The sequence below is a fragment of the Gracilimonas sp. BCB1 genome (genome assembly GCF_040117685.2).
Taxonomy (GTDB): domain Bacteria; phylum Bacteroidota; class Rhodothermia; order Balneolales; family Balneolaceae; genus Gracilimonas.
Genome location: NZ_JBEDYP020000002.1, coordinates 230686 through 281819, shown reverse-complemented (window position 1 = coordinate 281819; position 51134 = coordinate 230686). Strand labels below are relative to the sequence as shown.

Sequence of the window (51134 nt, the reverse complement as noted above, 5' to 3'; positions counted from 1 at the left end):
CCTTGTACAGGATAACGTAAAGCGTATGCTTGCTTATTCGAGTGTGGCTCATGCTGGATACGCTTTAGTAGGTCTGGCCGCCGGTACTTTTGAAGGATACAGCGCTGTACTTTTCTACTTATTTGCTTATACCCTGATGAATGTAGGTGCATTTGGAGTGATTGCTTACTACGAACGCAACAAAGGCCTTGATTTTACACAGGTCCAAAATCTTGCCGGACTTGGATATAAGGAACCATTAATGGGAGTATCTTTATCCGTTTTTCTATTCTCTCTAGCGGGTATTCCGCCACTGGTGGGTTTCGTGGGTAAGTACTATGTATTTGCCGCAGCTATTAATGCCGAAATGGTTGGTTTGGCCATTATAGGGGTATTGGCTAGTGCTGCCAGTGTCTACTATTACCTTCGCGTAATGGTTTACCTGTACTTCCGTGAAGAACATCAGCCAGTTGAGCTATTTAAGCCAACGTTGCTCTATAAAGGAACCATCGCAATTCTTGCCATACTTACTCTGTATTATGGAGTGGAGCCGCTGCTGCCTACCGGTGGGTTAATGGATCTGCTGAATACCTTCGGCAGCTACTCAACACCTGCCATTTCAATAGCTCCCTGATAATCAGTTGCTTTTCATTTAATAGCTAACCGACTCAATAAGCTGGTATTCTGATAGCATCATGGCTATCGAGCCGTTTGGGTTAATAGTGCAGAGCTATATTAATAATGCTTATACAAGAGATTTGTCTATAATTTAAAATTGTAATACATTTTGTAAAACAATTAATAATGATGTCATGAGATCAGTTCGTTTACCGGAGGATTTAGAGAAAGAGCTGGAGATGTTAGCCGATCAAAAGAAAGTATCCCGCTCTAACATTATAAAAGAAGCCTTGGTGGAGTATATGGCAAAAGAGAAGAAATATAACAAACCCTACGAAGTGGGCGCTGCCTACTTTGGGAAGCATGGAAGCGCAGAATCAAACCGATCCGTCACCTATAAATCCCGAATAAAAGATAAGATTCGTGATAAGCACACTGATTGACGCAGGCCCCATTATAGCCCTGTTTGATAACAGCGATCAGCATTATGATCGAGTGCTCGATTTCATGAAAGGGTATAAAGGGAGGTTAATTTCCACCTGGCCTGTTTTGACTGAAGTGTCCTATATGCTCGATTTCAATAAAGAAACCCAGCTGGATTTTCTGAGTTGGGTTTCTGAAGGAGGGATCGAAGTGGTGAACTTAGAACAGTGGCAGATCATTAAAGTCAGGGAAGTGATTGATAGATATGCTGATTTACCGGCAGATTTTGCTGATGCATCACTGATTGTTACTGCTGAAGCACGTGATCTCGAATCAATAATTACGCTGGACAGTGATTTTGGAGTCTATAAGTTGAGTAACGGCAAACACCTTTCAAACCTGTTGGTCAAGTAAAATAAAACCTTTTTGAGAGGTTGGAATAGACATCAAAAAAAGCGTATCTTTACAGTCTTCTGTTGTTCGGCAAAGTGCCAGAGCGACTGCTTTCACCTTAGGAAGCAACCAAAGAAAAACATATCAAAATGAGCAAAAACTATTACGAGTTTACCTATATCATAAATCCTGTTCTCGAAGAGGATAAGTTCAAAGAAACCGTCGATAAAGTTACCAATCTGATCGAAAAGAACGGCGGAGAAATTGATGAAGTAGATGAGTGGGGCTTACGTCAGTTCGCATACAACATCGATAAAAAAGGCAGTGGTTATTATGTGAATATGTATTTCACAGCACCCGCTGAAGCTATTGCCAGCGTTGAACGTCAACTACGAATCGATGATGATATTCTTCGATACCTGACGCTGAAATATGACGCCAAAATGTTACGTCATCGTGAACTTCAAAAGAAAAATGAAGTACCTGATATCTTCGCGATTGAAGATGAAGACGAGTCGGAAGAAGACGACGATTAATTAAAGAGAACCCACACTTAAAGATTTTGAATTATGATTAAGAATCCATCACATCCAAAGAAAGGTCAACGTAAGGTAAAGCAGTGCAAATTCACCCGTGCCGGAGTTGAGTACATTGATTACAAAGACGTAGATACTCTTCAGCGTTTTACTAACGACCAGGGTAAAATTCTCCCGCGTCGTGTTACCGGTACCAGTGCAAAGCACCAGCGACAGTTAACAACGGCCGTGAAAAGAGCTCGATTTTTAGCTCTTATGCCATACGTAGCTGAAAACCTTAGATAAAATTTTAAGTTGACAGAATTATGAAAATCATACTTAGAGAAGACGTAGAAAAATTAGGACAGTCCGGCGAAGTTGTTGATGTAAAAGACGGCTACGGACGTAACTACCTGATTCCTCAGGGTAAAGCCGTTATGGCAACCAAAGGAGCTATTCAGGAACTTGAAAGACTGAAGAAAGAAGCCGCCCGTCAGGCTGAGTTTACCGTTAAGGAAGCTAAAGAACTGGCTAAACAGCTGGAAGTAACTTCACTGACTATCCCGGTAACAACCGGCGAAGAAGACAAAATTCACGGAACCGTAACCAACGCTGATATTGCAGCGGCTCTGGAAGAGCGTGAAATTCTTGTTGATAAGAAAGACATTTCTCTTGATCAGGACGTGAAAGCACTTGGCGAATACACAGCTACTGTAAACCTTGTTGGAGATCTGAATCCACAGGTTAAGTTCTGGGTTGTTAAAGACGAGTGATAACTTACTGACTCGATTTCGATACACTAATTTCGGATACATTGAGTTAGCATTCGTAAGATAAACGGTTGAGCAGTCATCCAAGAACAAACGCATTTATTACAAGGAAACGTAGTGATGCCGGAATTGATTGAACATACTGATTGCAAGTACTAACCGTGACGGCTAACTCAAAGAAATTAAGTTTAATGAAATCATCTCAAACACTATTAATGGGGATCATCATCATGATGTTATCCCCATTTTTTATTCACGCCCAAATCCCTGATCCTGTTAAATTCAGTGTTTCGGAAGCTCCTGAAGAAGTATTGGCCGGGGAAGTTTTTGAGATAAAAATTGATGCCTCTATCGAAGGTGACTGGCACCTTTATTCTATTCTTAATGACAAAGACGCCGGACCTTTTCCCACCGAGTTTTCAGCGAAGTCATCCAATTTTGTAATTACCGGTGATGTAGTAGAGTCAGAAGCCGATATTGAGTTCGACCCCAACTTTGAGGCTGAATTAGGCTGGCACAGCAGTTTCGCCAGCTTTACCGTTCCGGTTGCTATAAAAACCAACCAGACAGGATCACAGAACCTGGACATCGAAGTTTTTTACCAGGTATGTGACGACCGGGTCTGCCTTCCGCCCAAATCAAAATCGATTATTGCGGGAGTAACGGTAACCGGTATTTCTGAGAATCCGGTTGATCAAGCTGTTTATTCAGAAGATTCAGGTTCTGTTGGTGGTGATATCAAAGAGTCTTCGTTGGGCGGAGACGGGGTTTTTTCCTTTATTTGGGTGGCTATTCTGGCCGGGTTTGCAGCTTTGCTTACTCCTTGTGTTTTCCCCATGATTCCATTAACGGTTTCGTATTTTTCTAAACAGGAAGGTTCCGGGAAGGGAATTGGAGGTGCCGTTTTATTCGGGATTGCTATTGTCATCACTTTCACGATTCTTGGTGTATTGCTTGCAGCAATCTTCGGAGTATCCGGTGCCCAGAATTTTGCATCCAATCCCTGGGTGAATTTGTTTATCGCATTTGTATTGGTTGCTTTCGCCTTCAGTTTGTTGGGAATGTATGAACTCCGCTTACCACATCAGTTAACCAACTGGCTGAATCGCCAGAGTAATGAGAGCTCTGGCATAGCCGGTATATTATTCATGGCACTCACGATCAGCGCGGTTTCATTTTCTTGTACCGCACCCTTTGTGGGCGGAGTGTTTGCTGCCACCACCGGGGGTGAGTGGTTTTATCCTATCATTGGGATGATTGGGTTTTCAGCCGCCTTTGCCAGCCCTTTTGTGATCCTGGCTATTTTCCCCAAATGGATGGAATCGTTACCTAAAAGCGGCTCATGGATGAATATTGTAAAAGTACTGCTTGGATTTATAGAATTGGCTGCAGCTTTCAAATTCCTTTCCAATGTAGATTTGGTTTGGGAATGGGGAGTCGTTTCCCGCCCGTTGACCATCGCCGCGTGGATTGCCATTTTCTTACTCACCGGATTATACCTGTTGGGCACATATTCGTTAAAACATGAGCAGAAGCCCGAAAGTATATCTACGGGAAGAGTGCTGCTTTCGATTCCTTTTCTATTATTCAGTTTCTATTTAATTCCGGGCTTGCTCGGTTCTTCGCTGGGTATATGGGATGCCTTTCTTCCCCCAAAACAAGCAACCGATGTAAGTTTAGTGGCCTCGATCGGAACTACGCCCGGCTCGGGAGCCACTACCAGCGCCGATGAGGGATGGTCTAAAGATTATGAAGCTTCCCGTGAGGCTGCCAAAGAAGCAGGGATACCTGTTTTCATCGACTTCACGGGTTATACCTGCACCAATTGCCGGGCTATGGAATCAAACATCTTTCCACTGGATGAGGTTGTTCAGCGTTTCGAACAGATGGAGCTGGTCAAACTTTATACCGATGGCGGTCCGGACGGGCCGGAGAATCAGATGTTCCAGTTTGAGCTTACCGGAAATGTGGCCCTACCAACTTACGCCATTGTTGATCCGGAATCGGGGCGTGTAATTACCCAAAGTTTGGGCTACAGCAAAAAAGATGAGTTTGTAGCTTTTCTTGATCGCGGACTTCAGGCATTTAATAATCGCTGATTGTTGACCCTTTCCGCGGAAAGCTTTAGCCTTAATCACACCCAAATAAATGTAGATTCCTCTGGCTGCCCCTGCGACCCAAACATTCATACACTATCTGGCCTGCACACTGTTGTTGTGCTTCGCAAGTTTGGGTTCCGTGCAGGCACAAACCCCTGTCAATCAACAAAAATTACTACAACCCTTTGACCCGGACTCCTCATATTATTTAGGAGAATGGGTTATTCCATCAAGCATCAACGTTACTTCAGATGGAAAAGAGCTTACCACAGACAGGTGGTCTTTCGATGAACAATCGGGATTGCTTTCTTTCAGGGAGAATGAACTTTCCGGTTACCGTCAGGTAGTAGTCCACTATCAGGAAAACCCATTTACTATTTCCAGAACCTATCAACCCAGAAGGCCAATAGAACTGGATAGTAGGTTATTTACTGATCCGGATTCTCTGGACGAAGAAATTGCAAGCCGACAACAACCTGCATTAGCAGAATCAAACTTAAGACAATCAGGAAGTCTGAGCAGGGGAATTATTGTTGGATCCAATCAGGATTTTGCACTCGAGAGTGGATTGAATTTTGAACTCAGTGGAGCTTTGACTGAAACTATAAACATCAACGCCTCCTTAACCGATCAAAGCATTCCCATTCAGCCCGATGGTACCACACAAAACCTCCGGGAATTTGATAAGGTATTCATTCAGGTGGAAGCCCCGAACACAACAGTGGAAATGGGGGATGTGGATATCAGCCTGGAACAAAGCACGTTTGCCCGGCTCAACAGAAGGCTGCAAGGGGCAACAGGCTATGTGAATTCGGACTATGGCGATTATACCGGTGCGGCCTCGGTAGTGAGGGGGACTTATAAGTCTATGAGTTTTTCAGGACAAGATGGCGTTCAGGGTCCTTACCGGCTAACCGGCCGAAACGATCAGGAGTTTGTGATTATCCTTGCAGGCACCGAGCGGGTTTATGTGAATGGACAACAGGTACAGCGGGGAGCTGAGCATGACTATATTATTGATTATGGCTTAGGAGAAGTAACCTTCACTAACAACCTGCTTATTAAAGATGAAACCCGAATTGTGATTGAGTATGAATACGCAGATCAGGATTTCAATCGTACCATGGTGTCTGCGGAAGGCGGGGGAAACTTTCTGGATGGAAGGATGAACATCGGTGCCTCAGTCATTCGACAGGCAGACGGTGATGATCTCCTATCTCAGCAATCGCTCACTCAAAGTGATATTGAATTGCTTCAGAATGTTGGGGATGACCTCGATGACGCGGTAGTAAGCGGAGCCCGGATTGCTACTGAAGATGAAAGGGATCGGTTCGTATTGTATGCTGAAGTGGATACCGTTCTGGAAGGGCAAAGCTATACGATCTACCAGAATCAGCCCGGCTCTGAAGATGCCATTTACAGGGTACAATTTACTAAAGTAGGAGAAGCAGAGGGTAGCTACCGCCGGGTGAGCAGTCAGGTAAATGGCCTGTTATATGAATGGGTGGGTCCCGGGCTCGGTAGTTATGAACCGTTTCGTCAGCTTCCGGCTCCACAGAAACAACAAATGGCCGCTATTTACGGGAGTTTCAATATTAGCAAAGATGTTAAACTATTCGGGGAATGGGCCGTCAGTGATTTTGATGCCAACCGATTCTCATCGCTTGATGACGCAAATAATACAGATATGGCCTATGAATCCGGGTTGAGGGTTTCTGAAGCTACCTCAGCTATTGGCACAATTAGTGCCTCGTTGAGCCGAAGATATTCAGGCAGGAGATTTCAGTTTTTTGAGCGTACCCTAGATGTAGAATTTGACCGTAAGTGGAATATCACCCGTTCCGGAGAAAGTAAGGAAGTGATAAACCAAGCCAGCTTGAGCGTAAGTCCGACTGTGCACACAACAGTTGGAGCAGAATTAGGTGTAGTGGAAAGGGATCGTTTTTATGGGCTTCGGCAGGCTTCTTCTATCTCAAGTTCGGAAGAAGGAATATTGGATTTGAATTACAGTCAGGATTGGGTGCAAAGTGAAGATGAAGTCTTGAATCAGAACGGGAACTGGTTCAGACAGAATGGATCTGTCAGTAAAGGATTTGGTCTCGGTTCAACGCTCATTACTCCATATATATCCTTTGAACAAGAGAACAGGGAGCAACGTAACGCTCAAACAGATTCACTAACCCAGCTTTCCCAAAACTTCTATGATGTGGGACCGGGCTTACAAGTTGCATTTTCGGATCTGGAACTGGATGCATCTGTAGCCTACCGGGAAGAGGAGGGTGTTCTCGATAACCTTCTGCAAGATGAAGCCAAAGCTATTGAGCAGCGGTACCGTCTAAGCTATCGACCCGGCAGTAATTTTGGAACTACCAATGAAGTGCGCCTGAGAGATAAACAGTTCACCGAAGCTTTTGAAGCAACGGGAGGTAGAAATCGTCAGGGTTTACTTATTAAATCCGTAACCAATTATTCGACCAGGGATCAGTTTCTGGATGGGGAATTTTTCTACGAGGCCAACACCCAGCGCCGGGCTTTGTTGCAGGAAACCTATATTGAGGTAGGCCCTGAAATTGGTCAGTATGTATGGGATGACCTGAACGGAGACGGAACCCAGCAGGTGGATGAGTTTTTCCAGGAAGTGAGTCCTAATGAGGGAACGTTCATTCGCCAGTTTTTACCTTCCGATGATTTATTGCCGGTCATAGATCTTAATGTACGATTCTTGAATACCATCCAGCCGTTAACTTTTCTGGAGGATGAAAACTGGCTTCAGGCCATCAGTCTCCGATCAAGAATCGATATTACTGAAAACTCAACCACTCGTGATCTATCTGATATTTATTTGCTGAAGTTGAGCTCGTTCCGAAATGATTCCAACACCGTGCAGGGCAGGTTGCTTTGGGAAAAAGAATTAAATCTATTGAATGGGGTGAATCGAGCCGACTTGCGCCTTGGATATTCACAAAACCAGAGCCTGAATCAGAGAAGTACCGAATCGATTGAAAGCTACACTGACTTGAGGTACCTGAATTCAGCTTTTGATATCACAGACCGGGTTCGGGTTTCTATGGATGTTTTGGGAAGTACAAACCGAAGCGAGAGCAGCCGGCTCCAAAACAGAAATTATGATATCAGAACGCTTTCCTTTAAGCCGGGGGTAAACGGAACCATCAGTCGATCCTGGAATGCCGGGCTGGAGGTTTCTTATGCCCGGAAAGAAGACCGGTTTCCTGTCCAAAATGTAACGGCGGATTTGCTAAAGATTTCGACGACTCATCGAACTTTTTTGTGGAGAAAACTCCAGTCTAATCTCCGGCTTGAGGTACGAAACACCATAGTGAATGGGAGTTCATCATCCTACGGAAGTTATGAATTGACGGAGGGAACCGGGGAAGGAACCAATCTCATTTGGTCGCTCAATAGTTCGTATCGGGCAAGTAATTTAATTCGCATAAGTTTTAATTACGATGGAAGAACCGTCACAGACCGTGCTGCCATACATACTATAAAATTAGTTATGAGTGCAACTTTTTGATAAAAACCGTTAATAATCGGTAACTTATTGTAGTGAATTCGAAAGTGGGTAACATTACGTAAAAATGAGTTTTTAAGCCGGATGTTACTTTGACATTTAGTATAAAATGAACTATTCTTTCGCTTCATTATTCTTAGCCTTTAACAATTAAACTATTAGTGGAGTAGACATGATATCGTCGATTGCTCTTTTTCTCTTACAAGCCCCTGCTGACGAAGGGTTTTTTAATGTCGTAGTAGCAAAATTTAACGAAGGTAATGAAGGCGGATGGATGTGGCCGGTATTGGTTACATTGATTCTCGGCCTCGCCATATTTCTTGAGCGGATCATTACTCTCAACCTTGCTGACATCAACACACGTAAATTTATCGTTAACGTACAAGAAGCTCTTCAGGACGGTGGTATCGAAGCTGCTGAAGAACTTTGTGCACAAACCCGAGGTCCTGTAGCGTCAGTTTTTCAAGCTGGTTTAATGCGTTCTCACGAAGGTATTGAAGCTGCAGAAAAAGCAATTTCAGCTTATGGCTCTATTGAAATGAGTTTCCTCGAGCGCGGTCTTGTATGGTTGTCACTTTTCATTGCAATTGCTCCGCTATTCGGATTCCTTGGTACCGTAGTAGGTATGATCGAGGCTTTCGATGACATTGAAGCTGCAGCTGATATCTCCCCGAGTATTGTAGCGGGTGGTATTAAAACTGCACTTTTGACAACCGCCGGAGGTTTGATTGCGGGTATTATTCTCCAAATTGGATACAACTATTGCGTATCTAAAATTGACCGACTGATTGCAGAAATGGAAGAAAGTTCAATCACCCTGATTGACTCCATTATTATGCTGAATGAAGGAAAAGATTTAGTTCCTCCATCTGCCAGCGACACTGACGCATAATTAGAATCCAAACAATAAAAAGGATATAGATATGGTTGCAATTAGTGTCGGACTTGCTCTTGGGTTAATCGTTCTCGGTGTGGTCTCTATGGCCGGAGCCGGGGTTCGAAGCCTTGTAATGGGCAAGCAGGACTACAAAAAGATTGGAATGATGGCCATCCCATTTGTTGTCTTCGGAATTGCATACGCAATATCCGGCGAATTTTCTGATGCCGGAGTGATGACAGCAGCTCTAATGATGCTTGGTATGGTTGCAGCGATAGTCCTTACCGGACTTCGCGGAACATTTAAGTTTTAGTAGGAACGCAATATGCTACTTAAAAAAAGAAAAAGAGAAAGTGCGGAGATCAATGGATCTTCCATGGCGGATATCGCCTTTCTCTTGCTCATTTTCTTTCTGGTTACAACTACGATTAACGTAGATACCGGAATTGGATTGGTGCTTCCTCCTCCATTGGAAGAAGATGTAGATCCACCACCCATTAAGGAAAGAAACCTGATGAATATTCTTGTGAATCAGGAAGGACGAATCGTAATGGATGAAGAATTCTATCAACTTGGAGAAGTTAAGGCCCGGTTGATTGAGTTCATTAAGAATCCAACACAAGATCCGAATCTGGCAGAAACTCCCGATTTGGCGATTGTCTCTATCAGAACCCAACGCGAAACTCCTTACCGCATTTATGTTGATATGCTGGATGAGGTAATGGGCGCTTACAAGGATCTAAGAGACGAGGCTTCAAGAGCTAACTATGGCGTGCCTTATGGTGCACTCGAAGAAGACAGTCCTCAGCAAGAGCAAGTAAAGGATATGTATCCGAAGAAAATCTCAATAGCAGAACCTAACGAATAATCTATCATGGCTCATTTTAAAAAGAAGAATGCAGGCAGTAAGCAGGAAGTACCTACTTCCGCCATGCCGGATGTTGTATTCATGTTACTCTTCTTCTTTATGGTAACCACCGTATTGAGAGAAGTAACATTGAAGGTTCGTGTTAACCTCACCCAGGCCGAAAACATTGAAAAGATTGAGCAAAAGCGACTTCTTTCCTATGTATATATTGGACCGGAACGACTTCCGGGTAATAAATTGGGTGAAGATAAGGTTCAGATTGATGACGCTATCGTTGAAGATATAGGCGGAATCAGAACGCTGATGTATGACAAGCTTCGCGAACAGCCTAAGTTAATTGTTTCCCTGCGTGTGGATGAGAACTCCGAGTTCGGACTTCTTACCGACGTACAGGAAGAATTAAAACAGGCCAGCACGTTTCGTATAAACTACTCTACACGTCGCGAACCTTAATTTAATTTTTTAAAGATTAAGGCAGCTGTACCCAATGGTGCAGGTGCCTTTTTTTATTTTAACCCCCCTGATTATATGTCCGAAGAATTTCAAACGATACAAAGCATCGGAAGCAAAGGGCTTCTTGAAAAGATTTCAAACTATGATGCTTTCAAAAATGAAAAGGTAACGCAATCAATTGGAGATGATGCCGCCGTTATCAAAGAAGAAGAGGGAAATCTAACGCTCCTATCCAGTGATACCTATGTTGAGGGAGTAGACTTTGATCCTACCTACACACCGTTTAATCACCTTGGCTATAAGATACTCTCGGCAGGAGTCAGTGATATTTACGCGATGAACGGCAAACCAGAGGCCGTTCTCATAAATCTCGCTGTGCCAAACCGGATGTCGGTTCAAATGATAGAGGATTTATACCAGGGGATTTACGCAGCAGGGAAAGTTCATGAGGTAGAAGTAGTAGGTGGCGATATGAAAGCCAATCACGCCAACCTTGTGGTTTCCATAAGTGTGTATGGTAAAGTGGATGAAGAGCATATCACTTACCGTAAAGGCGCCAATGAAGGAGATGCTATCTGTATTACCGGAGATCTTGGTGGAGCCCTTGCCGGACTTAGGATTCTAATGCGTGAAAAGAAATTCTGGGAAGAACACGGAGATGAATCTGTTCAGCCGGAACTTGGTGATTACCAGTTTGTGGTTAAGAGGCAATTGGTTCCTGAAGCAAGAAAAGATCTTGTAGATACATTAAGAGAGCAAAATCTTGTTCCTACCTCAATGATCGACATTACAAAAGGATTGGTTAGTGAAGTCAACTCTATTTCTGAGGAATCAAATCTTGGAGCCTATATTTATCAAGCGGCATTACCTATAGCAATCGAAACCCGACAGGTAGCCGGCGAAATGCAGGAAGATGTAGATCGTTACGCTCTGTTTGGCGGAGAAGATCTTGAACTCATGTTTACTTTGTCTGAAGAGAAAGTAGAAGAGTTCGTGAATCATTTTAATGATTTTGTAGTAATAGGGCGCATGGTTTCCAAAGAAGAGGGCATGAAAATGCAGACTGCAGAAGGTGATGTAGTCTCGTTTGATGATTTGTCATAAGAAAGTTAGTGGCACGTTTTTTGCCAAGAGTACGTTCGATTCAATAAAGATAATTCGATCTCGTAAACTCATCTGAGTGTAAGGTTCGTTATATTATAGTCTAAGATAATTTTATAAGCTTGTTTTAATGGCGCAGAAAGACCAAAATCAAAAAAAATCAGTTAAGCCAGACGGCAAAAAAGGCGGTAACTCCCCTAAATTTCCTACTTGGAGTATATTTGTATTATTCTTTGTACTTCTACTTGCCCAAGTACTTTTCTTTTCTCCTGATACCGGGAACAGAATTAAGTACAGCAAGTTTCTTGAACATGTCGAGAATGGATATGTTAGTGAAATCACGATAACCAATGGGGTGGATGTTACCGGGGTCTATTCGGATAAAGCTATATCAGATGGAATTATAAATCGTCCGGCACAGGAAGACAGCAACAATCTCCCGTTTTCTACGGAAAGCGTTGAGGATTTCAAAAAGTTCAGGACCACAATGCTCCGGGGTGATGAAATTCGACCCGTGCTCGACGCCAATGCTGTCGAGTATGATGTGCGAATTGAAGAAGACTGGTTCAGCGGCATTTTTGTTTGGCTGATTCCGATTGCGTTGTTAATCGTAATCTGGATTTTCATTTTCAGGAAAATGAATCCCGGGCAACAAGTTCTCAACATTGGAAAGAACAAAGCATCACTCTACGATCAGCAAAAAGAAACCAAGGTAACCTTTGAAGATGTGGCCGGACTTCAGGAAGCGAAAGCTGAAGTTGAAGAGGTTGTGGAGTTCCTGAAAAACCCTCAGAAATTTACCAAGCTTGGTGGCGTGCTGCCTAAAGGTGTGTTGTTAGTGGGGCCTCCCGGAACCGGTAAAACATTACTTGCCAAGGCAACCGCAGGAGAGGCCAGCGTGCCATTCTTCAGCTTAAGTGGTTCTGATTTCGTAGAAATGTTTGTAGGAGTGGGTGCAGCACGGGTTCGCGACCTGTTCAAGCAAGCAAAGGAAAAAGCCCCATGTATTATATTTATTGATGAAATTGACTCCATTGGCCGTACCCGTGGACGTGGAATGGCAATGGGTTCCAATGATGAGCGGGAAAATACGTTGAATCAGCTGCTCAGCGAAATGGATGGATTCAACTCCGACAAGGGAGTGATCCTGATGGCAGCAACAAACCGCCCGGATATTCTTGACTCCGCCTTGTTACGCCCGGGTCGTTTTGATCGACAGATTATGATTGACAAGCCGGACTTAAACGGCCGTGTTGAAATCCTGAGGGTTCACACCAAAAAATTAAAACTTTCGGATAACATCGACTTGAGAGTATTGGCATCTCAGACCCCTGGTTTTGCCGGAGCCGATCTGGCAAATCTTTGTAACGAGGCTGCTTTATTGGCTGCCCGACGTGAGAAAAGCAGCATTGAGATGGAAGATTTCCAGGATTCTATCGAAAAAGTAATTGCCGGTCTGGAAAGGAAGAATAAGTTAATCAGTCCTGACGAGCGAAAAATTGTGGCATATCATGAAGCCGGTCATGCCATTGTAGGCTGGTTTCTGGAGCACACCGATCCCGTATTGAAGGTAAGTATTGTACCACGTGGCTTAGCTGCATTAGGGTATACCTTACAAACACCCCTTGAAGAACGCTTCCTGATGACAACCGAGGAGCTGAACGACAAAATTTGTGCGCTTCTTGGTGGACGAGTAGCTGAAGAGATTATCTTTGGGCGAATTTCTACCGGTGCACAAAACGATCTTGAGCGTATCACAACGATGGCGTTTGCTATGGTTGCCGAATACGGTATGAGTGATAAACTTGGATATATTTCTCTGAAAGACTCGCAAAACCCTGAAAACAGCTACGGATTCAATAAAAAATACTCCGAGCAAACCAGTGAGCAGATTGATAAAGAAGTCCGTAAGATTATAGACTTGAATCACGATCGTACTATTGATTTGCTAAAAAAGCATAAGGATGAACTTGAGAAATTAGCTGAAGCACTTCTTGAAAGAGAGGTTCTGGATCATCATGCACTTCGTGACTTATTAGGTGATCGCCCTCACGGAAAATATCCGGACGGTATTTTCGAACGCCCGTCTGATTCCAAGAAAAACGGAGTTCAGAAAGAGGACGAAGAAAAATCTGATGTGGCTGATGCTGAGATAGTTGAATCTGAGGAAACTCAAGAGGTAAATGAAGAGACAAAAAATGACACAGAAGATTCTTCAGACAAAAAAGAGAGTGAAGAGTCCAAGGCCTGAAAGGGTGGCTATTAACATTGAGATAATCTACAGGTAAACAAAGGATAACGCCTCCTTAACAGTAGCGCAAAGGCTGAGGTTTAGTTTTGCAGTGCATTATGAAAGCAAAACTAAAACATATCAGCACACGTGAAAACACACATACTATCAGCACTCGTTTGTTTTGCGCTTTCTATTTCATTTAACCTAAAAGCGCAAGATGTAGGTACCATCACTGGTACCGTAGTAGATGCCGAAAGCGGCGAAACTCTTATCGGAGTTAATGTAGTACTTCAGGGAACTACCATAGGTACTTCCACAAACCTTGATGGCCAATATACCATCAGGAATATTGAGCAGGGCAGTTATACCCTTGAAGTCAGTTATATTTCTTTTCAGAAACAAACCATCACCGGAGTAGAGGTAAATTCCGGCCAGGTAACTAAGCTGGATATTACCCTTCAGCCCGAAACCGAAATGCTCGATGACGTAATAATTACGGCCGAAGCTATTTTGGATAATGAAGCCGGGTTGCTCAGGCAGCGCCAAAAAGCCATTTCTTTCAGCGATGCTATTTCTGCTGAAAGTATCTCCAGCAGCGGTAGCGGAGATGCAGCCGGAGCCCTAAAGAAAGTTGTGGGGGCTTCTGTGGTGGACGGTAAATATGTATTTATCCGGGGATTGGGAGACCGATACACCAGTACCCACCTGAACGGATCAGAACTGCCTTCTGCAGATCCTAACAGGAAATCATTTCAGCTCGATATTTTCCCAAGCAATCTTTTGGAGAACATCGTAACCCTGAAAACATTTACTCCTGATAAGCCGGGTAATTTCAGTGGTGGGCTGGTAGATATTGCAACCAAGGATTTTCCGGAGCAGTTTTCATTCCAGGCTTCTGCTTCAACAGGCTTCAATACCAAATCTACATTCACAGATCTTGCTATAGGAGATGCAAGCAGTACTGATTATTTGGGTTTTGACGGAGGGAGAAGAGGAGTCCCTCAAGAGGTTCGCGACTTTATAAAAAGCGGACAGGAATTTCCAACCCTGCGTGATACACGCAACGATCCGGAAGCTGCGGAAACACTCGATCGTTTATCAAACGCTTTCAACAACGAGTTTCGCCCGCGTGAGCAGTATGGGGTGATGGACCAGAGTTATGGTATTTCCATCGGGAATCAGGTTCCCTTTTTAGGAAACGACCTTGGATATACGGCCAGCTTTTCATACAGCCAGAGTTATTCCGGCTATGATGACGGGGTTGTCTCCAGGTATGATCTGGTAGGTAATTTCGACGATTCCGAGCAGCTGTTTCGCCGGCTGGATGTAACTGACATCAAAGGCCAGCGCAATGTGGATTGGGGCGGAATGGCAACAGTATCGTATCGCCTGTCTGATGCACACAAAGTTTCAGCTCGTTTCCTGAGAACTCAAAGCGGTACCGGTGAAGGTCGCTATTTAGAAGGCTTTCAGTACGACATCCCCAATGCTCTTTTCCAAACCCGTGTGGTACAATATACGGAGCGAAGTCTTTCTTCCTTCCAGTTAAGCGGCAAAAGCTATTTCGAAAACTTCCTCAAGACTACGGTAGAGTGGAAAGCCGCAAGCGCAACCAATATTCAGGATGAACCTGATTTACGTTACTTCACCACGCAGGTGGATACATTCCCTTCAGGGGCCATTCTCCATTCAAGCCCAACCAATAACTTTCAGCGCCCGGGACGTTTTTACCGAAATCTGGAGGAGTCAAATCGTTCGGTAGGGGTGGATGTAACCATTCCTTTCAATTCCTTTAACGGGGTTGCAGGTAATGTTAAGTTTGGTGGTAATCTTGTTGATGTTGACCGTGATTTCAGAGAACAACGATTCGACTTCTATACCGATACACAGAACTTCACCCTCAATGATGTAGAAGGGAATGTAGATGCGTTCTTTGATTCACTGGGAATATTAGGGTATAGCAACAATGGCCGGCCGCAATTCGGAAACTATGTGCAGAATGCATCAACTCCCAGAAGTAATTATAACGCCACTCGTACCGTTTCTGCTGCTTACCTGATGACCGAATTGCCTGTTACCGATTGGTTTAGACTGATTGGTGGGGTAAGATTAGAACAAGCTGATGTAGAAGTGGTTAGCCAGGATACAGCGCTGGCAGTCGGTTCTATTTCTAATACGGATTATCTGCCATCCATCAATGGGATATTCAGCCTAACCGAGAATATGAATATCCGTGCAGCGTATACGAAAACGGTAGCAAGACCGACGTTTAGAGAGCTGGCTCCTTATATCACCTTCGACTTTGTAGGCGGGCTATTATTTCAGGGGAATGAGAACCTGAAACGCACATTGATTACCAACTATGATCTTCGCTGGGAATTATTCACTGGTCCGGGTGAGATCCTGGCTGTTAGCGGGTTCTATAAAGAACTGAAAAATCCTTTAGAGCGGGTAATCAGAACCGATATCGGGAATGACGCACTTTCCATTCAAAATGTAGAAGAAGGTCGTGTGTACGGTCTTGAACTGGAAGTTCGCAAGAATCTGGGCTTCCTTACAGAAAATCTGCGACACTTTTCATTAGCTACCAACTATACGCTGGTACGATCTTATGTTGATATTCCTGAATTAGAACTGCTTGTAATTCGAAATGCAAAACCTGATGCAGAAGACACCAGGGAACTGCAGGGCCAATCTCCTTTCCTCTTCAATTTTGATTTAGGGTACTCAAACCCTGACATCGAGTTCAACTCCTCGGTGAGTTACAACTACTTTGGAGACCGGTTGGGGATTATCTCTGAGGGTGCTACCCCGGATATCTATGAACGAGGGTATGGATCGCTCAACTTCACCGCTAATAAAACCATTGCTGATCATTTCGAGCTCAGTTTTAAGGTGAGCAATATTCTGGACCCGTATATCATTCAGTCACAATCCTTTAATGGTGACGAATATTTCTATCAGCGATATAAGCGTGGACGTACATTTTCTCTGGGCATTAAATACAAGATTTAAAGAGGCTTTAACTCAAATCCCAAATAACCAAAACGTACAAATGAAAAAAGTAACGCTACTTATTGCAGCACTGATACTTGTTCCCGCTTTTGCGATGGCGCAAACAACAGTGACTGTCAGTTCTAACATAACGGAAGACACCGAGTGGACTTCTGACAACGAATACCTGCTCGATGGTATGATCTTCGTAACCGATGGTGCGGATCTTTATATCGAAGCCGGAACTACAGTACGCGGAGCGGCAGGGCAAGACCTTGATGCTTCCGGGCTGGTAATTACCCGTGGATCCAGAATCTTCGCTGAAGGTACAGCTGATGCCCCGATTATCTTTACTGCTGAAGATGATGCGAACCTTACCAAAGATGATGTTGGTGAGTGGGGCGGAGTTGTAATCCTTGGTCGGGCTACTACAAATAACACAGTAGAAGCAACCATCGAGGGTGTAAACGAAATTTCATCCGACCCTGCTCTTGTTGGATATGGTGGAGATAACGACATGGATAACTCAGGTGTTCTTCGTTATGTATCGATCCGACACACAGGTATCAATATTGGCTCCAGCTCAGGTAATGAAATTCAGGGACTGACTTTAGGTGCAGTAGGTGCCGGTACTACCATCGAGTACGTTGAATCATTTGCTTCCGGCGATGATGGATACGAGTGGTTCGGAGGAACCGTAAATACCAAATATTTGGTATCTGCTTTTAATAATGATGATGCTTTTGACTGGGATCAGGGATTCCGTGGAAAAGGACAATTCTGGTTTGTGATTCAGGACAGCGACCAGGCCGGACGTTCTGCTGAAATGGACGGAGCCGGAGGAGATGAAACCGGAACTCCATTTGCTTATCCTGTAATTTCCAATGCTACTTACATTGGACCTGGTGTTTCTTCAACTCCATCCGGAGATCCGGGACAAATGCTTGAGTTCCGTGACAATACGGGTGCTTTTTATACGAACTCTGTATTCACAGACCACCCGGGTAATGCTCTTCGTGTAGAAGATGTGGATGGTGTTGATGAATTCGATTCAAGAGCTCGTCTTGAAGTAGATTCTTTGAACATCAACAATAGTGTGTTCTTCAGCTTTGGAACCGGAAGTACGTTGCATGCTATGGCTACCAATGATTATGAAGCCACTATGCTGAATGAAAACGGCAACAGCGTTACCGATCCACAATTAGGTGGAATTAGCCGAACCGATGATGCAGGTCTTGACCCTCGTCCGGGCAATTCTGATGTACTTTCCGGTGCTGAAATTCCTAACGACTCATTTTTCAGTAATGTAGCCTACAAAGGTGCATTTGGTGGTAACAACTGGTTAGCCGGATGGACTGCTTTAGACCAGTACGGATATCTTGCTACCGAAGGTACTGCCGGTATGGAAACTATTTCAGCCAATATCACTGAAGATACTTACTGGACAGCTGACAACGAATATCTTTTGGACGGTATGATTTTCGTAACCAATGGTGCGGATCTTTATATCGAAGCCGGAACCACTGTTCGTGGAGCAGCCGGTCAGGATCTTGACGCTTCCGGATTGGTGATCACCCGTGGATCCAAAATTTTTGCTGAAGGATCTCCAAGTAACCCAATTGTATTTACAGCTGAAGAGGATGCCAACCTAACCAAAGATGACGTTGGAGAGTGGGGCGGTGTGGTAATTCTTGGACGCGCTTCTACAAATAACACAGTAGAAGCAACCATTGAAGGTGTAAACGAGATAGAATCTGATCCTGCCCTGGTAGGATACGGTGGAACTGACGATATGGATAATTCCGGTGTGCTCCGTTATGTCTCTATTCGTCATACAGGAATCAACATTGGTTCCAGCTCAGGTAACGAAATCCAGGGACTAACATTAGGCGGTGTTGGTGCCGGAACTACCATCGAATATGTTGAGTCGTTTGCCTCAGGTGATGACGGATACGAGTGGTTCGGTGGAACTGTAAACACCCGATACCTTATTTCCGCTTTCAACAACGATGATGCTTTTGACTGGGATCAGGGCTTCCGTGGAAAAGGTCAGTTCTGGTTTGTGATTCAGGACAGCGACCAGGCCGGACGTTCTGCTGAAATGGACGGAGCCGGAGGAGATGAAACCGGAACTCCATTTGCTTATCCGGTAATTGCTAACGCCACTTATATTGGCCCTGGTACATCCTCAACACCATCCGGAGATCCGGGACAAATGCTTGAATTCCGTGATAACACCGGGGCACTATACGCCAACTCTGTATTTACCGACCACCCGGGCAATGCACTTCGAGTGGAAGATGTAGATGGCGTAAATGACTTCGATTCACGTGCCCGACTGGAAGCAGACTCACTGAATATCAACAATAGCTTCTTCTTTGATTTTGGTGCAGGAGCAACTATTGCTGACATTGCAACCAATGATTATGAAGCAACCATGCTGAATGAAAATGGAAACTCAGTGACCGACCCACAGCTGATTGGAATTAGTCGTACGACAGACGGAGGTTTAGATCCTCGTCCCGTTCCAACTAGCCCTGTTTACGGCACAGCCGGATCGATGGGAGATAGCTGGTTCTACAGCACTAATTATGTTGGTGCTTTTGATGGCACTAATTGGGCAGCAGGCTGGACAGCTCTGGATGCCTATGGTTTCCTGGGTGATGGAGTGGTAACCAATACGGAAGAACCTGTGGCAGAAGTGCCAAATGCGGTATCTCTGAACCAGAACTATCCAAACCCCTTCAACCCAACTACACAAATTAGCTTTACGCTGCCACAGGCGCAGCAGGTAACACTGAAGGTGTATGATATGCTGGGACGTGAAGTTGCTACTCTTGCAAACAGGGAAATGTTCTCTTCAGGTATGAATACCCTGAACTTTAACGCAAGCAACCTTTCAAGCGGACTGTATATCTACCGCTTAACCAGTGGAAATGTAGCTATTACACGTAAGATGACATTGATTAAGTAATCAATCTATTCCTACTCACATAAACGTCTCACATCACTGTGAGGTGTGCTGATCAGGGAGAGCTTCGGGGAACCGGGGCTCTCTTTTTTTACCTCAGATTATTGGATTTAAGGATTGCAGGAATTTCTTAACCTTTTGGTCATTCCTGCGGAGGAAGGAATCTGGTTCTCGAACATTTGCTTTGAAATGATATTTACGGATTCAACTTTGGTAACAAAGTTGTTGACTCTCAGAAGATATTCCCGTACCATTAATCGTATAATTACGATATACGATTATGGCACTTACAAAAGCACAATTATTCGACAGAAAACAGGTAAAAGCTGCTGAGTTTGCAAAGGCTCTGGCTCATCCTGCACGCATAGCTATTTTAGAGATACTGGCCAAGCGAAATACCTGTATATGCGGAGATATCACCGATGAACTGCCGCTGGCTCAATCTACCGTTTCCCAGCACCTGAAAGCATTGAAGTCTGCGGGAATTATAAAGGGAGAGATCGATGGTGTCAAAACCTGTTATTGCCTGGATGAAGATAATGTTGCTGAATTAAGAACCGTGATGGAATCATTATTAAAAGATTTGACGACCCAAAACCCCAATTGTTGTTAAATAAGGGTGAATGATTAACTAATTCATCATTTATAATCCCCAATTAAAAATTTCCCACTTATGAAAACACAATCAAAATCACCGGAAGAACTCAAGGAAGCCGTTCGAAAGAAGTACAGCCAAATCAGTGAGCAAGCGAAAGATTATAACGCTCGTTCCTGTTGCGGAGCGGGAGGAGAATCCACCGAAGTGTATAATATCATGACGGATGATTATAGCGAACTTGAGGGGTATAATGCCGATGCTGATTTAGGTTTGGGTTGCGGGCTGCCAACTCAATTTGCACAAATTAATAAAGGGGACTATGTAATTGACCTGGGTTCCGGAGCCGGAAATGATTGCTTTGTTGCCCGGCATGAGACGGGTGCAGAAGGGAAGGTGTTGGGAATTGACTTTGCGGAACCGATGATTGCTAAAGCCCGGAAAAATACAGACAAACTCGGGTTTAATAATGTGGAATTTCGATATGGGGATATTGAAGAACTGCCGGTTACTGATGATGTAGCTGATGTGGTGGTCAGCAACTGTGTGCTGAACCTTGTTCCCGATAAGGAGAAAGTATTTTCTGAAATTCACAGGGTGCTAAAACCGGGCGGACACTTCAGTATTTCTGATATAGTACTGGAAGGAGATCTTCCGGATGCTCTTCGGGAAGATGCAGAGATGTATGCTGGATGTGTAGCCGGAGCCATTCAAAAAGATACCTATCTGGGATTCATTAAAGAAGCCGGATTCGAAGACATCACCATCCAAAAAGAAAAGCCCATAGAGATTCCGGAGGATATTCTAAGTCAGTATTTAGCTGAGGATGAAATCGCCGAATTTAACTCGGGCGGAACCGGTATTTACAGTATCACTGTATTTGCCCGGAAAGCCGGTGAAGGTAAATCAGCGAAAAAGGAAACTGTGACGATGCTTGGAAATGCTAATGCCAATGCTTGCGAGCCCGGTTCGGGATGCTGCTAATTTGTTAACGGATGCATAGTAAACTGAAAGAATACATTCAAAAGCTGGAACCCGGTTTCGGCTCCATTCCTGACACAAGAAAGAAAACCCTGATGAAACTGTCTGCTTATATCAAAACAAAGACAGAGAATGACCAGGTTGCCAAACTGAACTTCATTTGTACGCATAACAGCAGGAGGAGTCATTTAGCTCAGATTTGGACAAGTGTGGCCGCTCACCATTTTGGTATTGAAAACATTGAAACGTATTCCGGCGGAACAGAAGCAACAGCATTCAATCCAAGAGCAGTTGCGGCTATCGAAAGAGCCGGGTTTAAAGTTGATAACCCCGGTGGGGATAATCCCGAATATCGGGTAACATTCGGTGAAGATGCAGAACCGCTGATCTGTTTTTCAAAGAAATTCGACGATGACGTCAACCCTGATACTTCTTTTGCGGCTGTAATGACCTGCTCCGATGCAGATGAAAATTGTCCGTTTGTACCCGGGACCGAGTTCAGGATTTCGGTTACCTATCGTGATCCAAAAGAATCAGATGGCACCCATAAAGAAAAAGAGATATATGATGAACGTTGTTTACAAATAGCTACAGAAATGTTTTATATGATAAGCGAGGTCTAAAAAATTTGTCCATATTAATCGCAAAAATACGATAAAATGAATACTTCAACTTTTATAACCACTTTGGTAAACAATACAGGAAAGGAACTTCAATTTTGTCTTCCGGATTCAATGGTGATTTCCGGGGATCTTCATATCACCGAAATTCAGCACCATTCGGTAGATTCAGTGGATTGTGGCGGAAACGAACACTCGTACAATGAAACGGTTCTTCAGCTTTGGGTGAATGAGCGATCGGAAAACTCGCCAGAATGGACAACCGACAAAGCACTGAAGATCATAGAGCTTGTAGGCGAAAAGCAAAAATACAACGATGATGCTGAATTGTTTATCGAGTTTGGTGATTCTGCTCACCCCACCATTCGATATTCTGTACAGGAGGTAAAGGAAGATCCGGAAACATTGATTATGGCATTGTCCGTAAAGCCAACCGTATGCAAACCAAGTTTGAACAGAGAAGTGAAAGCGGGGGCTTGTTGTTAAAATGTCAAATTCAGAAAAAAGAATGGATTTTTTTGAGCGATATCTGACGGCCTGGGTATTGTTGTGTATCGGAATAGGAATTGGGGTGGGTTACCTGGCCGGGGATTCCATCGAAGTTGTCAGCAGGTGGGAGATTTATAAAGTTAATATTCCTGTGGCTATTCTGATCTGGCTGATGATTTACCCCATGATGCTTCAGGTTAATTTTGCTTCGCTCAAAGAGATAGGAAAGTCACCAAAAGGTGTGGTGTGGACGGTTATCATCAACTGGGCCATAAAACCTTTTACCATGGCATTGTTTGCCTGGATATTTTTTGACCAGCTGTACTCCGCATGGCTGAGTCCCGACATGGCCGATCAATACATTGCCGGGGCTATCTTGTTGGGAGCCGCTCCCTGTACGGCTATGGTGTTTGTATGGTCTTATTTATCGGATGGTGACCCTAATTACACATTGGTACAGGTTTCGGTGAATGATTTACTGATCCTGGTGCTTTTTATTCCGATTGTAGGACTGTTGCTGGGTATCACAGACATCACCATCCCATGGAACACACTGGCGGCTTCCATTATCGTTTTTGTTGTTATTCCATTAGTAGCGGGCTACCTCACACACAAAGTGGTAATAGCTAAAAAAGGGAAGGAATGGTACACCGGCAGCTTTCTGCCAAAGTTCAAACCTGTTTCCATTTCCGCATTATTGATCACATTGATTCTGCTGTTTGCTTACCAGGGGGAACGCATTATTTCACAGCCCCTGGATATCATCTTCATTGCCATTCCTTTGATCATCCAGACATATTTTATTTTTGGAATCGCATGGTTTGGGGGAAAGTGGATTGGCTTACCGTACCAGGTATGCGCTCCGGGTTCCATGATTGGAGCCAGTAACTTTTTCGAGCTTGCGGTAGCTGTGGCTATAGCATTATTCGGGTTACAGTCGGGTGCTGCTTTAGTTACGGTGGTAGGTGTTTTGATTGAAGTACCGGTTATGCTTTCACTGGTAAGATTTGCTAATAGCAATCGGGCAAGCTATTGATACACGATACGAGGATAGTTTATCCGATTTTGCTAATTGTGGTGTTCGGGTTTTGAGCCATGATTTACAGGATTATTGGATTACCATGATTCGTACTCGCTCTGATGCTTTTCGTCGGAGCGGATGGGTCGTTAGAGAAAGCGGTTTACAAAAAATATTTCCACTTGCAGAACTGTTTCTAATTTTCAAACGTTAGCTAAGCAAATAACACGAATTTTAGGAACAGAACATTGACCTTTGTAACACGAAGAGCCCATTTTAATGCCGCACATCGACTTCATAACCCTAATAAGAGTGAGGAGTGGAATCGGGAAACATTTGGTAAGTGCAACCTCCCAAACTGGCATGGGCATAATTATATAATAGAGGTAATGGTTACCGGAGAACCGGATCCTGAGACAGGGTATGTAATTGACCTCAGCAAGCTAAAGTCCATCATCAAAGAAAAGATTTTAGACCCTTGTGATCACAAAAACCTAAATCTGGACGTAGATTTTTTGGAAGGAATCATTCCTTCCACGGAAAATTTGGTACGCGCTTTTTTTGAGCAACTTCGTCCTGATGTGGAAGCTGCCTGTTCCCAAAAAGGAAAGTTATATAAGGTTAAGCTGTTCGAAACCGAACGAAATATTGCCGAATATTGTCCCTACAGAGGACTATAACAGACTATTCATCATTAGCAGTTAGAAATATGATTAAGAATGAAGTACAACGATTTTATGACCCTACCTTTACGGTAACCGATGAGTACAAAGACTCATTACCGGATTTGCAAAACGGACCGGCTTCACTGATTGAAGGAGCAAATGTTCCCATTCAGCAAGTGGGGATTTCCAATTTTAAGCTTCCGCTGAAGTTCAGGAGAAGGGAAGGGGAACCGGTTACCCTTGAAGCTTCCGTAGATGGCTATGTAAGCTTGGAAATGGGTAAGAAAGGTATCAACATGAGTAGGATCATGCGCACCTTTTACAAGTTTCAGGATAAAGTTTTTCACCTCGACCGACTTGAAGAAATTCTTAAAGCATATAAGGATGATTTGGATAGTCAGGAATCATTTCTGAGAATCAGTTTTAACTACCCACTTCTGAAGGATAGTCTGCGTTCTGATTTGAAAGGCTATCAGTACTATAAAGTTTCTTTTGAGGGCAGGCTGGACAATTACAATCAGTTCCAAAAATATATGCACCTCGACTTTGAGTACAGCAGCGCATGCCCGTGTTCCTACGAACTGTCTGAACATGCCCGTGAAACCCGCGAAGTGGCTGCCATACCTCACAGTCAACGAAGCGTGGCCAGTGTTACCGTAGCGTTGAAGGATGAATTTTTTGTAGAAGATTTAGTGAACATCTGCCGTACGGCCCTGCAAACCGAAACTCAGGTTATGGTAAAGAGGGAAGACGAACAGGCCTTTGCTGAGCTGAATGGTGCCTTCCAGAAGTTTGTAGAAGATGCTGCCCGTTTGTTATATGATGAATTGGACAGCTACAACAGCATCCGTGACTTTGTAGTCCGTTGTGTACACATGGAAAGCTTGCACAGCCATGATGCAGTGAGCAGGATTTGTAAAGGACTCCCTAATGGTTTGAGATAGCCGGAGTTGTTTTGTTGACTAAACCCCGTTCTACCAGGAGCGGGGTTTTTTTATGTAAAATAGTAAGGTACACCGGGTACAGACCATCCAACCAAAGTATCAACGTTCATTAATCCAGAAATGATGCCGAATCCCGATTTCTCCGATCTGAAAGCTCTATATGTAAACTGCACACTCAAAAAATCACCCAGAGAAAGTCATACCCGAAATCTGATGGATGTATCAATGAACATCATGCAGAAGGAAGGAGTGGAAGCTGAATGTATCCGTCTGGTTGATCATGATGTGGCCTATGGTGTGTATCCGGATATGAAGGAGGAAGGAGTAGAAACCGATGAATGGCCCGAGATTTGGAAAAAGGTGGAAGCTGCAGATATCCTGATAATAGGCACACCGATTTGGTTAGGGGAAAAGTCATCTGTGGCAACCAAGTTAATAGAGCGGCTTTATGCAATGAGTGGTAAGCAGAATGATAAAGGGCAGTATCTTTTTTACGGTAAAACAGGTGGTTGTCTTGTAACAGGAAATGAAGATGGGATAAAGCATTGTGCAATGGGAATATTATACGCCCTTCAGCATATCGGATATAGCATTCCGCCTCAGGCAGATGCCGGCTGGATTGGGGAAGCAGGTCCCGGACCCAGTTTTGGGGATGAAAGCGAAGACGGCCTGGTCGGCTTCGATAATGAATTTACACAGAGAAATACCACTTTTATGACCTATAACCTGCTTCATTTGGCTCATATGCTTAAACAGCAGGGTGGCTATCCGGCCTATGGAAATTCCCGAAAGGATTGGGATGATGGCACACGTTGGGGTTTCGAGAATCCGGAATACCGATAGATTACCCGGCAAATATTGAGTTGTGAAATAAGACAGACATCCAGTAAATTGGTTTTGAATTTTCATAAGGCTGTGGCTTTTGGGCTATTAGTCTTTAAGATTTTACCGGATGTTTAATTGGTTCAAAAAGAAATCAGCTTCTTCTTTTACTAACGAAGAATGGGTAGAAGCCCTGTCACCGCCGCCGGAAGATGCTGCCATTTCCAAACTGAGGTCTTATCTGGTAAGGGGATTGAAGGCCTCTCTCTATAAATATGTAGATAAAAATCTGGGTGATTTCGTTGAAGACATTGCTCAGGATTCCATACTTAAAATTTTGGAAAAGCTGGATACCTTCAGGGGGGAGAGTAAATTCACCACCTGGGCTATGAAAATTTCGGTAAGAGAGGGTTATACCGAGCTTCGCCGAAAACGATATGATGACATTTCCCTGCACGATTACGTGAATCCAAAAGGGGAGAAAGAACATGCGGTGGAGATTGAAGAGAAAGAAGCCCTTCCCGATCAGATTACACATGAGTCGATGGCTGTTGAGAAGGTGATGAAAGTGATGAACGAGCAGCTCACCGAAAAGCAGAAAACGGTACTTCAGTATTTGATAATAGATCAGATTCCACTGACGGTTGTTGCAGATAAAATGGATACCAATCGGAATGCGATTTATAAACTGGTTCATGATGCCCGTTTAAAGCTGAAAACCAGTTTGGAGCTGGAAGGCATCGACCCGGAAAAACTTTTGGAGGAGATGTAAGATATGGAAGCGTCAACCCATCAGGATAAGGCAAGAGATACAGAATGATGAATTTGAATAAACAGATCATAAAAACATTAGTAGGCAGCGTGAAAGCCACCCACGAAGATGAATTGGGCTGTGGGGAGTGCTTTGATGAAATCCATGAATTTGCCGAGATGGAACTGCTCGGGAAATCACCTGAAATAGCCAAACCGCTGGTTAAAGAGCACCTTGAAAGGTGCGGAGAGTGCCGCGAGGAGTACAAGGCCTTATTGAAAGCCATAGAGAATCTGAAAGTCTATAGTTAAGACTTGAGGTTCACACCTTACTGAATATGCACTCGGGTTTGAAAAGTCCTATCTTTAAATAAACATTCATCAAATCACTTTATCCTAAATGAAGATAACCCGGAATTCATTATTTACCTTATTTGCTCTTCTGTTTTCAGTAAATGCTCTTTTTGCACAAGACCCAATACCTATTTCAGAAGCCCGCGAAAAGACCGAAGGAACGACGGTTACCGTAACGGGGCATGTAACCGTAACCGATGAATTTTCAGGCCCTGTCTATTTTCAGGATGAAACCGGAGCTATTGCCTGGTTCGATTATGGTAATATGAGAGAGGAATTTACGCTGGATGTTCAATGTGGCGATTCCATTGTAGTAACTGGTGAGATTGGCTTTTTTAATGATCTGCTTCAGGTTGTTGATGCTACTTCCTGGGAGTTTTTTCCGGATTCCACTCACAGAACTACTCCTGTGGAGATTACTGTTGAAGAAATGAACTCCGGTGATTTTGAAAGTCAGCTGGTTTCCATGAATGTGGATATTGATCACACAGGTTCTTTACAGGGTAACACGAATTACGACATTTCCGATAATACCGGGACCGGAGAACTGCGTATCGACCGGTTCACGAATCTGGTTGGAGCTGAAGCTCCTGAAGGTGTAACGACCATAGTCGGTATTGTTGGGAGATATCAGGACACATTTCAGCTGCTACCAAGAGATACCGAAGATTTGAACGCAGACCCCTTCGAATATCCGGGCGAAGAAATTTCCAAAGACCAGACTTTTGAAGTAGCCACCTGGAACATTGAGTGGTTCGGTTCTGCCAGTAACGGCCCTGATGATGAAGCCGAGCAAATGGCAAATGTAGGAACCGTGATAGCCGAGGTGGATGCAGATCTGTACGCCTTTCAGGAAATTTCCAATACGGCTGATTTTGCAGATTTAATTGCCGGTTTGGATGGGTATGGCGGATTTGTTGCTGACTTCTCCCAAACCCAGAAAACAGCCTTTGTCTTTAAAAGAGCAACCATCGACTCTCTCGATTCCGGGATGATTACCTCCGGAATGACCCAATCGAACTGGGCGAATGGCCGCTATCCGCTCTTCTTCAGGTTCAATGCCACTGTTGAAGGAGAAACCCGTGAGATTTACGCTTTTAATATCCATGCAAAAGCATTTGACGATTTCAATTCCTATGACCAGAGAGAGAATGCATCAGCTGAAATTAAGCAATACCTGGACAGTGAGAGGGCAGCAGACAATGTGATCTTTTTAGGGGACTATAATGATACCATTGAAGGATCTATTACCTCCGGTCAGGATTCTCCCTATGACAATTTTGATCAGGATGAAGAGTACACCATCATCACCAAAAGTCTGGAAGAGAGAGGATTTGCTTCCCAGGCATCCGGCTCATTCATCGATCATATAACGATTACCTCAGAGCTTGCGGATGAATATATAGTGGCTACTGAGCGGGTAGAGAATACGACTTATATTGGGAGTTACCTGAGTTCTACCTCCGATCATTACCCCATCTGGACTCGCTTCCAGTTTACTACGCTGGTAAGCAATGAAGATGAGCTGAGCGAACAGCCGGTAGGCTTCTCACTCGATCAGAATTATCCTAATCCTTTTAACCCAACTACTCAAATCTCTTATCGCTTATCCGAAAGCGGTTTTGTGCAGTTGGAAGTATTTGACGTGATGGGTAGAAAAGTAGCTACGCTGGTGAGTGAAAATCAGTCGGCCGGACAAAAAACAGCTACTTTTGATGCCTCCAACCTGTCAAGTGGGGTATATATTTACAGGTTGTCAACAGCCACCGGACAGCAACTCACCAAGAAAATGATGCTTATTAAATAGGCAGCTTAAACGGAAGTACTTTTTTCAAACGCCTTTGTCTTAATCAGATGGAGGCGTTTTCTTTTTTACCAATAAACAAGCGTCAGCAACCTGAAACGATGTACCATCAACAGCTGATTTCTGATAGTTGTTAATTCGTTGATCAGAAACAGTAAACCCATTGGATCTCATAAGTTCGATCAGTTCATCTGTTTCGTAAAGCAGGAAATTATGTTGGGTGAACTCCAGGTGTTCAATGGAGTGTCGGGGTCGATATCCTATCATAAAAGTACCGTTGGGCTTCAGTACTCTCTTTATCTCCTGCAGATGGGTTTCCGGTGGATTCAGGAAATAAATCACATTATGAGCTATGATGATATCAAACTCATTATCCCTGAAGGGAAGAGAGGAAGTATCAGCGTGGTGAATAGTAAGCTTACCCTCATCAATTAAAGTGGAATTACGGGCTTTGGCTTCTTCACACATGTCGGTAGAATAATCTACACCGGTTAGCTTGAGTTCTGCTTCAATTTCAAGGTATTGAGAAAAGTGCTTTCCGTTCCCGAAACCAATTTCGAGAAGGTTATGATGTGGTTTCAGGTCCAGCATTTCGAATGAGAGGTCATAAAGTCCCTGGTTGGATTCGTTTAAGGCTTTGGCTACTTCAAGACCTTCTTTGCCGGTGGGCTTTCTTAATTGTTCTGAAAGTTTTTTGGATTCCATCAGATGCAATATACAAATGGAATCATAGGAATCAGCAATGGAAGATATTACTTACCCAACAGATTTATAGGCGCTGGTTTGGTAATATTTTGGTACTGAATCTATTCGAATGTGTAACCAGAAAACGCCCAATCCCGATGTGCTCAACCAAAGTGGTTCATTTTCAATCGCCCCCAGCATTTCCTCACCGGTCCGTTTCCAAAGGTTCTGTATCTGCGATTTCGGCGCCTCCCGAATAAAAGTCCCGATGTGGGCATAGCCGCTTTGCCCGTCAATAGGGCAGGGAGCGATAAGTTGTGCATCATTCCCCAAATTTCTGAAACTCACCACATCTTGTTCAGCCTTGAAATAAGAACTAAAGGTTTCAAAATCAGGAGACTTATTGGCCAGGTAATTACTATTAATGACATTAAATTCATACTCCCGGTGCATGCTCGAAGATGACATGGGTTTGTTTTCCCAAAAGAAGGCTTCAAATGGAAGCTCTTTAAGAACATTATTATAGAATGTGCGAAAATCTCTTTCCTCACTTAGTAGTTCTAAAAACTGTTGGTTTGAAATCGGTTTCTTCAGGTGAGTAATCCTGAACTTATGATGATTGTCGTCAGATTCGATTTCGAGAATATTCCACATAGTCTAATCGATGCAGTTATGAGAGCAACTGCTCGTATTCTTTCTCCAGGGGCATGTGCACTTTCCAGAAACCTTTTGGTGTATTTCCTTCCAGCAGATCTATCAAAATGCCAAGGTGAGTATGCCAGCCTGCACCAACACCAAGCTGAACCTCTTTTTCGTCAGGCAGCTGCCGGTGCGTGAGAACCAGCTTTACTCTATCGCCTTCAGGAAATAGCTCAAAAGTAACTTCAGATCCGGTTCCATCGCCTTCGGCCCAGGTATAGCTAAGCAGGTGTGGGGGATCGCATTGTGTAACAACACCGTGGGAAGTGTCACCGTCTTTCAGATCCTTATACTTTTCCGGCCATGGATCTTCTTCAGGAGATAAGCGGGTATGATTAAATTCATGCGTAACTTTTCCTCCTGTTTCTGTTTCTACATCTCCGGCAGACAGCCATTTTGCCTTCAGCTCTGACTTCGTAAGATAATCCCAGACCCTTTCAACCGGTCCGGGTAGCATTTCGTTCAAAACGAACGGTTCCAGGTTCAGTAAATACGCCTTTTTCATTATTCATGACTGCTCCATTACGTTGAAGTTTCATCTATATCGTTAAGCAGGGCTTCCAGCGTGTCCAGTTTTTGATTCCAGAATTCCCGGTATTGCTGTGTCCACTCCATTACTTCCTGAAGCTTCCGGGTATCGGCTCTGCAAAAACGCTTTCGCCCTTGTTGCTTAATTACCACTAATCCACACTCATTCAGTATTTTTAAGTGCTTTGATACCGCAGGCCGGCTCATGTCAAATTTCTCAGCGACATCATTAACAGGGAGAGACTGACCGGCCAGTAAATCTATGATTTCCCTACGGGTTGGGTCAGCAATGGCCTGGAAAACATCCTTAGACATAGAAATTCATTTAAGTAACTAATTGGTTACACGAATATATGTGTAACTAAATGGTTACGCAAATTATATTATTATGGAATGAATATTGATGTGTTATAAAGTTGATGAAACGCTCGCTAAAAGACAGCTTTTATCCCTGGGTGAGTAAAACAATCGCATCATCAAGAGCAGCAACGGAATGGCTGACTTCGGCCGGGATATCCACTTCCTGGTGTTTTTTCAGGCGAATGTCTTTTTTTTGCTGATGATAAATTACTTCTCCTTCCAGCACAAGAAGTTTGGTGGGATGATGGGCTTTATGGTCTTCCAGCTTCATTCCCTTGTTAAAACCAAAGATGAGAACTTTAAAGTGATCTCCGATATGAAAAGATTTGGCAACCGGATTTTTAGCTGTCTTAAGCTGTTCTTTAATAGCATCTATCGTCATAGTTCCGTTATTAAGTGAATGTGCCTTAACATCTTACAAAATTGGCCGGACTATTGCGACATCATGCCATTATTCATAATCGATTTAAACTCAGATTTTATTCTCTCTCAGGTCTTTATGCAGAGATGCTTCCTTCAGTTTTCGGTTTTGAAGCAGGTACCTCAGGTCGTTGCGGTTGTCGTACATTAACTGTTTATGGTAGTAGTTGATGTATTCACACACACCAAACAGGTTTGCAAAAACGGCCCACCCAATGAGATTATCAGTTGAAAGGGTTTTACCAGAAACTAACCACTGAATGATCAGAACTACAGGTATCAGCGTAATCATAAGTTGGCTCTGTCTCTTAAAACTCCGGAAACGGGAGAGGGCCGTACTTTTAAAAACCGGCCGTTCCGTTAATACGGAATACTTTATCCACCAATAATAGGTGCCCTGGAACAGAATAAAACACATCAAAAATAATCCATAAGACAAGAAAAAGATGTCGTACAGAGAGTACTGGAAGTTGAGAAAGATCATAATTCCAAAAAACATAACTACATTCATTCCCTCGACCTGGAAAGTCCATTGAAGTCGGTTAATGAGTCGTTTTTTGGAATTTTTATTGATCATAAAAAATAAAAGACTACATGGTGCTGTTAATTACTCATTTATAAATCACACCATCTTTCATCACAAAAGAAACTCGCTCCAGAGTTGTTACATCTTCGAGTGGATTTTTGTCAGTAGCTACGATATCTGCCAGTTTACCTGTTTCTATGGATCCTATTTCTGCTTCCATTCCCAAAACGGTGGCTGCTGTCATGGTTGCACTTTGAATAGCTTCCATCACCGGCATCCCCACTTCGGTCATATATTGAAACTCTCTGCCATTGAGCCCGTGCGGGAAAACACCGGCATCGGTACCAAAAGCAATTTTAACTCCTCGTTTGTACGCATCAGCAAAAGTGTTTTGTATCATGGGGCCAATTTCAAGAGCTTTGGGTACGACCAATTCAGGATAGTAACCATCCACTTTTGCCTTTTCAGCTACCCACTTTCCGGCTGAAATGGTAGGGACATAATAAGTTCCTTTTTCGATCATTAAATCCATGACTTCAGGCGTCATCTTGGTTCCGTGTTCTATGGTCCTTACTCCGGCTTCCACAGCTCGTTTCATACCTTCAGCTCCGTGAGCATGGGCAGCAACATGCATTCCGTATTCACCGGCCGTTTCTACAATGGCATTAAGTTCATCCATAAAGAACTGAGGGGCATCGCCCGATTTGGCAACACTCAATACACCGCCGGTTGCTGTTATTTTGATATGATCCGCTCCGTTTTTATATCGCTGGCGAACGGCTTCCCGGGCCTCAGCAACTCCGTTCAAAACACCGTCTGCCGGATCGGGACTTCCCATCAGGTCTTTCTTCCATCCGTTGGTAGGGTCGGCATGTCCGCCTGTGGTTGCCAACGATTTTCCAACCGTGATGATACGTGGGCCATCCACATATCCACCTTTAATGGCATCACGCAGTGCAATATTAACGCCGGAACCTCCAAGTTCACGAACGGTTGTAAACCCTGCCATCAAAGTTTCTTCCGCGTATTGAACCGATCGAAATGCTTTCTCGGCATCATCGAAGGTGAAGGGTTCCAAATACTTTTGAGGACTGGTTTCACTTTCAAGGTGCACGTGGAGGTCAATGAGTCCGGGTAGTACGGTTTTGGATTTCAGATCTATTACCTCATCGTTTCTGTTTGCGGAAACATAGCCGTTTTCAACCGCTATGATCTTATTATTCTCTACAATGATACTTACTTCACTCCGGGCTTCATCCGAAACTCCGTCTATAAGTGTGCCCGCATGGATGATGGTCCGTTGAGCAAAAGATGAGGAATAAATGAACAGTGATACAATGAAGGTGAATAGAATACGGCAGAATTTCATAGGAGTTGAATTTGATTTATCAGTGTGGCCCAATATAGGTAAATGAACCTAAATAAAAGAGCTGCTGAAATAATGGAAATGTGTAACAAGTTTTAGCGGTTTTGCATACGTTTTGAAGTGTAATTTATGGTAGTTTCAGGCGGTTTCAGTTAAAAGAAAATTCATCAAAAATGACGGTTTTATTATTCATCATTGGGTTGGTTACGCTGATTATTGGGGCAGAATTGTTCCTGAAGTCGGTAGATAAATTCGGCTTAGCCTGGAGCGTGTCTCCGGTGGTTATGGGGTTGACCGTAGTGGCCTTTGCTACCGGGGCTCCCGAACTAGCCATCAGTTTACAAGCAGCGGCCGAGGGCAAACCTGACCTGGTTCTGGGAAATATCCTGGGTAGTAACATCGCAAACATATTGCTGATTTTGGGTATAGCGGGATTGGTAAAACCGCTTAAAATCACAAACCGGATTATTAAAATTGATGTCCCGGTAGTTATAGGAGCCAGCATTTTGCTTTATGTACTGGCCATGGACGGCTTGCTTACGCTTACCGACGGACTCATTATATTTGCCGCATTGGTGGCGTATTCTGTTTTTATGTACTCCCAAATCAAAAAAGACCGAAGGGATAACAAGCTGAATAAAGAAGACCAACCAAAGCTGGATGAACCGGTTACCACACTTTTCTATGGAAAATACATTCTTCTATTGCTGGCCGGCTTGGTCCTTATTGTGATGGGCTCCCGCTGGATGGTTCAGTCGGCAGTGGAAATTGCCGGTATTTTGGGGATTTCAGAACTTATCATTGGATTAACCATTGTTTCTATCGGAACTTCGCTCCCTGAGGTGGCTACTTCACTTTCAGCTGTGCGGCGGGATGATTCTGACACGGCCGTTGCCAATGTGATGGGTAGTAACCTGTACAATATACTACTTACGTTAAGTCTGACCATTATTGTAGCTCCGGGTGCTTTGGATGTGTCTATGGATGCCATCAGGCTCGATTTACCGTTCATGGTGATTGTTGCGGCGGCCTGTTTACCGCTTTTCTGGCCTGCAAAAGAACTGGGAAGACCGGAAGCTGTAGGATTTCTTTTCTATTATTTGGCGTATATGACTTACCTGGTGTTAATTGCCATGCAACATGCACTAAAAGAAACAATGGAGTGGGGGATGATTTGGATAGTTATCCCACTTACCATAATCCTTATAATTGGAAAATTTATAGCCGACTGGAAGAAAAGAAGAGATCTGATGCTTATGTGAACAGAATAACCCGGATTTAGCAGATTGTGTTGCTTTTAACAACCCGATTGCTATATTAAACAAGAGAGAAAAAATTCGGGTCATGAAAAAATTACTTCTAATCTTCTTTTTTCCTGCATTTTTGGTGTCCGGTTGCGACATATTTAACACTGCAGGTTCCTCTAAAAAGAAAAAAATACCGGCATTTGAGTGGAGAGAAATAAACTATTTTGTCTCAGATTCGATCACTTCGGTAAACACTGATATTAACGGAGACTTATACATAGGTTCGAAAAAAAGGTGGTATGTCTCATCCGACTCCGGAAAATCATTTAAAAGGTATAAAAAACCTGATTCAACGCATTTTAGTCATATTGAACGAAGAGGTGATACCTACTATGCAATAGGCGAAGTTGTTGTTGAGGATACATTTTGGCATTCTCCAATAATGGTAGATAAGCAAGAAATCTACAGATCAAAAGATAGATGGAAGTGGGAGAAAGTAATCGGGCCTTTTAAGATGTATGATATCGCTTTCGATGATGATAATTATATGTATATATCTAAATTACAAGGAGTGGTAACGGTTAACCTGACCGATGAATCCAAATACCATACCAATTTTTATCAAAACAGTTGGTGGGGAAGTATTGTGGATGTTGTTGCCACAAATAGTAAAGGAGATATTTTCGCAGGATGCAAGGGGGGTATGTTTAAATCCAGTGACAGAGGAAAGACCTGGAATAAGATAACCAACTCGATTGGCAAAGATTATGACGACATCAAATTTTTAGAGGTTGATGAGCAAGACCGAATTATTTCAATTGCCGTTCGGAGGCTTCTAATCTCAAATGACGATGGGCAAACCTGGGAAAAATTAAGAGAGCTTGATAGTTATAATAACTTATATGAAGGCAGAATAAGAACATTCGAAGGCGTATATCCTTTAAACATGGATATTATGCAAAATGGATATTTGTATTATGCTTCAAGTTTTGGAGTTAATATTGCTCACCCTGATTCTATGACTAAGTTCTATAATACAGGGCCGAAAGGATATGATTACGACAGACCCTTCCCCTATGGAGAGATTAAGACATTTTCAAACGGTGATGTACTTGTTTATAACTCAAAGAAAATTCTTTTTGGGAAAAGAAACCTGAACTCGGAGTTCTGGATACAAAGGCTCAAGTAATATTTCTACCTCTTGTAATGAGGAGCATAATTAACTTCCAAAAAATCCAGTCGTTCAAAGTGGGTTTGTAATCGGGAATGGAATTCCAGCCAGTTTTTATTCTCCACCGGCGTCCATAACACTTCAGATAAAGCAGTAGCTCGCGGGTAAGCCATGTATTCTACTTTATCGCCCGAGTGTATATATTCGGTCCAAACGTTGCCCTGAGCACCAAGTACATACTTAGCTTCCTCTTCAGATAGCTCTTCAGGAATGGGTTCATAGAAATACACATCCTTCAGGGTCGTAAAGCCGCCAATGGCGAGAGGCTCACTTTCCGGTTCGGCCTGGTAATGATCATAGTAATTAGAGCCCCAAGGAGTCATAATCACATCGTGATTCATTTTTGCAGCCTCGATACCGCCTTTTTCCCCTCGCCAGCTCATAACGGTGGCACGTGGAGCTAAGCCTCCTTCCAGGATTTCGTCCCAGCCGATAATCTGTCGGCCGTGTTTGTTTAAAAACTTCTCTATGCGACTGATAAAATAGCTTTGAAGTTCGTGTTCATCTTTAAGCCCTTCCCGTTTTATGACTTCCTGAGCTATCGGACTTTCTTCCCACTGCTTTTTAGGAGCTTCATCTCCTCCAATATGAATGTATGTACTGGGGAAGAGCTTCATCACTTCGGTCAGCACATCTTCCAGAAACTCAAAAGTTTCTTCCTTTGGGCAATAGATATCCTCAAAAATACCCCATGTTGGTTGTACGTGATACTCTTTTTCAAAACAACCGAACTGGGGATAGGCAGCTAAAGCAGCAGAGGAATGTCCCGGCATTTCAATCTCAGGAATGACAGTAATATTACGTTTACCTGCGTAGGCTACAACTTCCCTGACCTCATCCTGGGTATAAAATCCACCGTACCTCACATTGTCATAGATTCCGGTTCCGTAACGCCCGATAAGGGTTGAATCCCTCCAGGCCCCAACTTCCGTCAGTTTGGGATACTTTTTGATCTCGATTCGCCACCCCTGATCTTCGGTCAGGTGCCAGTGAAAGCGATTCATCTTGTGCATCGCCAGGAGATCGATGTATTTTTTGACAAACTGGACCGGAAAGAAGTGCCTGGCAACATCCAGGTGCATACCCCTGTACTGAAATCGCGGATAATCCTTAATGGTCACAACCGGCAATTTCCACTCCTGATTATTGGGAGCCAGTGATGGGAGTTTATGTTCAATAACAGGATCAAAAAGCTGGCGCAGAGTCTGAATGCCATAAAAAAGACCGGTCGTTTCAGGTGCTGAAATCCTGATCTCATCTTCCGAAACGGTCAGCACATAGCCTTCCGGGTGTTCAACCTCGTGATCTTCCTCTAAGATCAGGAAAACAGCTGCATTCGTGTCTGTTCTTGTTTCCTCAAAAGAGAGCTCATGATCCATCCAGGTAGCAGAATAAAGGAGATCGGCAAGGTATTCTCCGAGAAACTGCATTTCATCGTTGTCTTCAGAAAGGTGGATGGTTGTAAACCTGTCCAGCTCAAAGTATCCTTCTCCATATTCCACAGAAACCGGTTTAGGAATGATGGATACAGTGGGCTGCGCCTGAAAGGCAAAAAGGGAATGAGTTATAAAGTAAGAGGCTAAAATAATCAGAAAGTGCTTCATAATGAGCGATCGGTTAAAAGTTAGAAGCGGATAAGATAGCATTTATAGACTTTTTATTTCTTCGCCTGCTCCTCTTTCTCTTTAAGGATGTAATTCGCATATAAAAACTCCAATGCCGAAGCTTCATATCCTTTCCAATTTTGGATGAGCTCCTGGAATCGTTCTTCCGAAGTGTTGTGGGGATCTTCTCCGTAGCTCCAGATTATCCACCGGCGGAGACCTTTTTCCTCACCGCTTTTCTTGTTGGATGGGAAAACGGCATCGGTTCGTCCACGCATCATCATCAAATCCTGCCCCGAGGTAGGGCCAATGCCTTTGATGCTTGTGAGTTCATCGTAGCAGGTTTGGGGGTCGCAGGTACTCAGATGCTCCATATCCACTTCACCGGCAACAATATCGTTAGCCAACCCGACCAAATACTGTCCTTTACGAAGAGTAGGGCCAAGTTTTCGAATATTGGCGGGGTCTGCCTTCATGAGCTGATGCGGGCGCGGCCAGGCCGGCAGTGATTTCTTCCCAAGCATCAAAGCCGTTCCATAGGTTTCCCGGATCTTGTACATCATCTTTTTAGCCGTGGGCTTATGATTCATCTGCATTTGCACAATACGGTACAATATATCCTCAAATAAATTGGCTCGGGTCATGCGCTTCAGTCCGTACAGGTCAGTGAGTTTGTCTCCGAGAACGGGGTCGTTTTCAGCCTGATCATAAAGCGGACGCAGGTCCATATCCGTACCGAAGATTTTTGTCAGGCTCTTGTTGGCTTCTGTAATTTCTTGTTTAGATAACGACTCCTGCGATTCAATATGAAATTCGGGATTTTCCGGATCCCCGTTAAAAAAGACCGTTACGATGGCGTCCGTTTCGCCGATTGGAACGGGACGTGTAAATCCTTCCTCAAAGATTTTTTCGGGTTCATGTTCGTGATCGAAGTAGGATTCGATGTCGAGGCAAAGAAACCAATCGTGGGGCGGGATGGATTTTAGGGTCCAGGAGCTCATAGGATAGTGATATAATGAAAGTTGATTACGTGAGGATATGACTAAGACCTCATGTAGTCAACTTTTAGATAAGGAAGATCATTTCAACCTTTTGAACCATGATTTGTGGGATTTTAGGATAACCTTGATTCTCATAGCAAAATCCTTCAACATAATTTCAGCAAGATCATTCTCCCACATAGTATTATCCGAAGTTGAATCTCTTAAATCTGAGAAAAAGAAAAACCCCTTAGAATCAGTTCGATTTCTAAGGGGTTTGATTAGAATTGGAACAACGTAGGTGTTACTTCACCAACACCATTTTTTTGGATAATGAATAAGCTTTTCCGGAAGCAGCTTCCACGTTCAGGACGTAGATGTACATACCGGAAGCGTAGCGTGAAGCATCCCAGTTCAGTTTGTAGTATCCCGGACGCACACCGTTTTCGTTAATCAGTGTCTCTACTTTTCGACCCAGTATGTCAAACACAGAGATACTCACTTTTGCCTGTTCAGCCAGTTCATAATGGATGGTGGTTGTTGGGTTGAACGGGTTCGGATAGTTTTGTGACATGGTGAAACTTTCCGGCAGTTCTTCTGCAACTTTGACCGCTTTTCGGGCCACTTGTTGCTGGGCCGGTTTGCCTTTCGCTCTCAGGTCGGAGGCAATGATGAGTTCTGCATCCTGATCGTTAAGCGAGTGGAAGGTGAGGGTGGCAATTTCTCGTTCCTGAACCGGTGCCAGTGCTCCGAAATTGGCTACGTTCAGCGTAATAATTCCGTTGACGCTATCCACATGTGAGAGGAATACATTGGCCGTGCTGCTGTGCATGTTGAATAACTCCTGATCGGTTATATCAGCAACGCTGAGCTTCTCCTCATCGTAATCGATTACCAGTGAAAGCGCGGTTACGCTGTCGGGGTGGGAGAGGGCGAACGAATAGCTAACCTCACGCGGAGCATCCGGATTGGAGCTATATTCCTGTGCCTGCTCTACCTTGCGATAGCTGATGTGCTGCAGCGTATCCGAAATAGAAACGGCAGATTTCTGCTGTGAAGCCGGGTGAAAAGAACCGCTTGTACCAACCGGAATTTCCGTTCCGGAAGCAAGTGATTGTTTAGCTCCTGAACGACCGGCTGAAATAGCATTGCTTACAGAAGAGCCGTTATTGACTCCGGAAATAAGAGCAGCCATATCCTGAGCTTTGGCAGCTTTGCTTCGGTTCTGCGTTAAGTTCCAGAACCGGATAAAGGCAACGATGTCTTCCACATTAAAATCGTTATCGGTATTTAATCTGGCATTCGGGAAGCTTAAACCACCGCTGAAATCAAGCGGAGCGGTTTCAAAGCCGAAGTTGTTATCTCTCCAGCCGTCGCTGAAGGCATTAAGGTCATCAAAGTCTACCGCGAAGTCGAGATTGAAGTCCCCGATCATGGTACTGTAAAATTCCGGAGAGGAATAGGTGTCGTCTGCGGAAGTAAACTGTCCGTCTCCATCTATGTCTATAAAGTATTGACCTCCGCTGTTATCCTGCATGGTCTGTGAGGAGATTTGTACAGTCAGGGTATCCAGTGTATAGAAATTATTGTTATCAAGGATCAGGCTATTGCCTTCTGCATTTAGTGCTCCCGAAGTAATAGTTGTCCCATCATCATTTGTTATGGTTATAGCACCGGAAAACACCGTTGAGAAGTCATTGAGGGTATTAACATCGGTATCCAAGACAATTTCCACACCGTGATTGAGATACAGAATGTTTCCATTTGGATTGAAATCGCTGATAGTCAGAGGAGTGATCAGGAAGTTTTGGCTAACTCCGAGTGTACCGCTGAACTGTCCGCGGATGGCGATGTCAAGGTTGCCGTTTCCATCCATATCATAAGGGTGGATGCTTACCGCTCCGTTAAAATCGCTAGTTAGTACATTCGCAGAGGAGAAGGAATTGCTTCCGTTGTTTTGGAACCACATGCCCTGTCCGTCGTCCGGTAAGGTTGCGAGTACATCAACCAGTCCGTCTCCGTTAAGGTCGCCTACCGAAACATCAACAGCCTGGGTGACACCGGTTCCGATGACCGACTTACTGCCAAAGGTGCCGTCTCCATTGTTGATAAATGCTCCTACCTCGCTGTCACCGGAGGAAGCATAAACTACATCGAGATCACCGTCATTATCGAGATCGGAGGCAGTTACTCTTTCAGGATTTGTGATGTTACCTCCGATTACGGTTCGGGTGAATGACCCGTTACCATCGTTTTGGTAGTAAGCCACTTCATGACCTCCGTTTTCACCTGAGATGATATCCGTGAGGTTATCTCCGTTAAAATCGGCAGCATAAACTGAGTTAATCTGATTACTGTTATCGACCACAGAGTTTTCTGATCCGAATGCTACTTCAGACAGGAAGCTTTGGTTTTCGTACCAGCTGATCTTTCCATCATTTGATGAAGCAATAACCACGTCGGTAAAACCATCATTATTCATATCCGCCGGGAAGATATCCGAGATACCTGTGTGATTTATTGATACCGTAGTCTCATCGAGGAAACCGGTGCCGGATGTACTTCCGCCATTGTTCTTCAGCACTCTGAACTCATTATTTACATTGGAAATAAATACAAGATCCGGGAATTCATCGCCGTACACGTTCATGGTGCGGACAATTTTAGGATTGACCGATCCCGGGTAATTGAAATTCAGGGACCCCTGGAATGGGTTATCTCCGTTCGAGAAGTACATGGTTATGATATTATCAGCCGGACGGGTGGCAATCAGGTCTTCAAACCCGTTCCCGTCGATGTCTGCAGAGGTAATATTCCCCACACCTGCGAAACCGGTCTGCGTATCAAACAGTCCAAAAGTGCCTTCACTTTCATTCAGGTACAGAAACTTACCCGGATAGGTGTATTCAATTCCGTTGGTTGTAACTGTTACATTCACAAATCCGGTTATACCTGCAGGAGATTCTACGACAATTGAGGCTGAGTCAGCACTGACAACGTTAGCGTCAGTACCGCCAAACTGAACCTGATTTTCAGAAAGTACATTAGAAAAACCAATTCCTGACAATGTAACCTGAGTTCCTTCAACACCTGAGTTTGGGAAAATTCCTGAAATCTGGGTTGATACGGCTTTAATGCTTACAGTATCAGAGGGCACACGGGTATTACTTGAATCGATGGCTACTACCCGGTAATAGTAGGTTACGCCGTTATTCAGACCTGTATCTTCGTAGGTGGTACCCAATTGAGGGGTGGACAGCAGGGAAGTGAACCCATCAACATCAGGGTTGGTACTGCGAACCACATCGTAGCCCAGAAGGTCAGTTTCTGCATTGGCATCCCAGCTGAGTGAAGCTGATCCGATATCGCTGGAAACGGTTACACCGGTAGGAGGCAGAGGAGGGGTATCCACATTCTTCAGCAGGAGCAACTGATTCGAAGTGTAGTCTCCAACAATCAAATCCAATAAACCGGATTCGGTCAGGTCTGCAGCTGCAACAGATCGTAATTCTCCGGCACCTGATAGCAGAGTATCTGCAGTATCAAAACTACCTGCACCAAGGTTTTTATACCATACCAGATAACCGTTCAGTGTAGAAACAATGACGTCTTTTAAATCATCACCGTTTAAATCGGCAGCTGTGGCATTAAACGGATCTGTCAAGTCGCTGGATATTACGCTTTGTGCTGCGAAAACGCCATTACCTGAATTGTTGGAATACCAGGCTACTTTTGAGTCGGTTTGTGAAATGGAAAGAACATCAACAAAACCATCATTATCCAGATCAGCGGTGATGACATTTTGAGGATTGTCAACCGAAGAGCTTATTTCCGAAGCAGCAGCAAAGGTGCCTGCGTTATTAACGTATTGTACAATTTGATTTGTAGCTTCAATGGAGGCAACGAGATCAAAATCGCCATCGCCGTCAAAGTCAGCAGCTTTCACATCATTAACCAAAGCGGCATTTCCGTCTATCAGTTGCTGGAGAACAAAGGTGCCTGTTCCGTTATTCTCGTAGTATGAAATATCGTCAGAAACGGTATGAACATGAATGATATCCGTATCACCATCAAGGTTAACATCAAAAGCTATGACCTTCTGTGTGTTGTAATTTGAGATAACCGGGAAGGTCTCAATTACGGAACCATCGACGCTTGAGAAGTTAAATGCCCCGTCATTTTGGTACCAGGCCAGAACATTGTTATACGCTGCGGCTACATCTAACACACCGTCACCGTCAAAGTCAGCATAAGTTACGCTGCGTGCACGGGCGTCACCTGTTTCTCCAAGTGCCTGTGGATTCGAGAAAGTCAGATTTCCCTGATTCTCCAAAAACTCCACATTGTTGGATGCATTTTCATTGTAGGAAGCCGTCAGGATATCAAGGTCCTGATCGTTGTCCAGATTAGCTGCCTGAATATCCAGCACACCCGACAAAGTCGCCAGGGTTGTAGGATCCTGGAAGAATCCACTCTCACCCGGGGTATCTTCCAGTACGGTGTACATGTCAGGAGCATTAAGGAATGTGTTCCCATCTATAACAACCGTAACCTGATAGGTGCCCGGAGTAACAGCCGGAACAGTAACTGTGATCTGAATCGAATCGGATGAAGCAATTGTTGCACTCTGTCCACCAATCTGCACATCAAGCGAAGAGTTGGTAAGGTTCGCACCGTAGATAGAAAGTGAACTACCGGCATCACCTGCAGTTGCAGACAGTGCATACACCTGCTTAATCTTAAATGGAACGACTACTTCATCACTCAGCTGAGATAAGCTGCCGGTAACCGTATCGTAGGCTGCAGCACGGTAGTAGTAGGTAGTATTCTCAACCGGAGTAGTATCCGTGAACGAAGTGTCACTAAGTACTGATGTATTTAATCTTGTGGCTGAGGTTGAATCCGTAAAAGAAGAAGTTGATCGGTACACATTGTATCCACCGATGTTCGGTGCCGGACTCGGACTCCAGTCAAGATCTATGGATGAAAATCCTGCGGTTGCTGTCAGGTTCAAGGGACCCGGGGTTTCAATAGGGATAATATCACTTGAGAATCGTGGAGCAATTTGAGCACCGTTAAAGGCCCCCAAAACACCCACCAGGTCAAGGTAGGCCGGAGGGGTGTCTCCAATCACTTCGGTTTGAGCCCAAAGGCGGATATCAATTGTATTACCGCTAAAAGTCTCGGCGGTAACATTTGTGTTTACAGCCGATGCATTAGCCGGCCATGTGCCGGGATCGGTAATCAGGTCATTAACTCTGACCAGTCTTCCCTGAAGGTTTTGCAGGTCGGTAGATGGATCACCGGCATTTACAAAATCATTATAAGATATAGTAATCGGATCAGGCAGGGTGTTACCGCTGTTAAGAACAGAGATGTTATTATTGACATCGCTTACTTCGATTTCACGAAGACCGCTAAAGGTTTCAAGTTCGCCTTCCACTTCCACACTGTCACCTGTTGCTATTCCTGAAACAGCTGCATCACCATTGAACACAACAATCCCAAAATCACCGTCTTGTATATAAAAGGAAGTATTATTGGCAGAAGCTTGAAAGTTCGGTGAGGTTACAATACCCCGCACCCGGACATACGAACTATCGGCGGAGTTTTTGGCTGTTTCCAGCGAAATATATTCGTTATCCGGGGTGTAATATCGGATATCACTGTTATTGATAGGGTACAATGCATAGCCCTCATCACCGGTGCCTGAGCTTTGATAAACAATACCGGTAAATTCAAAATCATCCGGAATAATCTGCCCGGCAATTTCTGTAGTGAATGAAGGTCCAACAATAAGGCGAATGGTTCTTAAAACATCATTTTCATAGAGGTCATAATCTGTCTCATTCACGAAGTTTTGACCGGCTTCGGTTAAAGAAAGATTTCTGGCTCTAACCAATACCGACTCATATTGTTCGAAATCTGAAACATTGCCCAATACAATATCAATGGGGTCAGGCAGAGGGTTCTGAGCAGAAATAACACTCGCTGACGAAATATTGACAAGCTCCTTCATGGAGTTTACTTCCGCAAGCGTCCCTGTAATTTCTACCAAATCACCAATCTGCACAGCAGCGTTGTAAAGCGGGGCATTGAAATTGGTGGTGGCATATATATGCAACCCGGCATTGTTCTGCTGAATCTTAAATACATTCTCATGCTTTCGCGTGATGATTCCCTGGATCTTTACGTTTTCCCCATTTGCAAGCTGCCGTGCATCGGCGATGGTTGTTAATGGAAGAGGAGGGGTTTCATTCTCATACCAGGCAATTTTATCGTCGATACTGGAGGCTGAAACTACGTCCAGATCTCCATCGTTATCCACATCTGCCACATCGATATATCTCGGGCCGTCAATGGTAGCCGAAGTAGCAATCGACACCGTATCCGTTACAGAATTTCCATCCGTTATAAGTACCTGTATTACATCACCACCTAAAGAGGAATATAAAATATCATAGAAACCATCCCCATTGAAGTCAATAACTTCCACTTCATCCGGGTATCCAAGACTTTCATGTAGTACAAATAAAGGAGGATTCGCAGAGCCGGTGCTTTGGGTAACCGTAATGTTATTAGAAAAAGAAGTGCCAATATAACGGCGGCCGAAAATGATATCTTCAATGCCATCATTGTTGAAGTCAGCCGATTCCAGGTCGGAAATAAGGTCATTGGTGTAAAAATACTGATTGTTAAGGTAGGTGAAGTTGCCATTGCCATCATTTACATGCACTTGTATACCTTTTCCATCTGCGTAGGCAATTATTCCATCTTGATCACCATCACCATCATGGTCAGTGATATGGAAGTCTGCGATATAAGTTGATGAGAAAGAACTACTGTTATAACTATATACGTCTATTGGTGCATCAGCCGTACCGTCTCCATTATTTTTATGCCATACTACTTTAGAGTAATAAGTGGTAAAGCCACCTGATTGCGTATAGTAAAGATTTACAACCGGGTCCTTTAATCCATCCCCATCCATATCAATCATGGTGAAGTCTTTCAGGGTTGGAGTATATCCGCTTTGAGATGGATAATTGTACAAATCGTAGGGAGTGCTAAACAGACCGGATCCTGTATTAGGATAAACTCTTACGGAACGGTTGCTTCCATCCAATGTGACGATATCATTATCCCCGTCGTTGTCCACATCGGTAATTTCTATGTTGTAAACAACAGTGCCACTTCCGATGGGAGTCCGGGTTCCAAAACTGCCAGCTTGATCATTTTCAAACCAATCCAGGTTGTCGTTGGTATTCGACCATGTTACCACATCCTTGTATCCATCTCCATTCAGGTCTCCAAAAACAGAAATATAGGGTTGTTCCGGTTGGTTATAGATAATGTTTTGTCCGTCGAAATAGGCACCTTCGCTTTTAAGAACGGTAAAGGCATTTTGTTTTACTACACTTCGGTTTCCACTTGTGATACTTAATTCGGCAGGTCCGGCAGCTGTTACGGGAATTTCAATAACCAATTTATTAGCGTAAGCAGCTTCTCCTTCAGAGCTTACTACATTAGCAGCAACGTCATTGACAGATACCGTTAACTCAGAAAGGTCTTTACTGAACGAATTACCAAAAATTTCGACTTCTGAACCTGGAGCAGCCCCTAAAGGAATTACATCGGTAATTCTGAGTTCGGGAACAATATTTCTATAAAATTCCAGGATTCCACCAGAAAATGGACTTCCAATGATGTCCAAATCTCCGTCATTATCAAAATCACGTACATCCGTTTTTCGTTGGAGTCCGGTTGTTCGTATAGGTCTTATCTCTGAGTAATCGAAAGTGCCGGTTTTCTCGATCCAGAACAAGTAGTTGCTATTACTTCCCAAAATATCTTCATCACCATCGCCATCAAAATCAAGTACTTTCATTTCATAGCGTATATCATTTCCGGTCGAAGAACTGATGGCAATTTGTGATCCAAAGGTGCTGTTTCCGTTGTTAATCAGATAATAGGTTTCGCTGGATGTTGCCGCTATGATATCCGGATAGTCGTCATTATTTACATAGGAGGAAGCTACCGTCCGATAGGAGGACGAACCAAGGCTGGCTACAAGGGTGAAAGAACCTGTTCCATCATTTCTAAACCAGTTCAAAATGCCATTTTGGCCGGTTATAACATCCAGGTCTCCGTCCAGATCCAAATCTGATAGGGTAAAATCGTAGATCAGGCTTGAACCTGTAATTATGCTTTGCTCTGTTTGAAATGTACCATCCCCGTTACCGGCAAACCAGCTAAGCGACCCACTTCCTAAATTACCACCTAGCAAATCTAAATTACCGTCTGAATTCACATCAGCGGCTTCCATGTGGTAGTTGAAAAAGGTGGTGGTAAAACCGGTTAGGTGTATTTTATTTCCGAATGAGCCATCGCCGTTACTCGGAATGAATATGAGGGAGTCAGAACCAAGACTTGTGAAATAGACGAGATCTTCAAACCCATCTCCGTTAAAGTCACCTGCTGTTTGTTCTACAATAGAAGTATTCGCAATAGAAGTACCATAGGTGAAGTTACCGTTACCATCATTAATTAAAGGAATCAGTTCGTAAATGCCTCCACCTAAACTATAATTATCCAGCACGTCATAATCGCCGTCTCCGTCCAGATCCAGGCTAACTGAAATGTTCGAACTGGTGTTACCATTATCGAAGGATTCCGCAAATTCGAAATAGGCAGGTTGCTCTTTTATGACCGTGAACTTGTCTGAATACTCCGCAACATCTCCGTCCGTTTGGACGATCAGATCGTGGATACCAGAATTCATGGAAGGAACCGTAACGGTCAGCTTGGTGGATTGTGCTGACTCCACCGTTGCCTGTACGCCGCCGATGTAAACGGAACTGGAACTATTAAATCCGGAACCATATACCTGGATGGAAGAACCCGGAGCGGCGGCCTCTTTAGATACTTTGGTTACATAAGAAACGATTTCAGTACCGGTGTTTTCGTACCAGGCTATTTTGTCGTCGGTCGTAGACGCAGACATCACATCCTGATCCCCATCACCGTCTAAATCGGTGGCATATACACTTACTGCACCATTGGCAAGGGTAGAAATAATAGCTTGGGATGCAAAAGTTCCGTCCCCGTTGTTTTGGTACCAGGCAATTTTGTTATCATTTTGGGAAGCGGAGAGTACATCTTGGTCCCCATCACCATCTAGGTCAGTAGCATAAATATTGAGGGCCCCATCAGCTAATGTAGAGATAACGGTTTGAGAAGCGAAAGTACCATCACCATTGTTGGAATACCATGCGATTTTGTCGTCGGTTGTAGACGCAGACATCACATCCTGATCCCCATCACCGTCTAAATCGGTGGCATATACGCTTACTGCACCATTGGCAAGGGTAGAAATAATAGCTTGGGATGCAAAAGTTCCGTCCCCGTTGTTTTGGTACCAGGCAATTTTGTTATCATTTTGGGAAGCGGAGAGTACATCTTGGTCCCCATCACCATCCAGGTCTGTAGCATATACACTTCGAGCACCATCTGCGAGTGTAGAAATAATGGTTTGAGAGGCGAAAGTCCCATCTCCATTATTCTCATACCAAGCAATTTTATCATCTGAGCTTGATGCAGAAAGTATATCTTGATCACCATCATTATCTAAGTCAGTAGCATATACACTTCGAGCACCATCTGCGAGTGTGGAAATAATGGTTTGAGAGGCGAAAGTCCCATCTCCATTATTTTCATACCAAGCTATTTCATTATCAAGTTGTGAAGCTGATATGACATCTTGATCACCATCATTGTCTAGATCCGTTGCGAAAACACTCATAGGTCCTTCAGCAAGAGTAGAGATAATAGCTTGAGAGGCGAAAGTCCCATCTCCATTATTCTCATACCAAGCAATTTCCATATCCCAGATCGAAGTTGAGAGAATATCTTGGTCCCCATCACCATCCAAATCTGCTGCATAAATACTGTGAGCCCCATCAGCAAGGGTAGAAATAACATTCTGAGTACCAAAACTGGCATCAACGGCATTAAGTACAGTAAAGCCGTTAGATAGAGTATCCCCGCCAAAGAAATTGGTAACGGCAAGGTCCTGAATGCCGGCGGTTGTGTTTGGAACTTCAACGGTGATCTTAGTTTCACTCCTTGAAATTACGTTTGCCTGTGTGCTCCCAAAGCGTACAGTCGGGAATGAACTATCGAAAAACCCACTTCCATAGATGTCTACCTCAGAAAAAGGAGCTGCGGCATTGGGCTGAACATTCGAAATTCTCACCGGAGTGGCATCCAGTCCGGTAAGAGCAATATTATCTAAAAATACGGCATCAATGCCATTGGGATCATCAACGGATTCATCCTTGGTGAACCAGAAGTCGATGTAATACTGACCGGCAGGGAGGTCATACACCGGGCTGTCGGTCCATGCAATGGCACCGGAAGCAGAATCTACAATAGCTCCGTTTATTTCGAGGTAGAAATAATCAAAATCAGCTTCGGTGCTGGTGCGGTACTTAAATTGAAGCGTTCCGCCACCGTCATCAACAATTACAAACATAGCCATATTGGAGGTCTGAGAACTGTCTATTGCCCCGCTTTTCAGACTATGTCCGGCTTCAAAGGTATTGGCTGATTTTGCTAACGACCACGGGGTGGAAATTTCACGGCCGAATTTATTTCCGCTTGTGAACCAAAGAAAATTCCCCGGTAATGTGCTATCTGAAAACGTGTAAGTAATACTGCTGGTCGGGAAAACCTCACTTTCAGCTACTTCATCTCTTCCGGGAGATGCCGGCTGCACCGGGCTGTTTAAAAACATATCCGTATTGCCGGATAAAGCAGTGGGTGAAACCGTTTCACTAGCTGCTTTCTTATTCTGAGCAAAAACAGAAGAGGAGGTGAGGGCACCGAAGGTGAAAATCCCGAATAGTAGAAGGCCTTTTTTCATAATACAACGTGTTACTGCGCGGTTGATAGTCGTAGAGTTAATTAATTTTTTTGAATACATAATGCCCCTGTGCTTATTGAACTACATCTGCCTGATCGAACTGCAGAATGTCTATGTCAAAGCCCTGGGAGGACTTCAGCACAGAAGAGTTATGTATGGATAAACTGGTGTTGCCCTGGAAGCTGCCTGTTGGAGCGAAAGTTATCTCACAAACGGCTCCGCCTCCCGAGATGGAAGCCGTGTTACCGGCTATCCCGGCCTCGATGGTTATTAAGCCCGATGTAATCTCGGGTTCAACATAAATCAGCGTATTACTTCCATCCGGGTTCAAAAAGCTACCTGCTTGTCCGAATACCTGAACATCGGTAACAGAGAGCAGTGTATTACTATAACTGAGCACCAAAGAAAATGCGGTGAGATCATCGGTTTCCTGTATCTCATCCAGATAAATTTCAGCGGTGTATGTGCCGTCATTATTGCTATTAATGATATACGGATTGAAGAGGAATCCGCGGCTCTGGATGGCATTCACTGAAAATTGCCCCTCGAAGGTGGTATCCTTTACAGCAGATGAATTCGGAACCGGATATTGAGCATAGATTTCAAAGGTGTATAATTCTCCTCCGAAGGTCTCATTAAGGTTGGATATAGTGATAGATTCGGATCCACTTACAGGTTGAAAGCTTTTGCTCTGTATGCTTTCTTCAGGAGAAGCGTATCGATAACTGTATTCAAAATCGAATTCAATGGTGGAGCCGTTAGCATCTACTACATCCCAGTCGAGTGTGATTTCTCGCTGGGTTACTTCAAAGGGATTATCCAATGAAAAACTTCCATTCGTAAAACGAATCCCGGGCAGGGTATAACTTGGATCCGTTGGGTCATTAGAATTGCTCGCCTCCTCATCTTCATTCTCAGGCAGTTCGCTAATTTGACTGATAATGGTATCACATGATATCAACGCTCCTGAAATCAGAAGGAGTAACAGGAGTGAAATGTGCTTTTTGAAAATATTCATTGTTCGGTTATCCATAGTCTTAAAAATTTACCCTCATGCTGATGCCGTTATTCCGCGCTTCAAACTGAACTTTGGCGTCCTCAAGTTTTTTCTTGTTCGACTTTTGCAGCAGCAAATCCACAATCTCAACACCCTTTACTGCGATGTAGGCAGTGAGCCCCAGCTTCATTTGGTCAAGAGCGTCATTGGCAGTGGCGTAATGACCCCGGTAATCTGATTTCAGCTGATCAAAATTTGCTCCAGCCGGTGCACTATTGTACAAGTCTAATGCCGTTTGATATTTATTGTAGGAATTATTGTAATCCACGTACGACTTAATGCTGTATGCGAGTGCACCACCTCCGGCGAGGAAGTATAGCCATCCTCTTCCGCCTTTGCCCAAGTAGCCATGACCCACTCCGGGGAAAACCGCACCCGGTATTACCGATCTAAGCACGGCCTTGCCTTTACTTCGGGGCTGGAACTCATCCACAAAAGTAACCTCCTGACTCAATGAGTTTACCTGAACTTCTTTGGTTACATCGTCAAAGCCATCTTTTTCGATGGTTATTTGGTATCTGCCAAATTGAAGAGAGGGGAGCTGAACCGGTGTTTCATCATAAGACCTTGAGAATCCGGGCCCGTTAAGCTCCACTTCTGCATCCGGGAATATACTGTTAATGGTTAGGCTGCCTCGTCC

The 51134-nt window shown here is 43.9% G+C and carries 41 protein-coding genes (1 of these 41 running past the window's edge); 29 read left to right on the top strand and 12 right to left on the bottom strand.

Annotated elements, in window-relative coordinates:
- The 27 genes from ABFW99_RS01445 to ABFW99_RS01315 all read left to right on the top strand — a co-directional run.
- Positions 1-613, top strand: a 613-nt coding sequence (locus ABFW99_RS01445; RefSeq protein WP_349355448.1) for an NADH-quinone oxidoreductase subunit N, incomplete at its 5' end; no start/stop codon positions are given.
- Positions 614-791: 178 nt separating this feature from the next.
- The gene (locus ABFW99_RS01440) at positions 792-1040 is read left to right on the top strand and encodes a CopG family transcriptional regulator (RefSeq protein WP_349355447.1); all 249 of its coding nucleotides are present in this window, start codon (positions 792-794) and stop codon (positions 1038-1040) included.
- On the top strand, positions 1021-1434 hold the full coding sequence (locus ABFW99_RS01435) for a type II toxin-antitoxin system VapC family toxin (RefSeq protein ID WP_349355446.1): 414 nt from the start codon (positions 1021-1023) through the stop codon (positions 1432-1434). Before ABFW99_RS01440 ends, ABFW99_RS01435 begins: the two co-directional genes overlap by 20 nt.
- 128 nt (positions 1435-1562) lie before the next feature.
- A complete protein-coding gene (gene rpsF, locus ABFW99_RS01430; RefSeq protein ID WP_255135041.1) occupies positions 1563-1949 on the top strand; it encodes a 30S ribosomal protein S6 in 387 nt (128 codons plus the stop codon).
- Between the two features lie 33 nt (positions 1950-1982).
- A complete protein-coding gene (gene rpsR / locus ABFW99_RS01425; RefSeq protein ID WP_255135040.1) occupies positions 1983-2234 on the top strand; it encodes a 30S ribosomal protein S18 in 252 nt (83 codons plus the stop codon).
- A gap of 20 nt (positions 2235-2254) precedes the next feature.
- The gene (gene rplI / locus ABFW99_RS01420) at positions 2255-2701 is read left to right on the top strand and encodes a 50S ribosomal protein L9 (RefSeq protein ID WP_255135039.1); all 447 of its coding nucleotides are present in this window, start codon (positions 2255-2257) and stop codon (positions 2699-2701) included.
- A 188-nt stretch (positions 2702-2889) separates the two neighbouring features.
- Positions 2890-4797, top strand: coding sequence for a protein-disulfide reductase DsbD family protein (locus ABFW99_RS01415; protein WP_349355445.1), 1908 nt, complete (start codon positions 2890-2892; stop codon positions 4795-4797).
- A gap of 139 nt (positions 4798-4936) precedes the next feature.
- Positions 4937-8332 (top strand): hypothetical protein, encoded by a 3396-nt coding sequence (locus ABFW99_RS01410; RefSeq protein WP_349355444.1) that lies wholly within the window; start codon positions 4937-4939, stop codon positions 8330-8332.
- A gap of 169 nt (positions 8333-8501) precedes the next feature.
- Positions 8502-9221: a MotA/TolQ/ExbB proton channel family protein gene (locus ABFW99_RS01405; protein WP_349355443.1), complete on the top strand. Its 720-nt coding sequence runs from the start codon at positions 8502-8504 to the stop codon at positions 9219-9221.
- A gap of 31 nt (positions 9222-9252) precedes the next feature.
- Positions 9253-9519, top strand: coding sequence for a hypothetical protein (locus ABFW99_RS01400; RefSeq protein WP_349355442.1), 267 nt, complete (start codon positions 9253-9255; stop codon positions 9517-9519).
- A gap of 12 nt (positions 9520-9531) precedes the next feature.
- Positions 9532-10074: an ExbD/TolR family protein gene (locus ABFW99_RS01395; RefSeq protein ID WP_349355441.1), complete on the top strand. Its 543-nt coding sequence runs from the start codon at positions 9532-9534 to the stop codon at positions 10072-10074.
- Positions 10075-10080: 6 nt separating this feature from the next.
- Positions 10081-10527: an ExbD/TolR family protein gene (locus ABFW99_RS01390; RefSeq protein ID WP_255135033.1), complete on the top strand. Its 447-nt coding sequence runs from the start codon at positions 10081-10083 to the stop codon at positions 10525-10527.
- Positions 10528-10602: 75 nt separating this feature from the next.
- On the top strand, positions 10603-11631 hold the full coding sequence (thiL, locus tag ABFW99_RS01385) for a thiamine-phosphate kinase (protein WP_349355440.1): 1029 nt from the start codon (positions 10603-10605) through the stop codon (positions 11629-11631).
- A 127-nt stretch (positions 11632-11758) separates the two neighbouring features.
- A complete protein-coding gene (ftsH, locus tag ABFW99_RS01380; RefSeq protein ID WP_349355439.1) occupies positions 11759-13879 on the top strand; it encodes an ATP-dependent zinc metalloprotease FtsH in 2121 nt (706 codons plus the stop codon).
- Positions 13880-14008: 129 nt separating this feature from the next.
- Positions 14009-16876: a TonB-dependent receptor gene (locus ABFW99_RS01375; protein WP_349355438.1), complete on the top strand. Its 2868-nt coding sequence runs from the start codon at positions 14009-14011 to the stop codon at positions 16874-16876.
- 40 nt (positions 16877-16916) lie between these two features.
- The gene (locus tag ABFW99_RS01370; RefSeq protein ID WP_349355437.1) at positions 16917-19829 is read left to right on the top strand and encodes a T9SS type A sorting domain-containing protein; all 2913 of its coding nucleotides are present in this window, start codon (positions 16917-16919) and stop codon (positions 19827-19829) included.
- Between the two features lie 277 nt (positions 19830-20106).
- Positions 20107-20439 carry an ArsR/SmtB family transcription factor gene (locus tag ABFW99_RS01365; RefSeq protein WP_349355436.1) on the top strand — a complete coding sequence of 111 codons (333 nt, stop codon included), beginning with the start codon at positions 20107-20109 and terminating at the stop codon, positions 20437-20439.
- Positions 20440-20499: 60 nt separating this feature from the next.
- Positions 20500-21405 (top strand): arsenite methyltransferase, encoded by a 906-nt coding sequence (locus tag ABFW99_RS01360; RefSeq protein WP_349355435.1) that lies wholly within the window; start codon positions 20500-20502, stop codon positions 21403-21405.
- An 11-nt stretch (positions 21406-21416) separates the two neighbouring features.
- Entirely contained in the window at positions 21417-22025 is a 609-nt protein-coding gene (locus ABFW99_RS01355; RefSeq protein WP_349355434.1) for a protein-tyrosine-phosphatase, read from the top strand.
- 36 nt (positions 22026-22061) lie between these two features.
- The gene (locus ABFW99_RS01350) at positions 22062-22508 is read left to right on the top strand and encodes a DUF6428 family protein (protein ID WP_349355433.1); all 447 of its coding nucleotides are present in this window, start codon (positions 22062-22064) and stop codon (positions 22506-22508) included.
- Position 22509: 1 nt separating this feature from the next.
- Entirely contained in the window at positions 22510-23547 is a 1038-nt protein-coding gene (gene arsB / locus ABFW99_RS01345; RefSeq protein WP_349355432.1) for an ACR3 family arsenite efflux transporter, read from the top strand.
- 230 nt (positions 23548-23777) lie between these two features.
- Positions 23778-24209 carry a 6-pyruvoyl trahydropterin synthase family protein gene (locus ABFW99_RS01340; RefSeq protein ID WP_349355431.1) on the top strand — a complete coding sequence of 144 codons (432 nt, stop codon included), beginning with the start codon at positions 23778-23780 and terminating at the stop codon, positions 24207-24209.
- Positions 24210-24238: 29 nt separating this feature from the next.
- Complete coding sequence (gene folE2 / locus ABFW99_RS01335) at positions 24239-25138, top strand: GTP cyclohydrolase FolE2 (RefSeq protein ID WP_349355430.1); 900 nt, start codon at positions 24239-24241, stop codon at positions 25136-25138.
- 123 nt (positions 25139-25261) lie between these two features.
- Positions 25262-25981: a flavodoxin family protein gene (locus ABFW99_RS01330; RefSeq protein ID WP_349355453.1), complete on the top strand. Its 720-nt coding sequence runs from the start codon at positions 25262-25264 to the stop codon at positions 25979-25981.
- Between the two features lie 109 nt (positions 25982-26090).
- Positions 26091-26732 (top strand): RNA polymerase sigma factor, encoded by a 642-nt coding sequence (locus tag ABFW99_RS01325; RefSeq protein WP_349355429.1) that lies wholly within the window; start codon positions 26091-26093, stop codon positions 26730-26732.
- A gap of 44 nt (positions 26733-26776) precedes the next feature.
- Positions 26777-27022, top strand: coding sequence for a hypothetical protein (locus tag ABFW99_RS01320; protein ID WP_440707389.1), 246 nt, complete (start codon positions 26777-26779; stop codon positions 27020-27022).
- An 88-nt stretch (positions 27023-27110) separates the two neighbouring features.
- Positions 27111-28871 (top strand): T9SS type A sorting domain-containing protein, encoded by a 1761-nt coding sequence (locus ABFW99_RS01315; RefSeq protein WP_349355427.1) that lies wholly within the window; start codon positions 27111-27113, stop codon positions 28869-28871.
- A 39-nt stretch (positions 28872-28910) separates the two neighbouring features.
- On the opposite strand, the gene ABFW99_RS01310 is transcribed toward ABFW99_RS01315, so the two are convergent.
- From ABFW99_RS01310 to ABFW99_RS01280, 7 genes are all read right to left on the bottom strand, one after another.
- The gene (locus ABFW99_RS01310) at positions 28911-29573 is read right to left on the bottom strand and encodes a class I SAM-dependent methyltransferase (RefSeq protein ID WP_349355426.1); all 663 of its coding nucleotides are present in this window, start codon (positions 29571-29573) and stop codon (positions 28911-28913) included.
- A 51-nt stretch (positions 29574-29624) separates the two neighbouring features.
- Positions 29625-30206: a DUF6940 family protein gene (locus ABFW99_RS01305; protein ID WP_349355425.1), complete on the bottom strand. Its 582-nt coding sequence runs from the start codon at positions 30204-30206 to the stop codon at positions 29625-29627.
- Between the two features lie 16 nt (positions 30207-30222).
- The gene (locus tag ABFW99_RS01300; RefSeq protein WP_440707388.1) at positions 30223-30756 is read right to left on the bottom strand and encodes an SRPBCC family protein; all 534 of its coding nucleotides are present in this window, start codon (positions 30754-30756) and stop codon (positions 30223-30225) included.
- A 17-nt stretch (positions 30757-30773) separates the two neighbouring features.
- Positions 30774-31094 (bottom strand): ArsR/SmtB family transcription factor, encoded by a 321-nt coding sequence (locus tag ABFW99_RS01295; protein ID WP_349355423.1) that lies wholly within the window; start codon positions 31092-31094, stop codon positions 30774-30776.
- Between the two features lie 130 nt (positions 31095-31224).
- Positions 31225-31521, bottom strand: a complete 297-nt coding sequence (locus tag ABFW99_RS01290; protein WP_349355422.1) for a hypothetical protein — start codon at positions 31519-31521, stop codon at positions 31225-31227.
- A 90-nt stretch (positions 31522-31611) separates the two neighbouring features.
- On the bottom strand, positions 31612-32136 hold the full coding sequence (locus ABFW99_RS01285; RefSeq protein ID WP_349355421.1) for a hypothetical protein: 525 nt from the start codon (positions 32134-32136) through the stop codon (positions 31612-31614).
- A gap of 34 nt (positions 32137-32170) precedes the next feature.
- Positions 32171-33454: an amidohydrolase family protein gene (locus ABFW99_RS01280; protein ID WP_349355420.1), complete on the bottom strand. Its 1284-nt coding sequence runs from the start codon at positions 33452-33454 to the stop codon at positions 32171-32173.
- 170 nt (positions 33455-33624) lie between these two features.
- On the opposite strand from ABFW99_RS01280, the gene ABFW99_RS01275 reads away from it, so the two are divergent.
- On the top strand, positions 33625-34713 hold the full coding sequence (locus tag ABFW99_RS01275; protein WP_349355419.1) for a calcium/sodium antiporter: 1089 nt from the start codon (positions 33625-33627) through the stop codon (positions 34711-34713).
- Between the two features lie 82 nt (positions 34714-34795).
- Positions 34796-35887, top strand: a complete 1092-nt coding sequence (locus ABFW99_RS01270; protein WP_349355418.1) for a WD40/YVTN/BNR-like repeat-containing protein — start codon at positions 34796-34798, stop codon at positions 35885-35887.
- 5 nt (positions 35888-35892) lie between these two features.
- Here ABFW99_RS01270 and ABFW99_RS01265 read toward each other — a convergent pair whose 3' ends face one another.
- The 5 genes from ABFW99_RS01265 to ABFW99_RS01245 form a co-directional block, all read right to left on the bottom strand.
- Entirely contained in the window at positions 35893-37533 is a 1641-nt protein-coding gene (locus ABFW99_RS01265) for a beta-N-acetylhexosaminidase (protein ID WP_349355417.1), read from the bottom strand.
- 53 nt (positions 37534-37586) lie between these two features.
- Positions 37587-38534, bottom strand: coding sequence for a DNA-3-methyladenine glycosylase family protein (locus ABFW99_RS01260; protein ID WP_349355416.1), 948 nt, complete (start codon positions 38532-38534; stop codon positions 37587-37589).
- A gap of 283 nt (positions 38535-38817) precedes the next feature.
- Entirely contained in the window at positions 38818-49437 is a 10620-nt protein-coding gene (locus ABFW99_RS01255) for an FG-GAP-like repeat-containing protein (RefSeq protein ID WP_349355415.1), read from the bottom strand.
- A gap of 73 nt (positions 49438-49510) precedes the next feature.
- Complete coding sequence (locus ABFW99_RS01250; RefSeq protein ID WP_349355414.1) at positions 49511-50470, bottom strand: hypothetical protein; 960 nt, start codon at positions 50468-50470, stop codon at positions 49511-49513.
- A gap of 4 nt (positions 50471-50474) precedes the next feature.
- A protein-coding gene (locus ABFW99_RS01245; protein WP_349355413.1) for a PEGA domain-containing protein crosses the window boundary here: on the bottom strand, positions 50475-51134 show its end. The gene runs 1293 nt beyond the window's last position; 660 of the gene's 1953 nt are visible here — the last part of the coding sequence; its start codon lies beyond the right edge, outside the window — the gene reads right to left on this strand; its stop codon occupies positions 50475-50477.

Coding starts and splice junctions, on each gene's coding strand:
- ABFW99_RS01440 (WP_349355447.1), top strand. CDS start 792: ATGAGATCAGTTCGTTTACCGGAGGATTTAGAGAAAGAGCTGGAGATG.
- rpsF (WP_255135041.1), top strand. CDS start 1,563: ATGAGCAAAAACTATTACGAGTTTACCTATATCATAAATCCTGTTCTC.
- rpsR (WP_255135040.1), top strand. CDS start 1,983: ATGATTAAGAATCCATCACATCCAAAGAAAGGTCAACGTAAGGTAAAG.
- rplI (WP_255135039.1), top strand. CDS start 2,255: ATGAAAATCATACTTAGAGAAGACGTAGAAAAATTAGGACAGTCCGGC.
- ABFW99_RS01415 (WP_349355445.1), top strand. CDS start 2,890: ATGAAATCATCTCAAACACTATTAATGGGGATCATCATCATGATGTTA.
- ABFW99_RS01405 (WP_349355443.1), top strand. CDS start 8,502: ATGATATCGTCGATTGCTCTTTTTCTCTTACAAGCCCCTGCTGACGAA.
- ABFW99_RS01400 (WP_349355442.1), top strand. CDS start 9,253: ATGGTTGCAATTAGTGTCGGACTTGCTCTTGGGTTAATCGTTCTCGGT.
- ABFW99_RS01395 (WP_349355441.1), top strand. CDS start 9,532: ATGCTACTTAAAAAAAGAAAAAGAGAAAGTGCGGAGATCAATGGATCT.
- ABFW99_RS01390 (WP_255135033.1), top strand. CDS start 10,081: ATGGCTCATTTTAAAAAGAAGAATGCAGGCAGTAAGCAGGAAGTACCT.
- thiL (WP_349355440.1), top strand. CDS start 10,603: ATGTCCGAAGAATTTCAAACGATACAAAGCATCGGAAGCAAAGGGCTT.
- ftsH (WP_349355439.1), top strand. CDS start 11,759: ATGGCGCAGAAAGACCAAAATCAAAAAAAATCAGTTAAGCCAGACGGC.
- ABFW99_RS01370 (WP_349355437.1), top strand. CDS start 16,917: ATGAAAAAAGTAACGCTACTTATTGCAGCACTGATACTTGTTCCCGCT.
- ABFW99_RS01365 (WP_349355436.1), top strand. CDS start 20,107: ATGGCACTTACAAAAGCACAATTATTCGACAGAAAACAGGTAAAAGCT.
- ABFW99_RS01360 (WP_349355435.1), top strand. CDS start 20,500: ATGAAAACACAATCAAAATCACCGGAAGAACTCAAGGAAGCCGTTCGA.
- ABFW99_RS01355 (WP_349355434.1), top strand. CDS start 21,417: ATGCATAGTAAACTGAAAGAATACATTCAAAAGCTGGAACCCGGTTTC.
- ABFW99_RS01350 (WP_349355433.1), top strand. CDS start 22,062: ATGAATACTTCAACTTTTATAACCACTTTGGTAAACAATACAGGAAAG.
- arsB (WP_349355432.1), top strand. CDS start 22,510: ATGTCAAATTCAGAAAAAAGAATGGATTTTTTTGAGCGATATCTGACG.
- folE2 (WP_349355430.1), top strand. CDS start 24,239: ATGATTAAGAATGAAGTACAACGATTTTATGACCCTACCTTTACGGTA.
- ABFW99_RS01330 (WP_349355453.1), top strand. CDS start 25,262: ATGCCGAATCCCGATTTCTCCGATCTGAAAGCTCTATATGTAAACTGC.
- ABFW99_RS01325 (WP_349355429.1), top strand. CDS start 26,091: ATGTTTAATTGGTTCAAAAAGAAATCAGCTTCTTCTTTTACTAACGAA.
- ABFW99_RS01320 (WP_440707389.1), top strand. CDS start 26,777: ATGATGAATTTGAATAAACAGATCATAAAAACATTAGTAGGCAGCGTG.
- ABFW99_RS01315 (WP_349355427.1), top strand. CDS start 27,111: ATGAAGATAACCCGGAATTCATTATTTACCTTATTTGCTCTTCTGTTT.
- ABFW99_RS01310 (WP_349355426.1), bottom strand. CDS start 29,573: ATGGAATCCAAAAAACTTTCAGAACAATTAAGAAAGCCCACCGGCAAA.
- ABFW99_RS01305 (WP_349355425.1), bottom strand. CDS start 30,206: ATGTGGAATATTCTCGAAATCGAATCTGACGACAATCATCATAAGTTC.
- ABFW99_RS01300 (WP_440707388.1), bottom strand. CDS start 30,756: ATGAAAAAGGCGTATTTACTGAACCTGGAACCGTTCGTTTTGAACGAA.
- ABFW99_RS01295 (WP_349355423.1), bottom strand. CDS start 31,094: ATGTCTAAGGATGTTTTCCAGGCCATTGCTGACCCAACCCGTAGGGAA.
- ABFW99_RS01290 (WP_349355422.1), bottom strand. CDS start 31,521: ATGACGATAGATGCTATTAAAGAACAGCTTAAGACAGCTAAAAATCCG.
- ABFW99_RS01285 (WP_349355421.1), bottom strand. CDS start 32,136: ATGATCAATAAAAATTCCAAAAAACGACTCATTAACCGACTTCAATGG.
- ABFW99_RS01280 (WP_349355420.1), bottom strand. CDS start 33,454: ATGAAATTCTGCCGTATTCTATTCACCTTCATTGTATCACTGTTCATT.
- ABFW99_RS01275 (WP_349355419.1), top strand. CDS start 33,625: ATGACGGTTTTATTATTCATCATTGGGTTGGTTACGCTGATTATTGGG.
- ABFW99_RS01270 (WP_349355418.1), top strand. CDS start 34,796: ATGAAAAAATTACTTCTAATCTTCTTTTTTCCTGCATTTTTGGTGTCC.
- ABFW99_RS01265 (WP_349355417.1), bottom strand. CDS start 37,533: ATGAAGCACTTTCTGATTATTTTAGCCTCTTACTTTATAACTCATTCC.
- ABFW99_RS01260 (WP_349355416.1), bottom strand. CDS start 38,534: ATGAGCTCCTGGACCCTAAAATCCATCCCGCCCCACGATTGGTTTCTT.
- ABFW99_RS01255 (WP_349355415.1), bottom strand. CDS start 49,437: ATGAAAAAAGGCCTTCTACTATTCGGGATTTTCACCTTCGGTGCCCTC.
- ABFW99_RS01250 (WP_349355414.1), bottom strand. CDS start 50,470: ATGGATAACCGAACAATGAATATTTTCAAAAAGCACATTTCACTCCTG.